We start from the raw sequence: 57,671 nt of genomic DNA on the forward strand, positions 1-57,671 counted from the left end.
TGACCGCTTGTTGTTGGGAATATGACAGGTCTGGGTGGTGTGCCCGAATCCGATCCTCGATGGCGTTTACTTCGGCTTCGCTGAGGCTTTCACTGGTGACAGAGGTGCAGCCCACGATCAGGCTGGAGGCGACCAAGGTCAGTACGTAACGCATGCACACTCCGTGCAATAAGGTTTCACATTCCATGTATGGCATGAATGCTATCACCCGAAAGCCCTGAAAAGCATTAAGAGGGCGAAAGCTTTTAGCTCGCTTTTTGCGGCGATGCTTTAAAGCGCCGGAGATGCCGGTATAATCCGTATTCCCCGGCAGCGGGATGTTGCCGGGCATGGACGCAAATCTTTCAAAGGACCTGATATGAAAGTCTTTAATACCCTCCGGGTGATTTTCGCCCTGATTGGTGTCGGTATGCTTGCTGGTGCCTATTTTTCTTTCCAGAACACGACGGATTTTCTGGAGACAGCCTCCGCCAAATCTGGTGTTGTCACAGACTTGATCCGCTCCCGTTCGAGTGATTCCAACGCTTACTATCCTGTGGTCCGTTTCGAGGACGATCAGGGCCGTTTGGTGGAGTTTCGTTCCTCAAGTGGTACCAACCCTCCGGCTTATGATCGGGGTGAGAAAGTGAACGTGCTATTTACACCGGGGGAAGCTGAGTCTGCCCGGATCGATGGATTCTTTTCTCTCTGGGGTGTTGCGCTGATCGTAGGCGGCCTAGGTACTGCGTTTTTCCTGATTGGCGGTGGCATGTTTCTGGTGCCCGCGATTCGGGGGCGTGGCGCGGCCAGGTTGCGCGAGACAGGTCAGCTGGTGCAGGGTCGGTTCCAGGGTGTTGAGCGCAACACCGGGTTGGAAATGAATGGCCGGAATCCGTTCCGAATTGTGTGCCAGTGGCAAAACCCGGTGACGTCCGATGTTCACGTATTCCACAGTGATAACATCTGGTTTGACCCCTCCGATCACATTTCGGGCGATAGCATTCCTGTTTACATTAATCCCACCAACCCCAGGCGATATTGGGTCGATACTTCGTTCTTGCCCAAACTCTCGTAAGGTTCCTCCAGCAACAGCCTGACACTCCCGGCGATCTCTCCTATGCTGATTTGATACACCAGATTCAGCAGCAATGGAGGGGCGCCACCTGATGATTCCATCCACCATGAAAGCCATGGTCCTCACCGGGCATGGCGGCATCGAAAAGCTTGAGTATCAGGATGTGACTACGCCGTCTCCGGGGCCTGGTCAGGTGTTGGTTCAGGTGACGGCCACAGCCAAGAACAACACCGACCGGAAGGCAAGGGAAGGGCTCTACCCCACGAAAAAGGGTGAGATGACGTCTTTTCAGATGGGGGGCAAACCCACGCTGGTTTTTCCCCGGATTCAGGGTGCCGATATCGCTGGCCGGGTTGTGGCTGTGGGTGATGGCGTTCCGGAAAGCCGGGTGGGTGAGCGTGGCCTGCTGGATTTCAATATCTACGCTGATGCCCGTCGGGATATCAATCTCACGCCAGACTATTATGGCCATGGCGCCGATGGTGGTTTCGCAGAGTACGTCGCGCTTCCAGCTGACCAGTTTCATCACGTCCCCAACCCGGATCTGTCCGATGCCGAACTCGCGGCCATGGGCATGTGTTCCTATCAAACCGCCTACCATATGGTGACCTCGGCCAACCTGAAGGCCGGAGAGCGTGTATTGGTCACGGGCGCCAGTGGTGGTGTCGGTACAGCGCTCATCCAGCTTTGTCGGATCATCGGAGCCATTCCGTACGCGGTGAGCAAGCCCGACAAAGCCGACGCCTTGCTCGGCTTGGGCGCAGAGGCGGTACTGGATCGCTCGGATCTGCCCAGCTTTGTCGAGCGGGTGAAGCAGGCAACGGGCGGCAAGCCGATTGATGCGGTCATGGACCTGGTCGGTGGTGAGATGACTGACCTTTTCATCGACACCATGATTTTCGATATGAACACCCGCAGCGATTACCCGAGGCTCAGTATTGCCGGTGCCAGCGGGGGCAATATCAGCGAAATTCTCTGGACTCGTATCTATCTTTATCAGGTGCAGATTTTTGGCGTGTCCCACGGTACACGCGAAGAGGCGGAACAGTTGATGGCGTGGATTCGGGGAGGGCAACTCAAACCGGTGCTTCATGGCGCCTTCCGGCTTTCGGATCTGCACCGGGCAGAGGAATACTTTGTTAACCGGGGCAGTAATTATCTCGGCAAGATCGTGATTGTTCCCGACTCAATGTGGGATGAACACGGCAAACCCTGGTCGCTGGAGAGTGCCTGATGAAGCCTGAACTGACCATTCAATTAATGGACACCCACGCCGGAGGAGACGTCAGCCGCATTGTGACGGGAGGCATTGATCCGCTGCCCGGTGACACCGTCAGAGCCCAGATGGAGTACCTGCGGGATGATGCCGATGGTCTTCGGCGGCTCTTGCTCGAGGAGCCCTATGGCATTCCTGAAATGTCGGTAGATCTTCTGGTGCCGGCAACAGATCCGAGAGCAGCGGCCGGGTATATCATCATGGAGGTCATGGGGTATCCGATCTACTCCGGGTCCAACACCATCTGCACGGCAACCGCGGTACTCGAAGCCGGCATCGTTCCAAAGCGGGAAGGCAAGCAGAGCTTTATGCTGGAGTCACCGGCAGGGCTGGTGCAGATCGAGGCGACGGTTCGCGACGGTGTGGTCGAGGCCATCACCTGTGAGGGCCTGCCGAGCTATATCCATTCCTACCGCGAGAGCATCGATGTGCCAGGGCTCGGGACGATCACCTACAGCGTGGCCTATAGTGGGGGGTTTTATGCTTTGGTGGATGCTCGTCAACTGGGGTTTGAGCTGACGTTGGATGAGGAGCGCAGGCTCGCACAAACGGCGCATGCCATTGTTGAGGCCATCCAGGCTGAGCGTGGGTTTTCTCACTACACCCTTGGAGATGTCGGGCCGTTACCGTTCCTGCATTTTATGGGGCCGGTCGAAGAAGTTGCTGAGGGTTTTTATCGTTCACGTTCGGCCACTTATGTTCATCCGGGGGTAATCTGTCGCAGTACAACGGGCACGGGAACATCTGCCCGACTGGCGCTGATGAATTACGAGGGAAGTATTTCCCCGGGCGACCGGCTGGAAACCGTGTCACTGAGAGAGACCGGTTTTATTGGCGAGTTCAGTGATGTTCAGCAGGAAGGCGACTATCAGGTGGTAAAAAACCACATCACAGGTCGGGGATACGTGATTGCCCGATCCGATATCGTCGTAAATTGTGATGACCCGATGGTGGAGTGTGATGCACTTCACCATGTGCTCTCGAGCCGTCGCACCGAATAAATTTTTTCTCTTTTTTTTTGCTTCCCTGAGGCACGCCTGGCGCGGCGTGCCTGAATATTCCCGTTGTGATTGCATGTTGATTCGTCGAAGTCTTCGACTATTGTCTTTCCAAGTTTACCTTTACGTAAAGTGTACCCTGTGCTAAATCTTGATCTCGTGATTTCGAAGATAACAACAACAGGAGTTGAACATGAGCCTCCCGGAATACGCTGACGTCTACAACAATTTTGATCCTGCCGCCCTGGAGGCGGAGATTCTGGATGGTCGCCTGGATAGCGGCCTGAATGTCTGTCACGAAATCTGCGACAAGTGGGCAAGCGACCCACAAAAAGTTGCGCTTTACTACGAGAAAGACGGTGGTGGTGAGGGCAAGCTCACCTTTGCTGAGCTCCGCGATGCATCAGCCCGTTTTGCCAACTATCTGAAATCCCAGGGGATCGGAAAAGGGGACCGGGTAGCGGGTCTGTTGCCCCGGACTCCGGAGCTGCTGATTGTAATTGCCGGTGCTCTGCGGGCCGGCGCGGTGTATCAGCCGCTGTTTACAGCTTTTGGTTCCGGGGCCATTGAGTATCGCCTGGAGCGCGCGGGAACACGGCTTGTGGTGACCGATCCTCAGAACTTTCCGAAGCTCAATGATGTCAAAGGTTGCCCGCCGGCGATGTGCGTGAGTGCCAGCGAGGCCGGAGCTGATGTTGCGGATTTTTACGCCACACTGGACGAGCAGTCTGCGGAGTTCGAGCCGGTTCAGATCAAAGGCTCTGATCCGTTCCTGCAGATGTTTACCTCCGGTACGGTTGGTAAAGCCAAGGGTGTGGCTGTGCCTGCCCGTGCGCTGATGGCGTTTTACGTGTACATGAAATACGCCATCGATCTCCGCGAGGACGATCGTTATTGGAACGTAGCGGACCCGGGCTGGGCTTACGGGCTTTACTATGCCGTCGTGGGGCCATTGCTCATGGGGCACGCCACCCATTTCAATCCGGGTGCATTCACGCCGGAGTCCACCTACGACATGATCCGCAAATACAAGATCACCAACCTGGCGGCGGCGCCGACGGCGTACCGTCTGTTGAAGGCCAATGATCATGTGTTGCCCGAGGGCGAGAACCTTGGCCTGAGGGTTGCCAGCAGTGCTGGTGAGCCTCTGAATCCGGAAGTGGTGAACTGGATCAAGAATCGTCATTTCTGTCCGGTGAAAGATCACTACGGCCAGACCGAGACCGGTATGACCTGTTGTAACTTCCACGGGCTGAGCCACCCGCTCCGTGAGGGTTCCATGGGGTACTCCTCGCCCGGGCACAGAGTCGTTGCCCTCAGTGAGCAGAATGAAGAAGTCGGAGAGGGCGAAATCGGACAACTGGCTGTCGATGTCAAATCCTCACCGCTGTTCCATTTCGATGGTTACACCTGGGGTGAGAAAGATCCGTTCGTAAACGGGTACTACCTGACGGGCGATATGGTCATCTGCCACGGCGACGGCAGTTACTCCTTTAGCGGCCGTGACGATGACATCATCACCACCGCTGGCTATCGGGTTGGGCCGGCAGACGTGGAAAGCACGCTGCTGGAGCATGCGGCGGTTGCCGAGTCAGGCGTTGTCGCCAAGCCGGACGAGAAGCGCGGTTCCATTATCAAGGCATACGTGGTCATCAAGAGCGATCAGGCGACATCTGATGACGATTCCCTCCGGGATGAGTTGCAGGAATTGGTGCGCCGCCGTCTCTCAACGCACGCTTTCCCTCGGGAGATCGAGTTTGTCGATGAGCTTCCCAAAACGCCCAGTGGAAAGATCCAGCGTTTCGTGCTGCGTAATCGTGCCAAGGACGAAGTTGAAGCATGATCATCAGCTTTGAAGAGCTCCGGGCCTTTCTCGCCGAGCAGTTTCCGCAGGGAGACGCCTATGGCTCCCTGCAGAAGCTCGGGGATGGTTGGGCAGAGATGAGGCTTGAGGTGGATGAGGAGCACCTGCGCCCGGGCGGAACAGTGTCCGGGCCGGCAATGATGGGGTTGGCGGATGTCACCGTCTATGCCGCGCTGCTCAGCAAGATCGGGCTTGTTCCCCTGGCCGTGACCACGAACCTGAACATCAATTTCCTCCGAAAGCCCGTCGCGCACAAGCCTATCTGGGCCAGGGCGACGATGCTGAAGGTGGGGCGGACCATGGGGGTGGGTGAAGTCTTTGTGTACTCCGAAGGAGTTGAGGAGCCCGTTGCGCATTCAACCATGACCTATTCGATTCCTCCGGCCCATCGCAGGTGAATTCTGTATAGTATAAATACTATAGTAATAAGGTAGTAGTGTTATAAAAAGTCTTGACTATCACCAGCTCTGTAACCTAGATTGTCCGATACTTGAGGATTACAACAATAACGCTATGAAGATTCGAGACATGTTGGTGCCCGTGGCCGAAGATGTTCATCTGGAGGTCAGGCGCATACAGCACCCAACCCTTGAAGGGCCCACGTTGGTGTTCCTGCATGAATCCCTCGGCAGTATCGGGCTGTGGCGAAAATTTCCCGAAAAGCTGGCCGCCGCCACTGGATTCGATGCCCTGATATACAACCGACTGGGTTATGGCCGGTCATCGGACGAGCCACTTCCGCGTCCCTACGATTTCCAGATCAAGGCGGGCTCCGTCTGGTTGCCTCGCTTGCTGGATGAGCTTGGCCTGGATGAGGTCATCCTGGTTGGGCACAGCGACGGTGGCTCCATTGCCCTGATCGCTGCGGGTGCGATGGGGGCACGCGTCAAGGCGATGATCACCATGGCGGCTCATGTCTATGCCGATCATCTAACCGAGGAAGGCATCCGGGACATGGCCGTTCGATACAAGGACTCCGATATCCGGGATCGTCTCCATCGCCATCACGGTGAGCGGACCGATGACATTTTTTATGCCTGGCAAACCGTCTGGCTGGATGAAGGTTTCCAGCATTCCCTCGATTTCAGCGGCTCATTATCCGCCATTGATTGCCCCTCCTTGATCATCCAGGGGGAAGAGGATGAATACGGTGTGCCGGATCAGGTAACACGTATTGTTGACGGTATCGGGGCTAAAGCGATCCCGGTATTTATGCCTGAAACAGGCCATTCGCCACATCTGGAAAAAATGGATCAGGTAATCGAGTTGATCTACGACTTTTTGCTAAGTCGGGAAGGCGAAAAAATTGCGATTTCGCATTGACGTTTACGTTGACGTCAATCTACTCTGTAGTTACTTGATATTTACAACAATAACAAAAGGTAGACCGGCTCATGACTGAACCGTACGTTCTGGAGACCCGCAACCTTGTAAAAGAGTTCAAGGGCTTTGTCGCGGTTAACGACGTGAATCTCAAGATTCAGAAAGGCCATATCCATGCCCTGATCGGACCGAATGGGGCGGGAAAAACCACCGTATTCAACCTGCTCACCAAATTTTTGATACCAACCCGGGGGCAGATCCTCTACAAGGGCGACGACATTACCCCTCTGAAGTCAGCTGCCATTGCTCGCAAGGGCATTGTCCGCTCATTTCAGATCTCAGCCGTCTTCCCCCATATGACGGCACTCGAGAATATTCGCGTGGCACTCCAGACGTTTGAGGGCACGTCCTTCAGTTTCTGGAAGTCCGGCAACTCCCTACACAAGCTAAATGCCCGTTGCATGGAACTGTTGGATTCGGTTGGCTTGGCTGAATTCGCCAACACCACCACCGTTGAGCTCGCCTATGGGCGAAAGCGAGCACTGGAACTCGCGACAACCCTGGCCATGGAGCCGGAAATTCTGCTGCTCGATGAACCTACCCAGGGTATGGGCTCAGAGGATGTCGATCGGGTTGTAGAGCTGGTGCGGACAGCTGCTAAAGGGCGCACCGTTCTTATGGTTGAACATAACCTCAGCGTTGTTAGCAAGCTCTGTGATCGAATCACTGTGCTGGCTCAGGGGGCCGTTCTGACCGAAGGCGACTATGCCACCGTCTCTGCAGATCCGCAGGTTCGTGAAGTCTATATGGGCAGCGATGGCAGTGGAGAGCGCGGGGCCTCAGAAAGTCATGAGAATGCGGAGGCGGCCCAATGAGCGCGAACCCTGACAGAGAGTATGAACAGCTACGTGTGAGTGGCCTGCATGCGTTTTATGGCGAATCACACATTCTTCACGGCATCGATCTGGTCGTGAACCGGGGGGAACTGGTGACTCTGCTCGGCCGCAACGGTGCCGGCAGGAGTACCACGCTCAAGGCCATTATGAACATGGTAGGTCGCCGCACCGGCTCGATCATGATCAATGGTGAAGAGACCATGTCCTGTGCCCCTCACCATATTGCCAGGTTGGGTGTCGGTTATTGCCCCGAGCATCGGGGCATTTTTTCCTCACTCAGCGTTCAGGAAAATCTCACGCTACCGCCGGTCGTTCGTAGTGGTGGGATGAGCCTGGAAGAGATCTACACCATGTTCCCCAACCTTTATGAGCGCCGATTTAGCCAGGGTACCAAGCTCTCGGGCGGCGAACAGCAAATGCTCGCTATGGCGCGGATCCTGCGTACCGGCGCGAATATGCTGTTGCTGGATGAGATTACCGAGGGCCTGGCGCCGGTCATCGTAGAGAAACTGGGGGAAGTTCTGGTCGCTCTTAAAGAGAAAGGCCTGACCATTGTCCTGGTGGAGCAGAATTTCCACTTCGCAGCGCCATTGGCTGACCGGCATTACGTGGTTGAGCATGGCCAGATTGTGGAAGAAATCGGTGCCGACGAATTGACTGCAAAACAGTCGGTGCTGGATAGCTATTTGGGGGTCTGATCCCGGATAGGACGAAAGCGACGAAAGCAACAAAAGCAACAACAAACCGAACCAACGCAAGACAGTAGCGGAGATACAACAATGACAATGATGAAAAAGCTTCTGACCTCAGCCGTTGCATCAGCCCTGATGGTGGGCGGAGCCCAAGCGGAAATTTCTGACAACACCGTCAAGATTGGTTATCTGGCCGATATGTCCGGTACATACCGTGACTTGGCCGGTCCCAATGGTCTGGCGGCGCTGAATATGGCTATCAAGGATTTTGGTGGCAAAGTAAACGGCGCGAAGATCGAAGTCGTCAGTGCGGATGACCGTAACAGCCCTGATACCTCCTCAAGCACCGTCCGCCGCTGGGTGGAAAACGACAAGGTGGATCTGGTGGCCGGCATGGTGGCTTCCTCCGTCTCCATTGCTGTGAGCAAGATTCTTGAGGAGCATGACCGGTTAGGCATCATTTCCGGCTCTGCTGCCTCCAGCATCACCAACGAGCACTGTACTCCAAACCACATCCACTACGTCTATGACACCTACCCGCTGGCCAACGGTACCGCCAGTGCCGTGGTCAAAGAGGGTGGTAAGACCTGGTACATGCTGACCGCTGACTACGCCTTCGGCCACGCACTGGAAGGTGATGTGACCCGTGTTGTCGAGGCTAATGGTGGTGAGGTGATTGGCGCTGTTCGTCATCCGTTCCCGACTCAGGATTTTTCATCCTTCATCCTGCAAGCGCAAGCTTCCGGTGCTGACGTTGTTGGTCTGGCCAACGCCGGTGCAGACACCACCAACGCCATTACAACAGCGAGTGAGTTCGGTGTGACCCAGTCTGGTCAGACTCTGGCTGCGCTGTTGCTGTTCCTGACCGATGTGCATGCATTGGGTGCTGAAACCGCTCAGGGCATTCAGCTGACCACCGGCTGGTACTGGGATATGAACGATGAGACACGTGAGTGGTCCGATCGCTTCATGGAGGAAACCGGGGTTCGGCCAACCATGGTCCACGCCGGTATTTACTCCAGCACCATGCAATATCTGAACGCTGTCGCTGCGACCGGCTCTGATGATGCTCAGACCGTGCGCCAGCAAATGATGGATACGCCGATCAATGACATGTTTGCCAAGAACGGCAAGATTCGTGTTGACGGCCGGATGGTGCATGACATGTACCTGGCGGAAGTGAAGACTCCGGAAGAGTCCAAGAACGAGTGGGACCTGTACAAAATTCTGCGGACTATTCCGGCAGAAGAGTCTTACCGTCCGCTTTCTGAGAGCAAGTGCAAACTGGTCAAGTAAACGGGTAGGCCTGGCCTTGGCACTTTTCAGTTGATCTGGAAAGTGCCCGGCAGGGCCTCTGGCATGACCTATCCAACCAAACTGTCTGCGCTGCTTCTGGAGTTAGCAACATGTCCATGATTTTTGGCGTCCCCCTTGCTGTGCTGTCCGGCCAGCTGCTCATCGGGATCATCAACGGCGCCTTCTATGCCCTGCTGAGCCTGGGGCTTGCGGTAATCTTCGGCCTTCTGAAGATCATCAACTTCGCTCACGGTGCCATGTACATGCTTGGTGCCATGGTCACCGTCCTGATGTTTGATGCGTTGGGCGTCAACTACTGGGTGGCGCTGTTTCTGGCACCGCTGGTGGTCGGGGCATTTGGTGTTCTGATCGAGTATTTTCTGCTGCGCCGCATTGCGGGGCAGGATCATATCTACAGCCTGCTGCTTACCTTCGGCGCAGCGCTGATTATTCAGGGCGTTCTGGTGAACATTTTTGGTGTATCGGGTCTGCGTTACACCATGCCGGACATGTTCAAGGGCGGCGTCAATCTCGGCTTTATGTTTTTGCCCTACTATCGTGCCTGGGTCATTGTTGCAGCCCTGGTGGTGTGCTTCGGTACCTGGTTCGTGATCGAGAAAACCAAGCTGGGCTCTTACCTGCGGGCAGGTACAGAGGACTCCCAGCTGATGCAGGGCTTTGGTATCAACGTCCCATTGCTGATCAGCCTGACCTATGGGTTTGGTGTTGCTCTGGCCGCCTTCGCAGGTGTACTGGCCGCCCCGATATACTCGGTCACCCCTGTCATGGGGTCGAGTATCCTGATTGTGGTGTTCGCGGTTGTGGTTATCGGCGGTATGGGCTCCATTGGCGGCGCCATTATTACCGGTATTCTGATGGGCGTGATCGAGGGGCTGACCAAGACCTTCTACCCGCCGGCATCGTCTGCCGTCATTTTCCTGGTAATGGTGCTGGTGTTGATGTTCCGGCCCAGTGGCCTGTTCGGTAAGGAGGCGTAATCATGAATCAGCCAGTCAACTCCGCCGATATCCATAAGGCCATTGTCGAGCAACAGGCTGCGCAGGACCGCCGAAAGATGATTCTCAATGGCGTTCTTCTGGTCTTTCTCCTGGCAGCGCCGTTCATGATGTACCCGGTCTTTTTGATGAAGATCCTGTGCTTCTCGCTGTTCGCGGTGGCATTCAACCTGCTGTTTGGCTTCACCGGACTACTGTCGTTCGGCCACGCAGCCTTCCTGGCAACTGGCGGCTATACCACCGGTTACCTCCTGAGTAATTATTCCGGGCTGACAACCGAGATGGGCATTTTGGCTGGAACCCTGGCGTCAACCGTACTGGGCCTCGGCTTTGCACTGCTGTCGATTCGGCGCCAGGGGATATACTTCGCTATGGTTACGCTGGCACTCGCGCAACTGGTGTTCTTCTTCTTTGTCCAGTCACCGTTTACTGGCGGAGAAGACGGGATGCATGGCATTCCAAGGGGGGAGCTGTTCGGTTTAATCAGTCTTGATGACAACATGAACATGTATTACTTCGTTCTCGCCGTATTTATCGGGTGCTATCTCCTGGTTCAGCGGGTTGTCAGTAGCCCGTACGGTCAGGTGCTGAAATCCATTAAACAGAATGAGGCGAGGGCGGTATCGCTGGGTTACAACGTGGATCGCTACAAGGTGTTGGCGTTTGTGATCTCGGCTGCGCTGGCTGGCCTGGCAGGTTCCATGAAATCTGTTGTGTTCCAGCTGGCGTCTCTGAACGACGCCCATTGGCACATGTCTGGCGAGGTGATTCTCATGACGCTCGTAGGCGGGATGGGGACACTGCTGGGGCCCGTCGTGGGGGCCACCTTTGTGGTAAACGTGGAATACCAGCTTTCCCAAGGGCCTTTGCGGGATTGGGTTGATCCGATTCTCGGAGGCATATTTGTGCTGACTGTATTGGCCTTCCGAAGCGGGATTGTGGGTGAACTCCAGAAATTCGTTAAGAAGAATCTGGGCTGATCAGCTGTATTCGACGTTGAAAGAGACCACCCTTCGGGGTGGTTTTTCTTTTTTTGCAGTGTTTAAAATTGTAATCGCCACAAACGACCAGACCCTTCCGTGGATATTTTTTTCTGGCAGCCGTTGCTGTTTATTGATGTAAAAACAAAGGCTTGATTGAGGAATTGTCGCCTTTGGCAACGTAACGCCTGGTCTCATCGTGTATCCCTCCGTAACTGCCAAATTCCTGACGTTTTGCCACAGAAAAATGTGGAACCAGTCCACGTCGAACCAAAAGCCGCCGCTGTAGGATTTGTCAAAATTCGTCAAATAATTGGTGGCAACCGATGACTTATTGCGGCAAAAAATTAACGAAGCAAGGACTGCTGATCGGGTTTACGGTAGCTCTGCTCTCGGGCTGCGGTGGTCAGGATGGTGGCGAGAGCGCCAATGCGGTTTCTCAATCCCAGGTCAACGACCCGTCTGGTGAAACCGTCGAGGTGGCCGTTGCCGGCGCCGCGATGAAAGGGGTCATTCAGCAAGGGATTGTGACTGCCAGCCGGTTGGTCGCAGATACCAGTGGCTATTATTCACCGCAAAATAACTCGACCAAGCCAACACGTACCGCCGAGGATGGCAGCTATGAACTGAAGCTGCGTGGTAAGTCCAATGACTGGGCCCTGGTTGAAATCACGGCTGATGGCAAAACCCGCATGATCTGTGATGTGCTGCCGCAGTGTGAGCAAGCCGATTCCGATCCGGTAGCGTTCGGCCAACCACTGGTACTTGATAGCAACTTTGTGCTCTCAGGTGCGGGTGACCCCAGTACTGAAACGGTCAACCTCACACCGTTGACCCATCTGGCCGTTTCTCTCGCTGAGCGCAGCGCCAACGGATTGTCTCCAGAATCCCTCGCTAACGCCTATGCGGAGATTGAGAGCTGGTTTGGGCTGAATGCCGGTGCACTCCAGCTGCCAGTACCTGACCTGACGCAGCTTGATGCCACGAGCAATGTCTCTGCCGATGCGGTGCAGGTGGCTATCGCCAATGCCGCCTTCCTGGCACTGGTTAATGACAACACCCAATGGAGCAGCATCTCCCAGGTTATGGATGATGTTGTGGCCCAGGTATCCGCCACTGGCCAGCTTTCCATCATGGGGGATGGCACCAACGTGGCGCTGTCGGATCTGGTCAGCGCAGCCGCTCTGCAATCGTCTGAGCTCCAGGCCACTGTCGAGTCCAGTGTGGTCAGCCAGAAACTGGTTGTCGTTGAGTATCGCTACGTGAATCGATTCAAGACCATTGCTGATGTCTATGGCAATTCCGATACCAGCGTAGCGGACAGCACGGACACAACTGGCAGCACGGATTCATCCAGCACAGACTCAACTGCGGATACCAGCACAGGTGGAAGCACCGATACCAGCACTGGCGACACTGTTGCGGATTCGGGCACCGGCTCAACGACCGATACTTCGACTGGCGGCACCACTGATACCTCTACTGATACCGGAACAGTGAGCACCATTCCAGCAAACGCCGCCATGCTGAGCTGGACGGCTCCTCTGACCCGAGAGAACGGTGATAGCCTGACCATGGGCGAAATTGCCGGCTACGAGGTGGTATACGGAAACAGCTCTGATAACCTGGATCAGACCCTGGCTATTGGAGATGCCTCAGTGGATCAGCTTCTGGTCGATAACCTTGATACAGGCTCCTGGTACTTTGCCATCCGGACCCTCGATATTGACGGCAACCGCAGCCAGCTTTCAGACGTCGTTTACAAGCAGATCTGAGGCAGGCATGGCGGCGGCTGTGCTTCCGCCGCCATGCTCAGGTACTCCCGGCTTTCTTCATAATGCGCCCTTTACTTGGTGCTGCTGACAATGTGGGCAGGGGCTTCGAACACCATTTCACCGTCTGCTGTCACGTAGTCGGCCAATCTGATCTCAGCGATCCCGAGGATCGTCTGGATTTGTTCTTCACTCAGATGAATACCCATCACAGGCAACCAGCCCCTGAGATCCGCCTCCATCATCGCCTGCAGGCTCGGAAACCGGCCCTGACCAACCAGCGTGGTGATCTCTGGTGAGGCGACTCCCGCGGAATGGAACAAGGTTACCAGTTCACTCTTGTCGCCAAGAACAAACGGTGCGCTGAGAGCCGCTGCTGCGGCGTCCCCGGCGTGTTCCCTGAGAATGGCTACCGATTCCGGAAAGGCTGTCATATGTTCGAGACTGTCCCAGACGGCAACCGCGAGGCGTCCCCCCGGTTTCAGCACCCGGTGCATTTCCCTGATCGCCCCGGCTTTGTCCTGAAAAAACATCAGTCCAAACTGGCTTACAACCGCATCAAAGGAATCGTCTGCGTAGGGGAGTGATTCGGCAACCCCTTGTTCCCAGCCAATGTTCGGAGCCAGCTCCCTGGCAACGGCCAACATGCCAGGTCCCGGGTCTAGACCGGTGACACGGCCATGGCTGCCAGTTCGGGAAACAGCCTCCCGGGCGAGAATGCCCGTGCCGCAGCCGACGTCCAGAACGTTGTCTCCCGGATTTATGTCGGCTGCATCGAGGACTGGATTACACCACTGTTTGAAAAGCGCAGGTACGTGCAGGTTCTCGTAGGCCCGGGCCCCTGCAATCTCGTTTTGAAGGTCTGACTCTGTCATTGCCGGTTCCTCCGTCGTTCGCTCTGCGGCCGAGGCAACCCGAAGAATGCTTGCTACCGTGGCTTACTCGGCTTGAAAGCTCTGTAATGACGTCGAACCCTGATCTGGCTCATTCCTCTGATCCGGGAATTTCTTTTATGCTTGAAAGTATAGTTCGTGACAGAGTGGTCGCACAGGAGCTGGAGAATGAGGAAGGCAGTTATTGCAGTGGCGGTTCTCACCCTGATTGCCGGCGGTGTTTATGCCTGGTATCGGGCGAAGGCTCCGGAGCATGGTCCTCTGATTCTGTATGGCAATGTGGATGTCCGGGAACTGTCGATCGGCTTCAGGCAGGGTGGCCGGGTTACCGACATCATGGTGGATGAAGGGGACGCTGTCGCCAACGGCGCATTGCTTTCCGTGCTTGACCCGGTACCACTACGAAATGCTCTGAATGCAGCTCGGGCCGAGGTTGCCAGAGCGAAGGCGAGTCTCGCCAAGCTGGAAGCGGGCAGCCGCCCTCAGGAAATTGAACAGGTGCGTGAAGCTGAGCGTCAGGCTCAGGCGGTTTTTTCCAGCAGGCAACTGGAGTTCAGGCGGTTGAGGGAGTTGGCTCAATCCGGCGCGACCAGTCAGCAAACCCTTGATAGTGCCCGCTATGCCCTTGACGAGGCGAGGGCCAGACTCGCGGAGGTGCGGGCCACGCTTTCCCTGCTGGAAGAAGGGCCTCGCGTTGAAGATATCGATGCGGCCAGGGCGCTGCTGGAAGCAGCACAGGCTCGGGCCGCCCAGGCGGAAACCGCAATGTCTGACGCACGGCTGACAGCACCGTCCGATGCGTTGGTGCTGACGCGGATCGTTGAGCCGGGAGCCATTGTACAGGCCGGCAGCCCGGTGTTGAGTCTCGCGCTTCGGGACCCGGTCTACGTGAGGGCTTACGTAAGCGAAGCAGACCTCGGTGGTGTTGCACCGGGTACAGCAGTGGTGGTGTCCACTGACAGCAGCACCCGGCAATACCATGGGCAGGTCGGCTTTGTATCTCCGCGAGCGGAATTCACGCCCAAGACGGTTCAGACCGAAGCATTGAGAACCGAGTTGGTGTACCGGCTGCGAATTGTGGTCGACGACGCGGATGAGCATCTCCTCCAGGGTATGCCCGTCACGATTCGGCTGGCTCAGCCATGACCGCGATTGTCCTTGAGAACCTGAGCAAAACGTTTGGTAAAACCCTGGCTCTGCAGGACATCTCCGGCCAGATCGCTGCTGGCCGTCTGACCGGCCTGGTTGGGCCTGATGGCGCTGGCAAGACAACACTCATCCGAATGATGGCGGGGTTGCTCGGGCCGGATGAGGGCAGTCTCCGTGTTGCTGGCCTGGACCCGGTTACTCAGGGTTCCGCGCTGGCGGAGTCCGTGGGTTATATGCCCCAGCGATTCGGTCTGTATGAAGACCTGACCGTGCTTGAAAACCTCCGGCTATACGCCGAGTTGCGTGGCCTTGCCCGGGCAGATTATCGGCATACTCTGGACCGGTTGCTGGAATTTACCCGGCTGGGGCCATTCACAGATCGCCTCGCGGGGCGCCTCTCTGGCGGTATGAAGCAGAAGCTAGGCCTCGCGTGCTCACTGGTTACCACCCCCGATGTTCTTCTGCTGGATGAACCCGGGGTCGGGGTTGATCCGGTTAGTCGGCAGGATCTATGGCGCATGGTGCAAGCGCTTACGGGCGAGGGTATGGCGGTTATCTGGGCGACGGCCTATCTCGAAGAGGCCGAGCAGTGCGAGGATGTACTGCTTCTCAATGAGGGCCAGTTGCGATTTGCAGGGCGCCCCAAGGAGTTGACTTCGCGACTTGAAGGCCGCTGTTTCAGTCTTTGTGGCAGCAGCGACAAGCGTGCGCTATTGGCTCAGGTTCTAACGGCACCAGGGGTGCGGGATGGAACCATTGAGGGGGATCGAATCCGGGTCGTGATGGACGCAGGGTGTCCGGCACCGGATATCGAGTCGGTGAATGCTGTGATTCCAGTTTCCCCCCGTTTTGAAGACGCGTTCATTGACTTGCTGGGCGGCGGTCCCGGTGGGCAATCGCCACTGGCGGATCAGATGCCGGAGGTTGCCTCAATGGGGGATGTTGTGAGTTGTCAGAACCTCACGCGTCGATTCGGGGATTTCGTAGCCGCAGACAGTGTCATCTTCCGTGTCCGGTCCGGAGAGATCCTGGGGTTGCTGGGTCCCAACGGTGCCGGTAAATCAACCACCTTTAAAATGCTCTGCGGTTTGCTGAAACCCAGCAGTGGAGAGGCAATTGTGGCCGGTAAGGATCTCAGCCGCTTTGCAACGGATGCAAAGCTGCGTCTGGGTTACATGGCTCAGAAGTTCTCCTTGTATGGCCTGCTCTCGGTGCGCCAGAACCTTGCTTTTTACGCGGGCGTGTATGGGCTTCGGGGGCGTGAGAAAAAAGAGCGAATCCGGCAGATGGTGGATGGGCTCCAGCTGGATTCTCTACTGGACAGCGCCCCGGACCAGCTTTCGCTTGGGTTCAAGCAACGCCTTGCGCTGGCCTGTGCCCTGATGCACAGGCCACCCATACTGTTTCTGGATGAGCCGACATCGGGGGTGGACCCCATTACCCGGCGGGAATTCTGGACCCACATAAACGGCCTGGTGGCCAAGGGTGTCACGGTTCTGGTAACCACCCATTTTATGGATGAAGCGGAATACTGTGATCGGGTCGCCCTGATGCACCGAGGGCGCATCATTGCGCTGGATTCCCCTGACCGCCTCAAGGCCCGCGCGGGGCAAGGGGCCAGTATGGAACAGGCCTTTATTCATCTGATTGAGGCAGAGCCCGATGAATAGTCGGCGTTTACTTGCGCTTGTCAGCAAGGAGAGCCTGCAAATCGTCCGGGATCCCTCGGCGATACTGATCGCTTTTGTTCTGCCGGTATTGCTGCTGTTTTTGTTTGCTTACGCCGTGTCTTTGGATATTCGGCAGGTCCATCTGGGTGTTGTGCTTCAGTCGGACAGCGCCCGGGCCCAGTCGCTGGCAGCGGATTTCAGCGGTACTCCCTACTTCAGGGTTGTTCCTGTTCGTCACAGAAAGGAGGTGACGCCGTTGCTCGTCAGCGGTGAGCTCAAAGGGTATGTGCTCATTCCAGCCGATTTTGACCGGCGGCTCTTCCGGGGCGATCCGCTGATTCAGGTGATTACGGATGGTACGCAACCCAATACCGCCAATTTTGTAGCCGGGTACACCCGTGGCGTTCTGGTGAATTGGCTTTCGGATCATGGGTTGCAGGCGCCAATCAGGCTTGATGCCCGATTCTGGTTCAATCCCGAGGTCGAGACCCGGAAATTTCTGGTTCCGGGCGCCATCGCCATCATCATGACGATGATTGGTACGCTGTTGACGGCACTGGTTGTGGCTCGGGAGTGGGAGAGGGGAACCATGGAAGCGCTGCTTTCGACGCCTGCCCGTATTCCCGAAATACTGCTAGGTAAGCTTTTACCCTACTTCGGGTTGGGGCTTGTGGCGACGATGGGCAGTACCCTGCTGGCCATTCATATTTTCGATGTTCCCCTCAGGGGGAGCTGGGCCGCATTGCTGTTGGTGTCGTCTTGTTTTCTGGTGCCGGCCCTGGGGCAGGGCCTTGTCATCTCTGCGTTGGCTCGAAACCAGTTTATTGCTGCCCAGGCGGCGCTATTTTCCGGTTTCCTGCCTGCCTTTCTGCTCTCTGGATTCCTGTTCGAAATTGATGCAATGCCGGCGCCGATCCGATGGCTAACGCACATCGTTCCCGCTCGTTATTTCATCGAAAGCCTGCACAGCGTTTTTCTGGTTGGCGACGTCTGGTCATTACTGTTGCAGGATATGTTCGCCATGCTCGGGCTTGGAACCGTGATGTTTGTGATCGCCCGCGTGAAAACGCGCAAGAGCCTGGAGTGATGATATGAATGCCTCCCGGCTGTTAGCCCAGATCCTGAAAGAGCTGCTGAGCCTGTTGCGCGATCCCAGAGCCAGGGCGATTCTGGTGCTTCCTCCCTTGCTGCAGCTGATGATCTTTTCATTCGCCGCCACGCTGGAGGTTCGGAATGCGACGATTGCGGTCTTCAACGAGGATTCCGGGCAACCGGCAGAGACGTTTGTCAGTGCGGTCACCCATGCCGGTTTTGTTGGCAGAGTCATTCCGGTATTCGATCAGCAGCATCAGGACGACGTGATTGAGCGTGGTGAAGCGTTGTTGGCGCTGCATATCCCAGAGGAGTTTTCGCGCTTGCGGCTGGCAGGGGAAGCGGCACCCGTACAGGTGATTCTCGATGGCCAGCAGGCCAACACGGCTCAGGTTGCGCTGAGTTATTTGCAGGCGATTGCGATGGCCCAGGCCGATGCCGAGGAACCGATTGTGTTGCGTCATGCTTTCAACCCTAATCTGACCTACCAGTGGTACGTGGTGCCGAGTCTGTCGGGCATTCTCTCCATGTTTATTGCGCTGGTGGTGACGGCATTATCCATTGCTCGCGAGCGGGAACTTGGCACCTTTGATCAGTTGCTGGTATCACCCACCACACCGGCGGAGATCATTCTCGCCAAGTGTCTCCCTGCCGTGTTGGTCGGGTTTGTGATGGGCTCGATCATGATCAGTGCAGCCCTGCTGCTGTTTCGTGTGCCCTTTACCGGCTCGCTGTTGTGGCTGGCAGGCGCGCTCGGACTGTTCATGGTGTCCGTTGTAGGTATCGGTTTGATGATCTCCGCGGTCTCCAAAACCCAGCAGCAGGCCATACTGGGGGCTTTTGCCATTGGCGTCCCGATGGTGTTGATGTCTGGTTTCGCAACGCCGGTTGAGAACATGCCTCTGATCCTGCAATGGGTATCACAGGCAATACCGCTGACCCATTTTCTGGTGATTGTGCAGGGCAGTTTTCTGAAGGCGATCCCGGAGAGTGTTGTCCTGTCCCACCTCTGGCCGATGGCTGTGACGGCGCTGGTTACGCTAATGGGCGCGACACTGGTTGTTCAACGGCGCCTGAGCTGATCGCTTCAGAGGGGTAGAGCATTCACGGTTGATTCGAAATTTTGGTTTTACCTGAAAATAAGCATGCTTATAATGTATGACCTTAGAAAAAGGTGACGACATTCGATAGAGCCAGCTTTCGGGAAGCGGACATGAATCAACAGAACGGTATTGCCAGACACCTTGTAACCGGGCCGCAGGCCTTTGGGCGTGTGAACCTACGGTTTGTATTACTGGTGCTGGTGCCTCTAGCCATCGTGGTTTTCTCGGGCCTTGCCTACGTGCTGGGCGGTCGGTATGTGGACTCCGAGAATGCCTATGTTCGAGCGGATATGGTGTCTGTCGTACCGGAAGTCTCCGGAGCCATCACCTCGGTTGCCGTTCATGAAAATCGTCGGGTCGCATCAGGCGATGTCCTGTTTACCATCGATCCTGCCCGTTATCAGATTGCTATTGATCAGGCAGAGTCAGAGCTGGCCAACGTCCGCACCCAGATCGACACCCTCAAAGCTGAGTACGGAGAGAAAGTTCAGCAGCTGCAAACGGCGCAGAGCAATCTGGCGTTTGCACAACGGGAATATCGCCGTCAGGTAGAGCTATCCCGCAGCCATGCGGTGTCGGATTCAATACTGGACAGCTACCGGCATAAAGAACAGTTGGCCGAGCAGAACGTGGAGCAGGTTCGCAAGGGTCTGGATCGCCTTAAGGCGGGGCTGGCAGGTCAGCCAGACATTGCCACAGAAGAGCACCCCAGGTATCGCAAGGCGCTGGCCGCGTTGTCTGCGGCTCGTCAGGACCTGGCTGATACTGAGGTCAGGGCCCGCTTTGACGGAATTGCTTCCCAAACCCCGGTGGTCGGGCAGTATGCAGGTCCCGGTCACCCGGCAATGAGCCTGGTTTCCAGTGGCCGGATATGGGTTGAGGCCAATCTGAAGGAAACCCAGTTGACTCATGTCGAGCCGGGGCAGCCCGTTGTCATCACCGTAGATGCCTACCCCGATCTGGAGCTGGAGGGCCGGGTTGCCAGTATCGCCGGGGCAACGGGGTCAGAGTTTGCCGTGTTACCAGCCCAGAATGCGACGGGTAACTGGGTGAAAGTGGTGCAGCGGATACCGGTCCGTATTGAGCTCGATGAGCTGCCCGGGGAACGATCACTGCGATCCGGCATGAGTGTGACGGTGGACATCGATACCGGTTGGCATCACCGTGGCCCTGAATTCCTGTCGCCATTGACCTCCTGGATGCAGGGCGTGGTTGGTACCGCTCATGCAGCGGAGCAGGCAGGGCCTCAGGGGTGAGCCCTCAGCAAACCCGTGGCGAAAAGGGCCTGAATCGGGGATTAATCACTGTCTCGATCATGCTTGCTACGATCATGCAGGCGGTGGACACCACGATTGCCAATGTGGCGCTGCCCAACATGCAGGGCAGCATGTCGGCGACATCGGAACAGATTGCCTGGGTACTGACGTCCTATATTGTGGCGGCGGCAATCATGACTCCTATGACTGGCTTCCTGTCCGCCCGGATTGGCCGCAAGCGCCTTTTCATCATCTCGGTTACCGGTTTTACCTTAACGTCGCTGCTCTGCGGCGTTGCAGTCTCTCTGGACCAGATTGTGTTGTTTCGCCTGCTCCAGGGTATCTTTGGTGCCGGGTTGGTTCCATTGTCCCAGTCGGTTCTTCTCGACACCTACCCCAAAGAGAAGCACGGTTCGGCTATGGCCATCTGGGGTGTCGGTGTGATGGTCGGCCCGATTCTCGGCCCTACTCTGGGGGGCTATCTGACCGAGTATTACAACTGGCGCTGGGTATTTTTCATTAACCTGCCGGTAGGTATCCTGGCCTTGGCAGGCATCCTCATGTTTGTCCCGGAAACGGAGAAAACGAACCGGCGGTTTGATCTGTTTGGTTTTGCCCTTCTGTCCCTGGCCATCGGTTCCTTGCAGCTTATGCTGGATCGCGGGCAGAGCCTGGACTGGTTTTCCTCTACCGAGATCATTCTGGAAACGCTGGTTGCGGTCGTCTGCTTCTATATGTTCGTGGTTCACATGATGACGGCGAAGGAGCCTTTCCTGGAGCCTGGGCTATTCAAAGACCGGAATCTGGTCATCGGGTTGGTGTTTATCTTTATCGTCGGCGTTATTCTTCTGGCGACCCTTGCGCTGCTTCCTCCGTATTTGCAGAACCTCATGGGATACCCCGTGATCACAACGGGTGAGTTGCTGGCCCCGAGGGGAATGGGAAGTATGGTCGCTATGCTTCTCGTGGGACGTCTGGTAAACCGGATAGACGTTCGCTTGCTGGTAGGCACCGGCCTGACGCTGACCGCCTATTCCCTGTTTGAGATGGCCTTCTTTAATCTTGATATACGGCCTTCGGCGCTGGTGTTTACCGGCATCGTGCAGGGGCTGGGTTTGGGCTTCGTCTTTGTGCCACTCAGCACGATTACCTTCTCCACACTGAATCAGCGCTACCGCACTGAGGGAACCGCCATGTTCAGCCTGATGCGTAACATTGGCAGCAGCATCGGTATTTCCTCAATGGTTGCCTTGGCCGCGCACAACACCCAGGTGAATCATGCAGTACTGGGGGAGCAGCTTACTCCGTTCCGTGAACCGCTCCAGCGGTTGATGGAGAGCAAGGGGCTGGGACTCGGTCCCGACCAGACCCTGGCGATGTTGAATCAGGAGCTGACGCGTCAGGCTGCAGCGATCTCTTACCTTAACGATTTCCGGTTCATGGCGTGGATGACCCTGGCGGTGATTCCGTTGCTTCTGCTGTTCCGTCGGAAACCGTCAATCAATGTGGAGCTTGCTGGCCAGCGCTGAGGCGATGGTCTGGTAACCGCTTGCACTGGGGTGATAGCCGTCAGCGGCCAGCAGTGCGGGGTCAACAACAGTTGGGTAATCCAGATACCTGAAGGCATCCGGCTTCTTTTTCGCCAATTGCTGATAAATGCCATCCAGTTGTCGGGCTCGCCATCCCATGACCTGCCTCAGGGGGGCGGGCAGGGCTGTAAAACGGTGCATCGGGGGCACACTGAGCAACTGAATCGGAGCGGGGTATCGTTCGGTAAGCGTCGTTCTCAGTGCTATTGATGATGCCTCTCAATACCCACACCTGCAGCGGTGGATTCCCCGATCACCAGTAGGCTGAGCCCGGCCTCGCCCTCACCATATTGCCCCCAATTGTCGCCTTGGGCTTCCGGCAACCGTGGGGTGATTCTCCGGGTTCGTTTTCCCTGATACAGGAGCACCGGAAACAGTGCGATTGTGGTAAGCCAGAAGGGAAGGTGCATGGGCTTGTCTCAGTGATGGACTGAGCAAGCATGGTAGCGTGTTTGGTGGTTGGAGGGGAGACGGGCGCGGTGCCCGTCTCAATGCCGGTGGCAATTACTTGGCAGTCACAACCTGCATGATCAGCTTGCCGTCTTTCTTCACCGGGCCGTCTTCCTTGGCGCCGAGAGTGTATTCGAAGGTGCCGGTTTTCATGCCACCGCCTTCGCCGTGGACCATCAGCATGAGCATATCGCCAGACTTGACTTCTTCAGTCAGGATCGCCGCCACGTTCATATTCTTGCCTTTCTTCAAAGGCGCATGGCCAACCACCGGGCCGGGTTTCATGTTCTCGTCGGTACGGTGTACGACGAGCCAGCCGTTCATTTCGGCGTTCACTTTCTTCGCGGTAACGGTGCCACTCGCTACACTCTGGTCGTCCGCCCAGACCTGTGCGCCATCCATTTCCTCATGATGGCCAGCGGTTGCGGTGCCTGCGAGGAATGCACCAGAGACCAGTGCCGCGGTAAGAAAAGAGTTGGTGAGTTTCTTCGTCATGACTATCTCCTGATATCCTGGTTATTGCCCATCGGTTATGTGTGTTTGTGATGGGTGTACTGGAGATACGGAGCAGTCAGCGAATCGGTTGCAGATTTTGTTCAATTATTTGCAGCGAAGGGGACCGACCCTGACATCAGGGTCGGTCGGCCAGGCATTTCCGGCTTGAGGGATTACTTCAACCCCATCTCCTCAATCGAGATCTCACGCATTTTGAATTTCTGGATTTTCCCGGTGACGGTCATCGGGAAGGCATCCACAAATTTGTAGTTGCGGGGAATCTTGAAGTGGGCGATCTTGCCTTTGCAGAATGCCTGAAGGTCGTCGCTGGTCACCTGCTCGGCATCGGGGCGTAGTTTCACCCAGGCAATCAGTTCTTCACCGTATTTTTCATCCGGGATACCGGTTACCTGTACTTCCTCAATGGAGGGGTGGGTGTACAGGAATTCCTCGATTTCTTTCGGGTAGATGTTCTCACCACCCCGGATCACCATGTCCTTGATACGACCAACGATCTGGATATATCCCTCGTCGTCCATGGTGGCCAGGTCTCCGGTGTGCATCCAGCCGGCGTCGTCGATGGCTTCCCGGGTCTTTTCCTCGTTGTTCCAGTACTTCAGCATTACGCTGTAGCCACGGGTGCAAAGTTCTCCGATCTCGCCCCGTGGTACGACGTTGCCGGTGCCCGGGTCCACAATCTTGGTCTCAAGGTGCGGCTGTGTCCGGCCAACGGTGGTGACCTGCTTTTCGAACGGGTCGAGGGAGCTGGTCTGGGTCGATACCGGGCTGGTTTCGGTCATGCCATAGGCGATCTGCACTTCTTTCATGTGCATTTTGCCGTTCACCTGCTTCATGACTTCTGCAGGGCAAATGGAACCTGCCATGATGCCGGTGCGAAGAGTAGACAGGTCATAGCTGTCGAATTCCGGATCGGCCAGCTCGGCAATGAACATGGTGGGTACGCCATACAACGCAGTGGCCTTTTCCTGATGCACGGCCTTAAGCACGGATTTCGGTTCGAAGCCTTCATCGGCGTAGATCATGGTGGAGCCATGGGTAATACAGCCCAGGTTGCCCATCACCATGCCGAAACAGTGGTAGAGCGGAACCGGGATGACCAGGCGATCCTTCTCGGTGTAGCGCTGGCTTTCCGCCACAAAATAGCCGTTGTTCAGAATGTTGTGGTGGGTAAGGGTGGCACCTTTCGGATTACCCGTGGTTCCGGAGGTGAACTGGATGTTGATCGGGTCGTCGAACTGGAGGGTGTCCTGGCGCTTGGTGAGTTCATCCGGGGATACTTCGCTGGCAAAGCCAACAAACTCTTGCCAGGTCCACATGCCGTCGTGGCTGTCTTCGTGGACATTGATCACGGCACGCAGGTCCGCGACGTTCTCGGCCTTGAGTTTGCCTGGGGCGCTGCGCTTCAGCTCTGGCGCGAGTTCATAGATCATTTCCCGGTAGTTGGACGCCTTGAAGCTATCCGCGGTCACCAGCACGCTGATGCCAGCCAGGTTCATGGCGTATTTCAGCTCGTGAACGCCGTACGCCGGGTTGATGTTGACCAGAATGGCACCGACTTTTGCCGTGGCAAACTGGGTCACGGTCCACTCGTAACGGTTGGGAGCCCAGATGCCCACGCGGTCACCGCGTTTTACGCCAATGGCCATGAAAGCACGCGCCGCTTCATTGACCTTTTCTACAAATTCCCGATAGGTCCAGCGGATATCCTGGTGCAGACACACCAGGGCTTCGGTATCAGGGTATTTCTCTGCAGTACGGTCCAGCATTTCGCCAATGGTCATGCCCAACAGGGGCACTTCGGCGGTTCCGCTGGTGTAGCTTGGGAGAGTCTTGCTCATGTCTCTGCCTCCATTGTTTTTGTATTCGAGGGCAAGCAAGTGTGAGTACTTGCTAGCGACTCTGGCTGTGATACTCGGGGTTGGGTTTCATATCGCTGGCTATCGCCACGCGGTTGGACATGTTGTAAAAGCCGATCAGGTTACTCAGGTCCCAGATGGCCCGGTCGCTCAGGCCGGCATCGCGTAGTGTCTGGATGTCGCTTTCGGTGACGGTGGCCGGGGATCGGGTCAGTTGTGACGCAAAGTCCAGCATGGCTCGCTGGCGGGGTTCCAGGCTGGCGGTGCGGTAATTCATGACCATGTGCTCGCCGAGGGTCGGGTCGCCGCTGAGCACTCTTACAGCGGCACCGTGAGCAACCAGGCAGTAGAAGCATTTGTTCTCGGAAGACACCACCACAGCCACCATTTCCCGCTCAAGCTTCGAGAGTTCGCCTTCGCCCAGCATCAACTCGTTGTAGAGCTTGGTGAAGCCCTCGAGCTGTTTGAGGTTCTGGCTGTAGGCCGTCAGCACGTTCGGGATCATGCCGAGTTTTTCCTGGCAGATCTGGAAGTACTTCTGGGTGTCCTCCGGGAGGTCGCTGATCTCGGGGATCGGGAGGTCCAGGGCGACTACATTGTTGTTGCTCATTTTTGGGCTCCTAGCCTTCTGGTCTGGTGCTATGGCCAGCGGGTACAGCTTCCCGGGACGCGCTGTAAATACGTCCGTGTACGCTTGACGGCAGCGTCCTTGCTGCCGACAGTCCCGGGAAGCTACACCCACTGGCCATTCCGTTCATTCGCATTGTCCGCCGAGTGCCTGGCCTACTTTTGAGCCGTTGTGGCGGTTCAATTGGCCGCAGATCCAGTCGCCCGTGGCGACGAGTTTGTCGAGATCCACGCCGGTCTTGATGCCAAGACCATTCAACAGGTACAGCACATCTTCCGTGGCCACGTTACCGGAGGCACCCTTAGCGTAAGGGCAGCCACCCAGGCCAGCGACCGAGGAGTCGATCACCGCGATGCCTTCTTCCACCACCGCATAGAGGTTGGCCAGGGCCTGGCCGTAGGTGTCGTGGAAATGGGCGGCGAGGCGTCCAACCGGGATGTGTCTGGCCACGGCTTCCAGCATTTTCTTGGCTTTCAGCGGTGTGCCGACGCCGATGGTGTCGCCCAGGGAGATTTCGTAGCAGCCCATGTCGTAGAGCGCCTTGGCCACGGTGGCGACCTGGTCCGGCTGGATATCGCCTTCATAGGGACAGCCAAGCACGGTGGAGACATAGCCGCGCACGGGGATGTCGTGCTTGCGGGCCTCTTCCACCACTGGCGCGAAGCGCTCCAGGCTTTCGGCAATGCTGCAGTTGATGTTTTTCCGGGTGAAGGATTCTGAGGCGGCGCCGAATACTGCTACCTCGTTCACGCCGGCGGCCAGGGCACCCTCAAATCCTTTCAGATTGGGGGTGAGGGCGGAGTAGCGAACGCCGGGTTTGCGGGTGATGCCGGCCATAACGTCGGCAGCATCGCCCATTTGTGGCACCCACTTCGGAGAAACAAAGCTGGCGGCTTCGATGTGGCTCAGGCCGCAGTCTGCGAGTCGATCAATCAGGCCGGTCTTGATGTCCGTAGCGATGACCGGGCCCGGCTCGTTCTGTAACCCGTCCCGGGGGCTCATTTCCACCAGGCGAACCTGTTTGGGAAATGCCATTATTCTGCCTCCTCGGTGTCGATGGCGATGAGTTCTGCGCCTTCCGACACCTGATCACCCTCGCCAAAGAAAATCTCGCTGACAACACCATCGGCCGGGGCCTTGATAGCGTGCTCCATTTTCATGGCTTCCATGATGACCAGTGTCTGGCCGGCGCTCACCTTGTCGCCGACCTCGGCCTGTATGGCTACAACAGCGCCATTCATCGGAGCAGCCAGGCTTCCCTCGCCGGCCAGTTCCTCGGCGCCATAGGTCTCGCGGTAGACCTCGCACTTGAAGGTATCGCCTTCGTAGAAGAGCACGAGCTCATCGTTGTGGAGGTTGCCGTGCACGCTCAGACGGTGGCCGTTAATGACCGCCTGGAGGTAATCGTCATCCAGCCGGGCGTTGAGGTGGTACACACTATCGCCGACAAACACTTGGTAGCGGTCATCGCGCTCCAGAATTTTCAGCTCGTGGATTTCCTCGCCGACTTGCAGTTTGAGCGGCTGGGCGTATTCGGAGTTCATGCGCCAGCTGTTCTTTCGGCCGAACGGTGACCACGGGTCTGCCGTGATCTGTTCGTGGGATTTTCTCTGTTCCAGAACAAATCCGGCGGCCAGCACCAGTGCTTTATCCAGATCGAGTCGGGATTTCGGGAACAGCAGCTCTTCGTGGGCACTGATGAAGTTGGTGGTCAGGTCGGCTTCCCGGAACGGCTGGCAGTCCACGGTGGCATGCAGGAACCGGATATTAGTTTTCAGGCCGGCAATCCGGTATTGCTCCAGCGCCTGCACCATCCGGTTGATGGCCTGGTCGCGGCTCTCATCCCAGACAATCAGCTTGGCGATCATGGGATCGTAGTGGATGCTGATTTCGTCGCCTTCCGTCACGCCGGTATCAACCCGCACATGGGCGGATTCATCCGGCGTACTCAGGTAGCGAAGATTGCCCGTGGCTGGGAGAAAGTCCTGGTCCGGGTCTTCTGCGTAAATACGTGCTTCGAGGGCATGGCCCCGGGTTTTGACCTGATCCTGGCTCAGCGGCAGGGACTCGCCCCAGGCCACCTTCAGCTGCCATTCCACCAGATCCTGCCCGGTGACCATTTCGGTGACCGGATGCTCGACCTGAAGGCGGGTGTTCATTTCCATGAAGAAGAAGGAGCCGTCTACGTCATACAGGAACTCGACGGTGCCGGCGCCCACATAATCGATGGCCTGGGCGGCTCGAACGGCGGCTTCACCCATGGCCTTTCGGGTCTCTTCGGTCAGGCCGGGAGCGGGGGCTTCTTCCAGCACTTTCTGGTGGCGACGTTGCACGGAGCAGTCGCGCTCAGCCAGATAAATGCCATTGCCCTGCTGATCACAGAACACCTGGATTTCAACGTGCCGTGGCTGGGTCAGGTAACGCTCGATGAGCATGTCCGGGTTGCCAAAGGCGTTTCTGGCTTCCCGCTGCGCGGCGGCCAATGCCTCGTCAAACTCGGCCATGTTTTCAACCACACGCATACCTTTACCGCCGCCACCGGCAACCGCTTTCAGCAGCAGCGGGAATCCGCACTTTTCTGCCTCGGCGCGGAGTAACTCCGGTGACTGGTCATCGCCATGGTAACCAGGCACCAGCGGTACGCCCGCTTTTTCCATAATCGCCTTGGCGGCGGACTTGGAGCCCATGGCTGCGATAGCCGAAGAGGGTGGCCCGATGAAGGCAATGTTGTTGGCCTCGCAGGCTTCCGCGAAGTCGGTGTTCTCCGACAGGAACCCGTAGCCCGGATGCACGGCCTGGGCGCCGCTCTCTTTGGCAATCTGGATAATTTTCTCGCTGCGCAGGTAACTCTCTGAACTCGGGGCAGGGCCGATGTGAAAGGCTTCGTCTGCCATGGCTACGTGGCGGGCGTCGGCGTCGGCGTCGGAGTAGACGGCAACACAGCGGATGCCCATGCGATGAGCTGTCTGAATGATCCGGCAGGCGATTTCGCCCCGGTTGGCGATCAGAATTTTGCTAAACATTGTTGTTATTCCTCCGGAACCCAATTGGCCTTGCGCTTGTTGAGGAAGGCGCTGAGCCCCTCCTGACCCTCCGCGCCAACGCGGATGTCGGCGATACGGTGCGCGGTGTCGTCTATAACCCCGGCACTGATGTCCTTGTGGCTGACCGCGAATACCAGGTCCTTGGCGGCTTTCATGGCTTCTGGGCCGTTGTTGGCAAGCTGTTTGAGCAGCTCGTTACAGCGCTGCTCCATGGCTTCAACGTCATCGCAGACGAGATGGACCAGACCGTAGTCCTGCGCCTGGGCTGCTGTGAAAATCTCGGCTGAGATGAAGTAGCGGCGAGCCTGTCGTTCACCGATTGCCCGCACCACATAGGGGCTGATAACCGCAGGAATCAGACCCAGCTTGACTTCGCTCAGGCAGAAACTGGCCTTCTCGGTGGCGAGTACGATGTCGCAGCAGGCCGCCAGGCCGACGGCACCGCCGAACGCAGCCCCCTGAACCAGACCAATCACGGGCTTGGACAGGTGGTTGAGCACGTTCATCAGCCGCGCCAGCTCGCGGGAGTCGTCCAGGTTTTCCTGGCGAGTGTTGTCCGCCATGCGACGCATCCAGCCCAGATCCGCGCCGGCCGAGAAGTGTTTGCCTTCGGAACGAAGGATCACGACCTTTGTTTCGGAGTCTGACTCGACGCCGTTCAGCGCCTGAATCAGTTGCTGAATAATGACGTCGTCGAAGGCGTTGCGCTTGTCCGGTCGGTTCAGTACAACCTCGGTCACTCCGGCTTCGCGGCGGTTAAGTAGAACCGCATTTTCCTGTTCTGACATGGTTACACTCCCCCGATCACATGCGGAACACGCCGAAGCGGGAAGGCTTCGCGGGTCGGTTCAAGGTGGCGGAGAGGCTCAGGGCAACGACTTCCCGGGTCTGGGCCGGGTCGATCACACCGTCGTCCCACAGGCGGGCGCTGGCGTAGTAGGGGTGGCCCTGATGCTCGTACTTGTCGGCGATGGGCTTCTTGAACGCTGCTTCGTCTTCTTCGCTCCAGGTTTCCCCCTTACGCTCCATGCCTTCGCGGCGTACCTGAGCCATCACACCGGCGGCCTGTTCGCCACCCATCACGGAGATGCGGGCATTGGGCCACATCCACAGGAAGTCCGGGCTGTATGCACGGCCACACATGCCATAATTGCCGGCGCCGTAGCTGCCGCCGATGAGCACGGTAATCTTGGGCACATTGGCGCAGGCCACGGCCATGACCATCTTGGCGCCGTGCTTGGCGATACCCTCGGCTTCGTATTTCTGGCCGACCATGAAACCGGTGATGTTCTGCAGGAACAGCAGCGGGATGTTGCGTTGGCAGCACAGCTCAATGAAGTGAGCGCCTTTCTGGGCAGACTCGCTGAACAGGATGCCGTTGTTGGCAATGATGCCGACCGGGTAGCCGTGAATATGTGCAAAGCCGGTCACCAGTGTCTGGCCGTAGTAGCGTTTGAATTCGTCAAACTCGGAGCCGTCGACGATGCGGGCAATCACGTCACGTACGTCGAACTGCTTGCGCAGGTCGGTGCCGACGATGCCGTAAATCTCTTCTTCGTCGTACAGCGGTGCCCGGGGCTTCTGGACTTCCACCGGAACCGGCTTGCGGCGGTTCAGGTTGGCGACGCAGCGACGAGCGATTTCCAGTGCGTGGGCATCGTTTTCGGCATAATGGTCGGCAACGCCGGAGGTTTTACAGTGCACATCGGCACCGCCCAGGTCTTCGGCGCTGACGACTTCACCGGTGGCGGCTTTTACCAGCGGCGGGCCGGCGAGGAAGATGGTGCCCTGGTTGCGCACGATGATGGATTCGTCTGCCATGGCGGGCACGTAGGCGCCACCGGCAGTACACAGGCCCATGACAACAGCAATCTGCGGAATGTCGTCGGCAGACATGCGGGCCTGGTTGTAGAAGATGCGGCCGAAGTGGTCGCGATCCGGGAACACTTCGTCCTGGCGGGGCAGGTTGGCGCCGCCGGAGTCTACGAGGTAGATGCAGGGAAGCCGGTTCTGGAGGGCAATTTCCTGGGCCCGCAGGTGTTTTTTGACGGTTAGCGGGTAGTAGCTGCCGCCTTTCACGGTGGCATCGTTAGCGATGATCATGCACTCGGTGCCGGATACACGGCCGATGCCGGCGACAACGCCTGCCGCGGGGACTTCCTCGTCGTAGACGTTATAGGCGGCGAACTGGCCGACTTCCAGGAATGGGGAGCCGTCATCAAGGAGGCGGTTAATGCGCTCTCTGGGGAGCAGCTTGCCTCGGGCGACGTGACGTTCCTGGTAGGAGGGGCCGCCGCCTTGCTGGATTTTGGAAACTTGTTCCCGAAGGTCTGCGACGGCTTCGGCCATGGACGCTTTGTTGGCCTGAAACTCTTCGGCTCTTGGATTAATTTTGCTTTGTAGCACGGTCATGTCAGTGGCTCCCTTGCTTTGGGGGCTGCGGTGCAGGCGTACTGGCATTCCGGGAACCGCTACGGGCACATCCATGTGCGCTTGTTTACGGCCATCCTTGGCCTTCAACATTCCCGGAATGCCAGTACGCCTGCACCTTGTCAGACTTCAGGTGCGGGACGCCGCACCATCCTGGCGAGAAACAGGCTTACTTGTTCAGGAACAGCTCACGCCCGATCAACATGCGGCGGATCTCAGAGGTTCCTGCGCCGATTTCATAGAGCTTGGCGTCGCGCAGCAGGCGGCCTGTCGGGTATTCGTTGATGTAGCCGTTGCCGCCAAGCAGCTGGATGGCGTCCAGGGCGAGTTTGGTGGCCATTTCGGCGGAGTAGAGAATGGCGCCGGCGGCGTCTTTGCGGGTGGTCTCGCCGCGGTCGGCGGACTGGGCCACCATGTAGACGTAGGACTTGGATGTGTTCATGAAGGTGTACATGTCTGCCACCTTGCCCTGAACCAGTTCGAACTCACCGATGGCCTGGCCGAACTGTTTGCGCTCGCGGATATAGGGGACGACCACGTCCATCGCGGCCTGCATGATGCCCAGCGGGCCACCGGAGAGGACGAGGCGCTCGTAGTCGAGGCCGCTCATCAGAACTTTGGCGCCGTTGCCGACACCGCCCAGTACGTTTTCCTTGGGAACCTTGCAGTCCTGGAACACCAGTTCACAGGTGTTGGAGCCGCGCATACCCAGTTTGTCGAGTTTCTGGTGGCGGCTGAAGCCAGGGTAGTCGCGCTCTACGATGAAGGCGGTGACGCCTTTGGAACCGCCTTTCGGGTCGGTCTTCGCGTAGATGACGTAGGTGTTGGCGTCCGGGCCGTTGGTGATCCACATTTTGTTGCCGTTCAGCACGTAGTGGTCGCCTTCGTCACGGGCGTGGAGCTTCATGGAGATTACGTCGGAACCGGCGTTGGGTTCAGACATGGCCAGGGCGCCGATGTGTTCGCCGCTGACGAGTTTTGGCAAATACTTCTGTTTCTGCTCTTCAGTGCCGTTGCGGTGAATCTGGTTCACGCAGAGGTTGGAGTGGGCACCGTAGGAGAGGCCAACGGAGGCGGAGGCGCGGCTGATTTCTTCCATGGCGATCACGTGCGCCAGATAGCCCATGTCAGACCCGCCGTATTCTTCTTTGACGGTAATACCCAGCAGGCCCATGTCGCCCATTTTACGCCACAGATCCATGGGGAATTCGTTGTTGCGGTCGATTTCCTCGGCGCGGGGAGCGATCTCGGAGGCGGCGAATCCGTTGATCTGCTCGCGGAGCATGTCGAGGGTTTCGCCGAGGCCGAAATTGAGCTCTGAGTATTGTGATTTCATCGTTGGCTACCTTCTTGTTTTGTCACTGTCTGTTTGGTCGCCGTCATAGTCGATGACGGCTTTTATGTTTCGTCTTTCACCAGCTCCTGCTCTTTCTTCCTCTGCAGTTCGGCCAGTGCTTCGCGACACCGCGCTTCGGCGGTTTCCATTTCCATCTCTGCCTGGGCAATGTCGTTTTTCTGTTGTTCCAGGTGTGCTCGTCTGGCGTCCAGGATCTCAAGCATCTTCAGGAGTTGTTTTTCGTTGCCGGTTTCCGTTTCGTCCCACAGGTCGAAAAGCTCCCGGGTCTCTGCCAGTGTAAATCCCATTCGCTTACCGCGAAGGATGAGCTTGAGCCTCACGCGGTCTTTGGTGCTGAAGACCCTTGTTTGTCCGCGACGGGTGGGTTTCAGCAGGCCCTCATCCTCATAGAAACGGATGCTTCGGGTTGTCACGTCGAACTCCTGGGAGAGCTCGCTGATGCTGAATGTTCGTTTTTCGGCCATGACGATTTCCTTTTTCGACTTAGGTTAGATAAAGTTTACGTAAACGTAAAGTATTTTTAGGGTCGGATTTTCGAAAACCAGATACCCAACAAGAGGAGTAGATGATGGAATTCAATAATGTGGGCGCCATTGTAACAGGCGGAGCCTCCGGTCTTGGTGAAGGCGCTGCCCGCGCTCTGGCTGCGGCGGGCTGCAAGGTGGCCATTCTGGATGTGCAGAAAGAGCAGGGCGAGAAAGTCGCTGCTGACATTGGCGGCATCTTTCTTGAGTGTGATGTGACGTCTCCGGAGAGTGCCGAAGCCGCTATCAGCGCCGCGCGCGAGGCCCACGGGCCCTGCGGTGTTGCCGTTAACTGCGCCGGCATTGCGCCTGCGGCCAAGATTCTGGGCCGTGAAGGGGTGATGCCTTTGGAGAACTTCAGCAAGGTTATCCAGGTCAATCTCATAGGCACTTTTAATATTCTGCGCCTGGCTGCGTCAGATATGGCGACTCGCGAGCCAAACGCTGACGGTGAGCGTGGTGTCATCATCAATACCGCATCGGTGGCCGCTTATGAAGGGCAGATCGGGCAAGCGGCCTACAGTGCCTCAAAAGGCGGTGTTGTGGCGCTGACCCTGCAATCTGCAAGGGAGCTCTCCCGCGAGGGCATCCGGGTCAACACCATTGCGCCCGGCCTGTTCCTGACACCGATGATGGCGGGCATGCCTCAGGAAGTTCAGGACAGCCTGGCGGCCACACTGCCGTTCCCGAAACGCCTCGGCAAGCCGGAAGAGTTCGGCATGATGGTGGACCAGATGGTGCGTAACCCGATCCTCAATGGTGAGGTGATTCGCCTGGACTGTGCGTTGCGCATGGCTCCGAAATAAGACGCGTCTGCTGATCAGACGGCCAAGCAAAGTACTAACCTGCAGGTGAAAACAATGAGCAATCCTGTTGATCAAGAAGAACTCGCGCTGTTTCGCGACTCCGTCATCAAGGCGCTGGAAACCGAAGTCGCGCCTCAATATGAGGCTTGGGAGAAGACCGGCATCGTCCCGCGGGAGCTCTGGAATACTCTGGGCAACGCCGGCATGTTGTGTGTCGATGTGCCCGAAGAATGCGGCGGCTGCGGCGCGCCCTTCCAGTATTCCGTGGTGGTTGGAGAAGAGATGGCCCGGATGGGCTTTGGTGCGCTCTCAACCAATGTCATGGTCCATTCCGACATCGTGGCTCCCTACCTGAGCCATATCGGCAATGACGAGCAGAAGCAGCAATGGCTTCCGAAAATGGTCTCCGGGGAAGCGGTAGGCGCCATTGCGATGACTGAGCCTGGAGCCGGCAGTGATCTCCAGGCCATCCGCACCAGTGCCGTAAAGGATGGGGACGACTATATCCTTAATGGCTCGAAGACCTTTATTACCAATGGCCAGCACGCGGACATGGTCATCGTCGCAGCCAAAACCGATCCCAATGCGGGGGCAAAAGGCATCAGCCTGTTCCTGATCGATACCTCTCTGCCGGGGTTCAGCCGCGGACGAAACCTGGACAAGATCGGGCAGCATTCCGGAGACACCTCCGAACTGTTCTTCTCGGATATGCGAGTGCCTGCCAGTGCACTGCTCGGGGAAGAGGGGCAAGGCTTCGTTTACCTTATGCGCGAGCTTCCAAGAGAGCGTCTGGTCATTGGCGCGCTCGGTGTTGCCGCCGCTCGTGGATCGCTGGACATGACCATTACCTATACCCAGGAACGCGAGCTGTTTGGCCAGAAGCTGTCGCAGCTTCAGAACACCCGTTTCGAAATTGCGCGCATGGAAACGGATTACCGCATCAACAAAGCGTTCGTGGACCAGTGCATTCGCGAATACGAAGAGGGCAAGCTCGACGCACCCACCGCGTCCATGGCCAAGTACAGCGCTACTGAAATGCAGTGCCGGGTTGCTGACGGCTGCTTGCAGCTATTCGGCGGCTACGGCTACACCACTGAATACCCGATTTCCCGGAACTTCATCGACGCCCGTGTTCAGCGAATTTATGGCGGTACGTCTGAAGTCATGAAGGAAATCATTGCTCGCTCGGTTTTAGGAAGAGGATAAAGATCATGAACCAGAACGATGTCGTAATCGCAGGATCCGCAAGAACCGCCATGGGCGGCATGATGGGCTCATTGAGCTCCGTGCGTTCACCGGAACTGGGCGCCGTTTCCATCAAGGCGGCCATCGAACGCTCAGGCCTTCAGCCTGTCGATATCCAGGAAGTGATCATGGGCTGTGTCTTGCCTGCCGGCCTCGGCCAGGCTCCGGCGCGCCAGGCCTCCCGAAGTGCCGGTATCCCGGACAGCTCCGGCTGCACTACCGTCAACAAGATGTGCGGCTCCGGCATGCAGGCCGTCATCATGGCCCACGACCAGATCAAGGCTGGCACCAACAACATCATGATCGCCGGCGGTATGGAAAACATGAGCCAGGCACCGTATCTGTTGCCGAAAGCGCGTGCGGGCATGCGCATGGGCCACGGGCAGGTGATCGACAGCATGTTCTTCGATGGTCTGGAGGATGCCTATGAAGGTGGACTGATGGGCGTGTTCGCCCAGCGCACCGCCGACAAGGAAAACATCACCCGCGAGGACATGGACGAGTTTGCCATCGGCTCTCTGAACAAGTCCCTGGAGGCCATCAACAATGGCTGGTTCAAGGATGAAATCGCACCAGTAACCGTATCGGGGCGGGGTGGCGACACCATCGTCGATACCGACGAACAACCCGGCAATGCCCGCCCGGACAAAATTCCGCAGCTGAAACCGGCGTTCGCGAAAGACGGCTCAGTAACCGCTGCCAACTCCAGTTCCATCAGCGACGGCGGCTCAGCCCTGGTACTGGCATCAGCAGGCGAAGCCGAAGCCCGCGGCCTGACGCCGCAGGCCCGAATCGTGGCTCACGCCACCCATGCGCGGTTGCCAGCGGAGTTCACTCTGGCACCCATCGGTGCCATCGAGAAGGTGCTGGAGAAGGCCAACTGGTCAGTCGATGATGTTGACCTCTTCGAGATCAACGAAGCCTTCGCTGTGGTTACCCTCGCGGCGATGAAAGCGCTCGATCTGCCAGCTGAGAAAGTCAACGTCTACGGGGGCGCCTGCGCTCTTGGTCATCCCATCGGCTCATCCGGTTCCCGTATTCTGGTCACTCTGATCAACGCCCTGAAGCAACGCGGCCTCAAGCGTGGGGTGGCTTCCCTCTGCATTGGTGGGGGAGAGGGCACTGCTGTGGCTATCGAGTTACTTTAAACATTGGAGCTCTGGGCCAGCGCCAGCCTGCATGGTTTGGTGGCTGGTCCCGAGGTGGTCGGTCATTTCTTATCGGAAAAACAACTCGCTTCGCTCAGACATTTTTTCCGAACGAAATGACCGACCACCCCGTGCCCGTGATACAAACGGATTGTTCTCACAAAAAATGCGTCAATACCCCGGGCGAACCACTCTGTGGTTTAGCTGGATAGGGGGTGGGGGTGTCTTTCTGCCGGGAAAAAATGTCTGAGCGAAGCGAGTTGTTTTTCCCAGAAGAAAGACACCCCCACCTCCTGTCCCACCACCAACCCAAGCAGGCTACAGCCCAAACCATCAGGCACTACAACTCTGAACCCGTGCACCTGTCTCGAGGTCAACCGACGCCACCGTATGCAGCTTCTCCAACTGCGACTGCAACATCGCGATAGGCCGGGAACCCTCCAGCGTCAGAGCGATATCCAGATGCTCCCCGGTGCTTTCCATATTCATCCGGGAAATCCGGAACCCGCGGATACGAACCACCTGACACAGCCGCTCCAGTGCCGCTGCCTCATGGGCCATGCGACAGTTCAAGGTATAACTGGGTGTTGATGTCTCTCTTGGTTGGCTCATGCTACCTGCTCTTTGTTTGCATTGTTGCGTCGTGGTTCGTCGATCATGTCTTTGTTGCTGCCGCCGGGTTTAACGATGGGCCAGACGTTTTCCTCACGGGAGATGGCCACGTGCAGCAGCATCGGGCCGTCATAGGCCAGCAGGGTTTCGATGCCCCGGCGGATCTGGTCGGTGCGTTCGATGTGCAGGGCCGGGATGTCGAAGGCGCGGGCCATGGCGACGAAGTCCGGGTTGTCGTCCAGGTTTATCTGGCTTTCGCGGTTGTTGTAGAACAACTCCTGCTGCTGGCGGACCATGCCCAGGCACTGGTTGTCCAGGACGATCAGTTTGACCGGCAGGTTATAGCGGCGAATGGTGGCCAGTTCCTGGGCGTTCATCATGAATGAGCCGTCGCCAGTGACGTTGATAACGGTGCTGTTGCGGTCTGCGAACTGGGCGCCGATGGCCGCAGGCATGCCGAAGCCCATGGTGCCCAGGCCGCCACTGGTGAGGTGGTGGCGAGGGTGGTCGAACTGGTAATGCTGGGCCACCCACATCTGGTGCTGGCCTACGTCGCAGGCAATGACCGTGTCGTCCGGGGTGATTCGGGACATCTGTCGGATGAAGGCCGGGCCGGTAATCGGGGCCAGAGCTTCTTCATTGTCTGCCGTGTGAAATCCTCCGGTTGTGCACCAGGTGCGACACTGGTCCTGCCAGTCTGCAATGGATAGCGGGTTTTCTTTCAATGCCCTGGTGAATGAAACCAGGATGGCGTTCAGGTCGCCACGAAGGGCGGTATCTGCCGGGCGAAGTTTGTTGATCTCGGCGGCATCGGCGTCGATATGAATCATTCTGGCGTTGGGGGCGAAGCCATCCAGTTTGCCGGTGGCGCGGTCATCCAGCCGGGCGCCGACAACAAACAGCAGGTCGCACTCATCGACCGCTTTATTGGCTGCGCGTGATCCGTGCATACCCAGCATGCCCAGGTCATTGGGGTTGTGTTTGCCGGCGTTGCCGATGCCTTTGAGTGTGACTACGCCAGGCATGCAGGAAGCCTCGGCAAATTCCCGAAAAGCCGTTTCGGCATGAGCCAGGGATACGCCGCCACCGCTGTACAGCAGGGGCTTTTTCGCGCTTCTCAGCATGGTCAGTGCTTCGGTGATATCGGCGTGGGCGGCCGCAGGCGCCTGTTTCGCCGGGATGGCTGCTCGAGTCACCTCTGTCAGCAGGATGTCTTTGGGAATATCGATCCATACCGGACCGGGGCGGCCGCTCTCGGCCAGTTCCATGGCTTCTTCCAGAATGGCGGGCAGCTCGTCGGCATCGTCGACCAGATAGCTGTGTTTGACGATGCCAAGGGCCATGCCCAGTACGTCGGTCTCCTGGAAGGCATCGGTTCCGATCAGGCCGGACGGAACCTGTCCGGTAATGACCAGCATGGGGATGGAGTCCCGATGGGCGTTGGCAACGCCGGTGATCAGGTTGGTTGCGCCCGGGCCGGAGGTGGCAATGCAAACGCCGAGCTTACCGCTGGCACGGGCATAGCCGTCTGCGGCAAGGGCACAGGCCTGTTCGTGGCGACAGAGCACATGCTCAACGCCCACGTCGTCCACCAGCGCGTCGTATAGCGGCATGATGCAGCCGCCCGGATAGCCGAAAACCGTGCTGATGTTGTGGCGATGAAACGCTTCAAGAATGTGCTGTGCGCCGTTCATGGTCGTTTTTCCTTTTTCTTCCGCAAAAAAAAGCCCCCGGGACCTTTCGGTGCCGGGGGCTTTTGGTGTCTTGTCAGGTTGTCGTCAGTTCAACCGCTTGTCCACGCAAAAGCCCCCGGATGGCACCACGACCACCAGGACAAGCTTCACAAGGACAATCACTGCGTTGAAATTCATGTAATCGACAATCTGCTCTGAATTCGTAAAAACTTTGTGTGTAGAATCTAACGCACGTTTTGAATCGGTTGCAACTGTTTCTTCCGGTTTTTTATCAGGCAGGTGCAGTGACGCGCCTGGCCACGCAGAAATTGCACAGCGAGTTTTCCATGACAAAAGCAAAGTGGGGTTCCCTGGGACTCTCCGTTCTGGTGGTTATTGCATTGGTTGTCTGGATGGCAACCGGCGATATCAAAGAAGCGAGGAATGAGGCGCCTGATCCGATCGGTGCAGAGCCCAAGGCGCTGACCAGCGTTCAGGTCCGCACAATCAATGCGCGGCTTCATGAACCCGGTATTCTCCTTCAGGGCCAGCTGGATCCCTGGCAGTCGGTGTCAGTAAGCGCACGGGTATCCGGAACGGTGCAGTCAATCGAGGCTGATCTCGGTGAGCAGGTGCAGGAAAACGACGCACTGCTGCAGCTCTCGGATGATGGACGGGAAGCCGTTGTCGCGCGCTGGAAAGCACGGGTGCGTAAACTGGACGCCGACCTGGCGGCGGCCCGGACACTCCGCTCCAACAATCTGGCCTCGCAGTCCGAGTTGATGAACCTGGAGAGCGAGCTCGCGGCAGCGAAAGCAGAGTTGGCGTCTGCCAGACTGGCGGTGGAGTATCTGACGCCGAGAGCGCCTTTTGCCGGTGTGATCAACAGTAAGACCGTGGAGAGGGGCAGCCTGGTCCAGGCCGGATCGCCGCTGTTCGAGCTGGTTCGGATTGATCGGTTGAAGGCAACCGGCCAGGTTCCCCAGCAGTCCGTTGGTCAGGTGTCGCCCGGGCAGAGAGTGACCGTCGACCTTTTAGACGGCGAGCAGTTGAGCGGGATCGTCACCTTTGTGGCCAGCGCGGCGGCCCCGCAAACCCGGAGTTTTGCGGTGGAAGTCGCCGTCGAGAACCCGGATTTGCTGCGAGTTGCCGGTGGCAGTGCCAGCCTGCGCATTGCGCTGCCCGAAGTGAAAGCCATGTTTATTTCCCCGGCTTACCTGTCGCTGGATGACTCCGGGCGCCCGGGGGTGAAATACATCGATGATGAGAATCGGGTGGTCTTCGGCACGGTCCGTCTCCTGAGTGTTTCCACCGAGGGAGCCTGGGTTACTGGTTTGCCGGACGAGATCCAACTGATCACTCGAGGCGGTGGCTTTGTCGGGGTGGGTGAGAAGGTTCGCCCCGTCAACGTCGCCGATAGTCAGGGTTGATTCTCTATGCGCACGCTCATCTATGCCGCTATGGATCGCAGTCGTACCACGCTGCTGACCCTGCTGTTTCTGATCCTCGGAGGCATTGCCGCCTTTGAAGTCATCCCCAAGGAAGCCAATCCGGATGTCACCATCCCGGTGATCTACGTGTCCATGTCTCTGGAGGGCATCAGTCCCGAGGATGCGGAACGTCTGCTGGTTCGGCCAATGGAGCAGGAGCTCCGGTCCCTTGAGGGGATCAAGGAAATGAGGGGCAGGGCCTCGGAGGGGCACGCCTCGGTGATGCTGGAATTCGATGCCGGGTTTGATTCCGACAAGGCCTTGCAGGATGTCAGGGAGAAGGTGGATACCGCGCGCAGCAAGTTACCGGATGAAGCCGATGAACCCAGCGTTAATGAAATCAACGTCTCCCTGTTTCCGGTGATGTCGGTCGGGCTTTCCGGGCCGCTGTCGGAACGAGAGCTGATCACCATTGCCCGCACGTTGCAGGATGCTATTGAGGCGATACCGGAAGTGTTGGAAGTTGAGATCGGTGGTGATCGGGAAGATTTGCTGGAGGTTGTTGTCGATCCCCAGGTACTGGAAAGCTACAACATCGACTTCGACCAGTTGGCTGCTTTGGTTACCCGCAACAATCAACTGGTGGCGGCGGGTTCTCTGGACACTGGTAACGGGCGGATGTCGCTGAAGGTGCCCGGTGTCATTGAAACCATCGAAGATGTCATGTCGATGCCGGTGAAGGTGGATGGCAATACGGTCGTCACCTTCGGTGATGTGGCCATGCTGCAGAGAACCTTCAAGGACCCGACCGGGTTTGCCCGTATTAACGGCGAGCCGGCCCTGGTGCTGGAAATCTCCAAACGCACGGGCGCCAACATTATCGAGACGGTCAGGCAGGTCCGGGAGCTGATTGAGCAGGTCCGGCCAAACCTGCCTGAGACCCTGGAAGTGCGTTACATCATGGACCAGTCGGAGGAGGTCAAAGACATCCTCAGCGACCTGTTGAACAACGTGCTGACGGCCATCGTGCTGGTCATCATCGTGGTGATTGCGGCCATGGGGCCGCGCTCGGCGATGCTGGTCGGGCTGACCATCCCGGGAGCGTTTCTTACCGGTATCCTGGTGATCTGGGGCATGGGGCTGACGCTCAACATTGTTGTTCTGTTCAGTCTTATTCTGGTGGCCGGCATGCTGGTGGACGGTGCCATCGTGGTGTCTGAACTCGCGGACCGAAACCTCTCCGACGGCGCTGAAGTCAAGCAGGCCTGGGCTCAGGCGGCAAGCCGGATGGCATGGCCGATCATTGCATCCACGGCGACGACCCTGGCGGTATTCGTTCCACTGCTGTTCTGGCCAGGGGTGGTCGGCGAATTCATGAAGTTCCTGCCCATGACCGTGATCATCTGTCTCATTGCCTCGTTGGCCATGGCGCTGGTATTCCTGCCGGTGCTTGGAGGCACGAGCGGCGGTCGCCGAGTGCGGCAGCATGCCTCCGGCGGTCGCTTGATGGATCACTACAGAGCACTGCTGTCGCGCCTCCTCAGGTATCCGGGATTTACCCTCATGGGTGTGCTTGGGGTCATCACTCTGATCTACATCGCCTATGGCAAGTTCAACCATGGCGTGGAGTTTTTCCCGAGTGTGGAGCCGGATTCGGCCCAGGTGCAGGTAAGGGCCCGCGGTGATCTGTCTGTCTGGGAACGGGACGAGATCGTCCGGGAAGTCGAGCGAAGGTTGCAGGGCATGCCGGAGGTGAAAGCGTTATATGCCCGGTCCATGGTGAGCTCCGGCAGCCAGATGGCGCCGGATGTGATCGGGGTGCTGCAATTCCAGTTTACCGACTGGGACACGCGCCGGCCGGCTTCAGAGATTCTGGAGGACTTCCGGGCACGAACCCGCGACATTCCCGGTATTCTGCTGGAATTTCGAAAGCAGGAAGGTGGGCCCGCCGAAGGCAAGCCCATCGAATTGCAGGTCAGTAGCCGAAACCCTCAGCAGCTTGATGGATTCGTGGATGTCATCGAAGACCGCATGCGTGCCATGGGTGGTTTTGTGGATATTGAAGACGACCGAAGTCTACCGGGTATCGAGTGGCGTCTGAATGTGGATCGGGAAGCGGCGGCGCGATTCGGTACCGATGTCCTCAGTATTGGCAGTGCGGTGAGGCTGGTCACCAATGGCCTTGTTCTGGCAACCTACCGCCCGGAGGATGTGCGCGACGAGGTGGATATCGCGGTGCGGGTGCCCAACAACTGGCGGGAGCTGGATCAGCTGCAACGACAGACCATCAACACATCGCGCGGACAGGTGCCGTTGTCGGAGTTCGTGGATCTGGAACCCGGCGACAAGACCAACAGCATTGTGCGTGTGGACGGTCAGCGTACCATCACCATCAAGTCAGAGCTGGCACCCGGGAGGCGGGTGGATGAGTTGCTGAAGTCGCTTCAGGCGGAAATGCCGGAAGCACCCGCTGGGGTGTCTGTGAAATTCGCAGGTGAGAATGAGGACCAGACGCAGGCCTCGAACTTCCTGGCGTCGGCATTCCTGGTGGCTGTGGCAATGATGTTGCTGATCCTGGTGACCCAGTTCAACTCCCTTTACCAGACCTTCCTGATTCTCTCGGCGATCATTCTGTCGACGGCGGGTGTCCTGCTCGGGCTGCTGTTCAACGGTCAGTCTTTCGGCATCGTGATGGTCGGCATGGGCATCATCGCCCTGGCCGGGATCGTCGTGAACAACAACATCATCCTGATCGACACCTACAACCAGATGAGAAAAGAGGGAATGGGCGCCTACGATGCGGCTCTGGAGACCGGATGCCTGCGTCTCCGGCCGGTGCTGCTGACGGCGGTGACGACGGTGCTGGGCCTGATGCCCATGGTGCTGAGCGTGAATGTGGATTTGCTGACGCCGTCGCTGGGACTGGGCGCGCCATCCACGCAATGGTGGACCCAGCTTTCGAGTGCGATTGCGGGAGGCTTGTCCTTCGCAACGATTCTGACGCTGCTGCTGACGCCCGCCATGCTGGTGTTGGGAGACAAGGCCGGCCAGGCATTCAGGCGCCTGGCCGACCGGTAGGCGTTACTGGCGGATACGCCCGGCCAGGTTGCTGGCCTGGCGAGCCATGTTCTCCAGTTCCGGAACCGTGCGCAGGTTGTCTTCTGCCGCGCGGTTCATCTGCTCTGAGATCTCGGCAACCTCGGTCACGTTTCGGTTGATTTCCTCGCTGACACTGGTCTGCTCTTCAGCTGCGGTGGCCACCTGGGCGGTGGCGTCGTTCACACTGGCCATCCGGCTGGTGATTTCGCTCAGTGTGACTTTTACGGCCTGAACGGATTCGCTGCTTTCTCCGGCAACAACCTCTGAGGCCTGCATGTATTCCGTGGCATCCCGGGATGCGGACCCGATGGTTTCGATGATCTGATCAATCTCGACAGTCGCGTCCTGGGTTTTGGCTGCCAGGTTGCGGACTTCGTCAGCGACTACGGCAAAACCGCGACCGGCTTCCCCGGCCCTGGCGGCCTCAATGGCAGCGTTCAGCGCCAGCAGGTTGGTCTGGTCGGCGATTTCGCGGATCACCTGCATGACGTCACCAACCTTGCGACCATCGCTCGCCAACTGGTTAACGGTTTCGGCTGAACTGCGAATCTGATCCGTCAGACGGTTCATGCTGTCCACGGCGCGGCTGATCTGGTGATCTGCCTCTTTAGTTTGCCCCGCGGTCTCATCCACCTGGCTCGCCACTGAGGCTGCGTGGTGGGCAACGTCCTGAGCCGTTGCAGACATTTCGTTCATCGCGGTGGCAATCTGGTCGATGCGCTGGTGCGCCTTGTCGGATTGTGATGAAACCTCACTGGCATTATCGCGGATCAGGTTACCGGTGTTTTCCAGTTGCTCGGCGTTGGCTTTCATCAATGTGCCGGTCTCCGACAGGAACGCGTAAAGTGCACGGCCTGTATCCGCCAGACGGCCCAATTCGTCGTTGCGTTGTACGGTAATCGATTCGCTCAGGTCACCTTGTCCCAGTTTTCCAAGTTGATCGATGAGGCTTTTGGCCGGCCTGACAACGGCGCGGACAAGAACAATCACACAGGCGAGAGTGCCGAGGATAATGGCAGCAAACAGCAGACCACCCATCGTCCAGGTGCTGGAAGTGACGGACTGATTCAGGGCGCTGGCATTTTCGAGGCCACTGTTTTTGAGAAGCCCAGTCGCTTCCTCAATCAATTTGGCAGGTTGACGATCAATGCCCGCAACGGCCTTATCGCCAGCAGTGTGCCGGTAGCCCGCGTCGACAAAGGCCTCAAAACCCTCCCGATAGGCTTTACCCATTGTTCTATGGGAGGACTGGAATCGGCTCAGCAGGGCCTTTGCTTCTTCGTTTTCAATGCGGGGAATCAGTTCACTCAAGGCTGCCTGAATATCCGCTTCCCGTTGCTGGAAGCGGCCCCAGTATTTTTCCCGCTGCCCTGAGTCAGCCCCGCGGATCAGTACATTCTTCCATTCCTGGACCTGGGTCTTGAAGGCAATCAGGATATCCTGCGCCTCAAGAGCCCGGCTCATCTCGACATCAACCAGTCGGTTATACTCATCTCGTGACTGAAGCGACGTGTTGAAATAGAAACCGGCCACAACAGCCACAATGATGTTGGCTGTCAGAATGATGGTGAGCACACGGTTCAGAATGCTTCGGGTGTACCAGGCCATTGAACAAATCCTGTTGCTGGGGGTTGGAGGGCGCTATTATCCATGATAGCTGATTCCAGTCTGTTTCAATCTTTTGCATTTAAGTAACGCGTTAAATTTGAATGACAAATCCTCTGACCGAACTGTTTCGTGACGACCACCTTTTGGTGGTGCACAAACCCGCCGACCTGTTGGTTCACCGCAGCCCCATCGACAAGCATGAAACCGAATTTGCGCTTCAGTATGCGCGCGAACTGAATGGCGGCGACTACGTCTACCCGGTGCACCGGCTGGACAGACCCACATCCGGGGTTCTGGTGTTCGCCCGCAGCCCGGATATTGCGCGCACCCTGGGACAGGCCATGATGGCCGGTGAGGTCAAAAAGACTTATCAGGCGATGGTGCGTGGGTGGCCGCCGTTGGAGGGCCTGATTGATCATCCGCTGCGGGATGAGCCGGAAGACCGACGCCTCAAGCATCAGGAACAAACCGTGCGGGATGCCAGAACCCGCTACCGGACGCTGGCAACAACCGAAATCCCGGTCGCCATCGAGAAGTACCCCAGTAGCCGCTATGCCCTGGTTGCGCTCTTTCCGGACACGGGAAGGAAACACCAGCTAAGGCGGCATATGAAACACATCAGCCATCCGATTATTGGCGATGCCAATCATGGCCGTGGGCGCCACAACCGTTACTTTGCCGAGAGGTTCGGGAAGGGCAGGTTAATGCTGGCGGCGACGGATATTGAATTTGCTCACCCGGTTACTGGCGAAGCGGTTCATATTCATGCCGATCCGGAACCGAGTTTTCGCGATGTTTTAACGATCTTTCGGGATCTTTGATGTCTTTGTGATCTTTTTTTTCGAAATGCGTTGATTGGTACAAAACGCGAGCGATATGTAGAGGAATAGTCCATACTGGTCGCCAAACCAATAACAATACGTATGCTTTCGTGGTCACTAACAAACGTTTTGCTCTCCGCTGGTCTCTCTCGCTGCTGTTGGTAATCGTTGCGCAACTGTGCCATGCCAGCTCTTCGGTAGAGTGGGGTAAGCACTCAAGTCGCCAGGAGCTCGCGACATTTGTGGAGTATTGGCAAGAACCCGCCAAGCGTTCGGATATCGAACGGGTCCGCAGTCTCGCCGACAGTGCCTGGACCCGCAACGCCAGTGACAGTATCAGTCTCGGATACCACGACTCGGGCTACTGGTTCCGGGTTCGGATAGACAACAAAACCTCCCGGGAAGCGGTTACATTCCTGGAAATCGGCTACCCGGTGCTGGACCACATCGAGGTCTATTCATCTTCAAGCACGGGCAATGCTGAGCCGATCATGCTCGGTGACAAGCAGGCTTTCTATGACCGGCCCATCCATCACCGGAACTTCGTGATACCGCTGACGTTACCGGCAAGTGAAGCCACCACCGTCCTGATCCGGGTTCAGACTACCAGTTCCGTACAGGTCCCCCTGACACTGTGGGATCGTGATGCTTTCTACGCAGCGGAGCAGTCCCGGACAATGTTCGAGGGCATCTACTACGGCATCGTGCTGGTGATGATTCTTTACAACCTGTTTGTCTTCATGGCCGTCGGCGAGCGAAGCTTCCTTCACTATGTCGGCTACATCACCGCCATGCCCTTGTTTCTGGCCAGCCTCCACGGGGTGGCATTCCAGTATCTGTGGCCTGAGGCAACCTGGTGGAACGACCAGTCGATTATCGTGTTTCTGAACCTGGCGGTGTTGTTCGGCGGTACGTTCAGTATCCGCTTCATCAATGTCAGTCGGCGCAATCATCCCTCGCTAAACCGCTGGACGGTAGGGGTCATTTCGGCAGCCGGCATGCTGGCTGCTGCTGGCCTTCTGGTGCCCTACAAGTATCTGATCCTGCCCACTATTCTGTTAGCGTCTGTCGGTTGTTCCACCATGCTGTTCCTGAGCATCGTGCGCTGGCTGCGGAACGATCCCGCAGCCCGCTATTACACCTTTGCCTGGGTCTTCATGTTGTCGGGTGGCATTCTGCTGGCATTGAGCAAGTTCACCATGCTGCCCCGCAACCTGTTGACGGAAAACGGTACCCAGGTGGGGTCGGCGCTCGGGGTCATCCTGTTGTCGATTGCGCTGGCGGATCGTCTTAACAGCGAGAAGAAGCGGGCTTACGAGGCACAACAGAAGCTTCTGGGGGAGGAGCGGAAAGCGCGCATAGCCCAGGAGCAATCACTTCAGGTACAGCGTGAAGCCAATTCACTGCTTGAAGAGAGAGTGCAGGAACGCACCCGCGACCTGGAAAGCCTCAATGAACAGTTGCTGGAGCTCAGTGCCACGGATGCCCTGACCGGACTCAAGAATCGGGGCCATTTTGACCGAGAGTTCAGTGCCGCGGTTGTACATGCCTACCGTTACGGTGAGCCCTTGTCATTGCTGGTGCTGGATATCGACCATTTCAAGAAATTCAACGACACCCACGGCCACCTGATCGGAGACGACTGCCTGAAGATGGTGGCCCAGGGCATCCGGAAATTCGTGACTCGCCCTCAGGACCTTGCTGCCCGTTATGGCGGTGAAGAGTTTGTGGTTTTGCTCCCGGAAACACCGGAGGAGGGGGCCGTCAAAGTGGCCGAGCGAATCCGGACGGACATTGAAAAAACCGGCTTCCGGGTGTCGGACGAGATGCTGAATCTTACCGTGAGCGTGGGTGTTTGCAGCGTGTTCCCGGCCCGTGCCGATGCCACCAAGGACATCTTCCGGATTGCAGACGAAGCTCTCTACGAGGCCAAGGCAGGCGGACGTAATCGGGTGGTTGCCGGCAAAGCCTCGGATCAGGCCGAGGCCGTCTCCGGTTCGCCGGCCTGATTTGGGCTAGATGCGTTGAACAGCTGTGGCCAGGGAGACTCGCATTCCAGCGTGTACGCCAATTCAATTAGCGTGCGCTCCATGCCGTAAGGCGCCATGAACTGGACCGACAGGGGAAGCTTTTCGTCACTCAGCCCAGCCGGAACAGCAATGGCTGGTGCCCCCGTCGCATTGGCTACCGGTGTGAAGCTGACGTAGCGCGTAAGCCGGTCGAAGAGCACGTCGAAGGGCACCTCCGGGCTGAGATGCCCCAGCGGTGGGGTGGTTTGCCCCAGAACGGGCGTTAGCACGGCATCATAGCCCTCCATGGCACGGCCATAATCAACCCGCGATCTTTTGAGCCGCCACAAGGCGGCGGGCAGCCGGTAGAACGATTTTTTGAACTTGCCTGACAGGCCTCTGGTCAGGTCATCTACCTTTCGTTTGTCAAAATCGGGATGAATCAGCTTGTGGCCATTGGCTCTCACGCCGAAGGCCAGCATGGCCCAGTACAGGGCGAAATCCTCGGGAAAGGATTGGGCGACCGGGATGGTGACCGGTTCCACCGAGTGCCCCAGCTTCTCCAGCGTACGTGCGGTGTTTTCAACAGCCTGACGGGTAGCGCTGTCGGTTGGGTGGCCGGTAATGGAATCGATGATCAGCCCGATTCGGAGCTTCTGGCCACTGGGGCCATCAACCTGCCCGACAGGCGGGAGCTTATTCGGGCGCCTGAAATGTTCCGCCTGTGCCATGAAATTAGCCGTATCCCGGACCGATCGACTGACGATCCCGTCGGCGAGGATATTGATGGGCAGGGATTTCGCGGCTTCGTTATCGACCAGCCGACCCCGGCTGCTCTTGAGCCCTACCAGACCGCAGCAGGCAGCGGGAATCCGGATGGAGCCACCGCCATCATTGGCGTGAGCGATCGGGACAACACCAGAGGCAACCAGAGCGGCGGCCCCGCCCGACGAAGCACCGGAAGAAAACGCCGGGTTCCAGGGATTTCGCGTGGCGGCTCCATCCATGGACTCCGTTGTGGCGTTGAAGCCAAATTCCGGCAGTGTGCTTTTGCCCAGGCAAATGAACCCCTGATCCAACAGCTGCAGGGCAAATGGGCTGGTGTGATCCGCAACATGATGCGGTACGGCCGCCGAGCCGTGGCGGGTGGGGAGGCCCTTGATGTCGGTGTTGTCTTTGATAAACGTGGGTACACCGGCGAAAAAGCCCGGTCGCGGCGCAGAGCCATGGCCGTCTTGTTGACGAGCTGCTGCCAGAGCCTGGTCGAAAGCCTGGAAAGCAATGCCGTTGGAGGCCGGTTCGAGGCGATGCGCCCGATCAATGGCCGCTTGCGTGACTTCGGTGACCGACACATCCCGGTTTCGGATGCGCTCTGCCAAAGCGGTTGCGTCGTCCGCGCCCAGGGCATCATTAGTGAAGGTGTTGATGGGGCTGGGGGCGGATGCTCGCATAATCAAACTCTCAATGGGATGAACGTGCCAACACTCTACGCCATCCCAAAACGTGACAACATGTCATTTCAGGAAAATGGGTGAATTACTGGACGTTTATCCCTGATTTTTCCTTGCCTCTTTGATCACATCATACGCATGACTGATTTCCCGGGTCCGTTCCTCGGCCATCTCGCGCATGCTTTCCGGTAAGCCTTTTCCGGCCAGCTTGTCCGGGTGATTCTCGCTCATCAGTTTACGGTAAACCTTCTTGATCTCTGCATCACTGGCGGTCGGGGATACGCCCAGAGCTTTGTAGGCATCGTCAATCTGCTGCGAGCTGGAACGTTGCCCCGGCCCGGCTTGACCCGCGTGAGCTCCCCGAAGCATCGCCTCAAGCTGACTGACCTGGCTCTCGGGCAGCCCCAGACGACGTGCAATGCGAACCAGCATTTCATGCTCCGCCGGATGAACCACGCCATCGGCTGCCACCGCGGATACCTGTACCTGGAGAAACATCTGCAGGAAGGCGGGCTGCCGGCCGGTCATCTGCATAAAGCGGTCGAGTTCGGCATCCAGGTCGAATTCCGGGGATTTGCCGCGGTTAAACGCTGCTTTGGCTGAGGCTTTCTGCTGCTCGTTCAGTCGAAACCGCACAAACATCGCCTCGGCCACCTGTATCTCGTCACGGCTGACGACGCCGTCGGCTTTACACAACGCCCCCATCACGGCGAAGACCGACTCAACGAAGCCGGACTGAATGTTCTGCAATTTTCCGATCAGCCGGCTTTTCATCCGGTTGAAGAGAAACGCACCTAAAGCGGCACCGACAAGAAATCCCGGAAACTTACCGAAGGCATAACCAATAAGGCCGCCAACCAGCAGAGCAAAAATCATCAAATCGTCCTTATGTACGTTTTCAGTCCACTGAATATACGGGTTTTTCAGTGGTTATTCATGAACTGGCTTTCATCAACCTGATCGATTTGTTCCGGGTGCAAATGTTGCTGTGCGTAGGTCCGGTAGATTCCCGACCGGATGAACAGCTCGAAAACGTCTTTGTCGATGTGACCTTCCTCAACCATCCGAGCCATGATGGTCAGTGATTCCGTCAGGGTTTTACCTTTCTTGTAGGGGCGATCAACGGCCGTCAGCGCCTCGAATACGTCTGCGACGGCCATGATTCTCTCTGGTATACCCAGCTCATCGCCGGAGAGGCGACAGGGGTAGCCCTGGCCATCCATGCGCTCGTGGTGAGTGCCCGCAAGCCGGGGCACATTGGCGAGTCGGGACGGCAGGGGAAGGGCATCCAGCATGCAGATAGTCTGTACGATGTGCTCGTTGATCTTGAAGCGCTCTTCGTCGGTGAGGGTGCCCTTGGCGATAGTCAGGTTGTGAATTTCACCGCGGTTATAGGCGTGCTCTGGCAGCTTCATGTCGAAACCCCAGATATTCGCTGGATCGTCTCTCTGTACCGGTGGGATTCGGTCTCCCCAGCTCCGCTGATGTTCCGGTCGATCATTGAGCAGATTTTCCGTGACCGGCAGTTCCGCTTCTGGCACGCCCTCCAGTGCCATCTTTTCATCCGACGAAAGGCCCAGCCGGTCACTGAAATGCCTCTGCCAGGGGCGTTGTCCAATCTCCCGGATGCGGGCGATGTCTTCTTCGCGCATATATTCTCCGCCTTCATTTGCCCTGGCGAGGAAGGCAAACTCTTCCTGGAGGCGGGCCTGAAGGTCGTCGCGCTCGGTGCGGGCGGATGCCTCGTCGTCACCCTGGAGCCTTCGTTCCAGGTACCGGATCTCGGCGTCACGGTGCAGCACTTCAAACCGGGTTCGTATGTCGTGGATCCGGTTATGGATGGTTTCCAGTTTGACCGCCTTGTCGACCACAAACTCGGGGCTGGTGATCTTGCCGCAGTCATGGAGCCAGGCGGCAAGGTGGAACTCATACTTCTGTTCGTCGTTCATCGTGAAGCTGGCGAAGGCGGGGGCGGTACTGGTGATGGCTTCATCCACCATCATCTGGGCCAGCTTGGGTACCCTTTCGCAATGCCCGCCGGTGTAGGGGGATTTGGCATCGATGGCGTTGGCGACCAGTCTGATAATGCCCTCAAGCAAGGCCTGCTGGCTCTCGATGAGCTCCCGGGTTTCGATGGCGACGGCTGCAGAGCCGGCGATTTCATCCACGAACACAATGAGGTCGTCGCTGAGATGGGTATGATCTCCGTGTTCCATCTCGATGATCAGCACGCCCACGAGCTGTTTCTCCCGGTTGCGCAGGATGGCGAATACCGGGTGTCCCCCGATGTGACCGCGCAGAATCCGGATCAGCTCATTGTCATCAAGGTCCGCAGCAATGCCGGGGATGGTCTCGGGAATATCAAGATCCCGGTTCACAGCGAGCGACAGATCCTTTTGCTGGCCGCGGAAAAGATATATCGCTCCCCGCTCCTGGCCGACGATGTGGGCGATCTGGAGCAGAATGTCCAGTAACAGTTCATTCAGGTTCTGCCCTCTGTTGAGGACGGTAGAAATGCTCTGAAAGCTGCGAATGGTACTGGCCATATCATCGATGGCATCGCCAAGTTTACGGGCTTCCCGTACGTAAGAGTCGGATTTGATCTGGGTATCGAACCGGAAGCGGGACAGTTTGCTGACCTGATCGGTCAAGCGTTCCAGCGGGCGCCCGACCCTTTGCCCGATAAACCATCCGAAAATCAAAAGGAAAATCGCAATAATGCCGGCGATCAGCGTTTGTCGTGCGAGGGTTTCCCAGACTTCAGCCAGGAGCTCATCGGCCGGGATGGTGACAGCAATGTTCAGTTGCTGGGCTGAGAGCGCATTGAGCGGTTCCGACATGCCGTACCAGTCCTCCCCGTCGACGTTATAGCGCGTGACAGAACTGTTGCTGACGCGGGTACCCCGGTGATTCAGTGCACCGCTTATTGCAGGCCCCGGGTCGCTGTTGTCGGTGGTGCTGGCAAGCACCTGATTCTCTGGATTCACGATGGCAATCTGGGTGCCCGGTGTCTGTTTCAGTTCTTCCAACTGATGACTGAGATCGGACACCGTCACGTCGATACCGAAGATGCTGGCCTGCTCGCCGAATCGCGCGGCGCGCCGTGAAAGTGTCAGGCCGGTTTCTCGGGTGGTGAAGAAGACATACGGAGCCGATAACACGGTTCGGGGCGAGTCGGACGCGGCTTTGAACCACGGCCGTGTTCTGGGGTCGTAGGTGTAGTCGGGCACGGTTTTGCGTTCAAGCAACTGGAGCTGCTCATCGTAGAAGCGCCATTCGCGCAGTTGCCGGCCATCTTCCGTGTCGATAGCCTGAAGCAGAAAGCGCGTGCCATCCGGCGCATCGGGGAATTGCATGACACCGGAACTGCGAACCTTGCGAAGCAGGAAAAAGTCGCCGTCGGCATAGCCGGTGTAGACCGCGCTGACGATATCGCTGCTGCTCAGAATGTTGGCAATGACCGGCAGCCGGGACAATCTCTGATCGAGCGTGGTGGACGATGCCAGAGGGTCATGGCTCAGGACCGCCAGAGCGGTTGAGGGTGGTGCCGTGATTGCGAGGATTCGGTCATCCACACTGATGGCAAGGTGGCGAGCGGACACACTGGCTGCCTGCACTTTCGCGCTCTCCATGCCCCGAAAGGTCTGGCCAACCAGAAAGATGGCCAGCACCAGCATGGCCAGCGTGATGGTTGATGCAATCAACAGTGCGAGAGAAACCTGCGCAGGTTTGATTTTTCGGAGCATGGGACGTCCCTGTATGGGGCAATGAATCAAGCGCTAAGCCAGAATGGGGCGTAGACTGTATAAAGCGTAGTCGCTCCCGGGATTATTTTCTTTTTTCTCTGTAAAAGTAGCACGTTATGACCCTTGATCTGTTTGCAGACCAGCCACTGGAAAAAAGGATTGAGCCGATCTGTGAGGGTGCAGTGATTCTCCGGGGCGCGGCCGCTGAGGAGGCGCCGGAACTGATTGAGACGATCCGGGAAAACTTCGCCGTATCACCACCGAGACAAATGAAAACACCGGGTGGCCATACCATGTCCGTGGCGATGAGCTGCTGCGGTGAGTATGGCTGGGTAACAGATGAGAAGGGGTATCGGTACCAGGCCGAAGATCCGGTCACGGGGCGCCCCTGGCCGTCGATGCCGGCCCGGTTTTCGAAGCTGGCAACCGAGATAGCCAGTCAGGCGGGCTTTCCTGACTTCGTCCCGGATGCCTGTCTGATCAACCGTTACGAACCGGGGTCAAAGATGGGGTTGCATCAGGACAAGGACGAAGTGGACTTTTCCCAGCCCATCGTGTCGGTGTCCCTCGGGCTGCCCCAGGTTTTTCAGTTCGGCGGAACGACGCGGAGCGAGCGACCTGTGAAGATCCCCCTGCAACATGGAGATGTCGTGGTATGGGGAGGCGCCTCGCGGCTGAGATACCACGGTGTGCTGACACTGAAAGCCGGGAACCACCCAATGACCGGCGCCTGTCGCTATAACCTCACGTTCCGCCGGGCACGCTGATCACTGAAACCAGGCAACGCTCAGCCCTGCAATCAGGGACAGGGCCATCGGAATGGCCACCATCATCCCCGTGTGCCGATTGCCAATGACCCCGGCCATTCCGGCTTTGATGAGATTGTTGGTTGCCGCCGCAATCACGATCCCGATGACGGCGGTGTTCATCGACAGCGTGTCGACGGACATGCGGGTCAGCGACAGGGTGATCGCGTCGACATCTGCAACACCGGAGCTGGCGGCCAGCACATAAATACCGGCATCCCCGAGCCAGTTCTTGAGAAACTCCCCGAGCAGAAGAATGGCGGTCAGCAACAGTCCGAATACCAGGGCCGACGTGAGATCGAGCGGATTCTGGTTGAGTGTCGGCTGGGACACATCCAACGTGCCGGAGTGGCGGCGCCAGATAAACAGGGCAGGGCCGTAGAGAAGCACGGTCATGATCAGTACCGGCCAGATAAGGCTGGGCAGGAGCTCCCGATTGATCACGTAACAGTACGCCAGTATCCGGGGAAACATGGTGCCGCAGGCGATCAGAATGCCTGCCGCGAGCTGCCCGCTGAGCTGAGGGTTTTGCGCGGATTGCCTGGAGAAGTGCAGCGTTAGCGCCGTGGAAGAGCTCAGACCGGCAAAGAGACTGGTAAACAGGATGCCTTTGCGGGTGCCGCCTACCTGAATGGCGAAATAGCCCACGAACGAGATGGAGGCGATCATCACCACCATCCACCAGATTTCACGGGGGTTGAGCACGCCACCCGGGCCCAGCCGCTCGTTGGGCAACAGCGGCAGCATGACCACGGAAATCACTAGCAGCTTCAGTGCGGCGTCCAGCTCGTGCTCCTTGAGCCGGTGAACCCAGCCGTGGATCTCTTCCTTGTTGTCCAGAATGATGGCGGTGGTTACCGCTGACGCCGTTGCCATGACCGGGTCGACCGCCACGGCGATGGCTCCGAAGCAGAATGTAAGCACCATCCCCACCATGCCGGTGATACTGAAGTTGCGGATATGCGCGAGGCGCTCGCTATAGGCCACGATGCCCATGGCGACCACGCTTACCAGTAACACCGGGAATGCCCACTGGGTGATTTCGCGGGCCAGCACTGCTGATATGCCACCCAGAAGTCCCACCAGAGCAAAGGTCCGGATGCCCGCGATGCGCTCTCCGGATTTCTGGTCCCGGGCTTCCCAACCCCGTTCCAGGCCGATAATGGCCCCCAGAAGCAGGGCGATAGCCAGCCGGATGGTGGTTTGATGATTGCTCAAAAACTGCGCGGCGACGTCGTCCATGAATGCTCTGATATCAGTGGGTTGTATGAGTGAAGTCTAGCGTGTCATCAGGTTATCAAGAAAGCGTGTTAGAAAGCCTGACTTACTTAACGGACGGTAATTTGGTAAGCTTCGCGGCCCTTTTGTACCCCCTGAATTCGAAAAAGCTCGCCGGAATTTTTCAATCTGACGGATCTTATTATGGTTAATTCACTGAAGAACCAATGGTTCTCCAATGTTCGTGGAGATTTGCTCTCCGGAATCGTGGTGGCACTGGCCCTGATTCCCGAGGCGATTGCGTTCTCTATCATCGCCGGGGTTGACCCCAAAGTGGGGCTGTATGCCTCGTTCTGTATCGCCGTGATCATCGCGTTTGTCGGTGGCCGCCCGGGCATGATCTCCGCGGCCACCGCCGCCATGGCGGTTCTCATGGTGACCCTGGTGAAGGAACATGGCCTCCAGTACCTGTTGGCCGCCACCATCCTCACCGGTGTGATCCAGATTGTTGCCGGTTATCTGAAGTTGGGCAGCCTGATGCGCTTTGTCTCGCGTTCGGTGGTGACCGGGTTTGTAAACGCACTGGCAATCCTGATCTTCATGGCACAGTTGCCCGAACTGACCAACGTTACCTGGCATGTTTACGCCATGACAGCGGCCGGGTTGGGCATCATCTATCTGTTCCCCTTGTTGCCCTGGGTGGGCAAGGTGCTGCCTTCACCTCTCGTCTGTATCATCGTGCTGACCGCCGTTTCCGTGGCGCTTGGCCTGGACATCCGCACCGTCGGAGATATGGGCGAACTGCCGGACACCCTGCCGATTTTCCTGTGGCCCGATGTGCCCCTGAACATGGAAACCCTGATGATCATCCTGCCGTACTCACTGCCTCTGGCGGTGGTGGGCCTGCTGGAATCCATGATGACCGCCACCATCGTCGATGACCTCACCGACACCGAAAGTGATCGCAACCGTGAGTGCAAAGGTCAGGGCGTTGCCAACATCGGCTCTGGTCTGATCGGTGGTATGGCCGGCTGTGCCATGATTGGCCAGTCCATCATCAACGTGAAATCCGGAGGCCGGACCCGGCTGTCCACGTTCACTGCCGGTATCTTCCTGCTGGTCATGGTACTGGTGCTGGACAAGATTCTGGTTCAGATCCCCATGGCGGCGCTGGTGGCCGTGATGATCATGGTTTCCATCGGTACCTTCTCGTGGGAATCGATTGTGAACCTGAGGAACCACCCGCTTTCCACCAACATCGTCATGCTGGTGACCGTGATTGTGGTGGTCGCGACTCACAACCTGGCCTTCGGCGTGCTGGCCGGCGTGCTGCTGGCGGCACTGTTCTTCGCCAACAAGATCGGTCATTTCATGATGGTGAAGTCGGAGCTTGATGAAAAGTCCGACACCCGCACTTACACCGTGGTGGGCCAGGTATTCTTCAGCTCCTCTGAAAAGTTCCTGCAGTCCTTCGACTTCAAGGAAGCCGTGGATAACGTTGTGATTGACCTCAGCCGGGCGCATTTCTGGGACATCACTGCCGTGGGCGCTCTGGATAAGGCAGTTATCAAGTTCCGCCGTGAAGGTGCTGAAGTGGAAGTGATCGGCCTGAACGAGGCCAGCGCAACCATCGTTGACCGGTTCGGCGTGCACGACAAGCCGGAAGCCGTAGACCAGCTGATGGGGCACTGAAATGACACAGAGCAGCGAATCTGCTAACAATGCCGGTCATAATCACAACCAGAATGATCACCTGTCTGAAAGGGAGCGCGAGGTGAATATGTTGCGTGTCGTCGCCTGTATTGATGGTTCCCGTGCCGCCCCTGCGGTGTGCGATTACGCCACCTGGGCCAGCCGGCACATGGAAACTCCAATGACGTTGTTGCACGTTCTGGATGAGGAGCGTTACCCGGCTGAGCCGGATCTGGCCGGCAGCATCGGCCTTGGCAGCCGCGAGCACCTGCTGGAAGAGCTGGCGGAGCTGGACCGGAAGCGCGCCAAGCTCGCCCTCGAACACGGCCACCACATGCTGGATGAGGCAGAGCGACGGGTGCAGGAAGCGGGCGCTGGTGAAGTACAGAAGCGCCAGCGCCACGGCGACCTGACCGACTCCTTGCTGGCTCTGGAAAGCCAGACCCGGTTGTTCGTGATGGGGCTGCACGGAGAGAGCAGTTCGGATCGCGATGTTCACATCGGCAGCCAGCTGGAAACCGCCATTCGCAGCCTGCACCGCCCGGTTCTGCTGGTGCCGGATGAGTTCACCACACCGAAAAGCGCCATGCTAGCATTCGACGGCAGCTCCACCGCGTTCAAAGGCGTTGAACTGATCGCAGCCAGCCCGGTGCTGAGAGGCCTGCCGTTGCATCTGGTAATGGTGGGACCGGACACCAGCGACCGCTGGGAGCAGCTCAAGCGCGCCGAAAAAATGCTCTCTGGCCTGGGCGCGGAAATCACCCTGGCCATCCGCGCCGGCGACGTGGAGCCGACCCTGCACGCCTACCAGGAGCAGCACGACATCGACCTGCTGGTGATGGGCGCCTACGGCCATTCCCGCATTCGCCAGTTCCTGGTGGGCAGCACAACCACCACCATGCTGAAAACCGCTGAGAAGCCGTTGGTGATTCTTCGCTAACGATCTATGGGGCCGGGGTAAATCCCGGCCTCGTTAAGAACCCCTCCCGACTGCCACGCGCTGCGCACGCAGCGTTACCTTGTCCATTTCCCGAACACAGTTCTGAGTTCTCAAAGCTCCCCACACCTGTCTGTTCCATGCTGAAATTTTGTACCGCATGATTCGTTGCGTGGATCATGGCGCTCAAATGATTACATGGAAAGTGGTCGAACGGTGGGCTAACCTGTTGTTTTATAAATCTATGATCAGAGCTCAAAGTGATGCAGGGACTGTAATAACGAAGCGGTCAGATTTCTGCAATCATCAAGCGTTCGGTCTAATTGCTGTTAGCAGTTGATGGAGTACCAATGAAGCCTGTGCTAAAGATCCTGCTGCTTGCGGAAGTGGTCATTTGCTTTGGCCCAGCATTCATAATATTGCTTATGGGTCTCGTTGTTATTCCCGTAGCGCTCGAGTCTTTGGTAAACGGGCACATGGCCGGAGTCTATCTGTTGGCAATGCTACTTGGCGGCTGGTTGGGTATGGCTGCACTTATTTCTCTGGTCATCAAGATATTGGAGCCCGACTCACGCACTTTGTCGCCTCGAAAAATATTGTTGTTTATGTCCTTCGGAATATTGGCTGTTTCAGGTTTTCTGGTCAT

The 57,671-nt window shown here is 57.6% G+C and carries 48 protein-coding genes and 1 pseudogene (1 of these 49 running past the window's edge); 29 read left to right on the forward strand and 20 right to left on the reverse strand.

Annotated features, from left to right (window positions below; genetic code table 11):
• Positions 1 to 331 (reverse strand): annotated as a pseudogene (locus tag D777_RS17990) (hypothetical protein); the annotation flags it as partial.
• A gap of 27 nt (positions 332 to 358) precedes the next feature.
• On the opposite strand from D777_RS17990, the gene D777_RS00940 reads away from it, so the two are divergent.
• The 12 genes from D777_RS00940 to D777_RS00995 all read left to right on the forward strand — a co-directional run bounded on the left by D777_RS00940 (position 359) and on the right by D777_RS00995 (position 13,170).
• Positions 359 to 1,054, forward strand: a complete 696-nt coding sequence (locus D777_RS00940) for a DUF3592 domain-containing protein (protein ID WP_036127830.1) — start codon at positions 359 to 361, stop codon at positions 1,052 to 1,054.
• A gap of 91 nt (positions 1,055 to 1,145) precedes the next feature.
• Entirely contained in the window at positions 1,146 to 2,288 is a 1,143-nt protein-coding gene (locus D777_RS00945) for a zinc-binding dehydrogenase (RefSeq protein WP_036128228.1), read from the forward strand.
• The gene (locus D777_RS00950; protein WP_036127835.1) at positions 2,288 to 3,331 is read left to right on the forward strand and encodes a proline racemase family protein; all 1,044 of its coding nucleotides are present in this window, start codon (positions 2,288 to 2,290) and stop codon (positions 3,329 to 3,331) included. The genes D777_RS00945 and D777_RS00950 overlap by 1 nt, the downstream gene beginning before the upstream one ends.
• A gap of 190 nt (positions 3,332 to 3,521) precedes the next feature.
• A complete protein-coding gene (locus D777_RS00955) occupies positions 3,522 to 5,171 on the forward strand; it encodes an AMP-binding protein (protein WP_036127838.1) in 1,650 nt (549 codons plus the stop codon).
• Positions 5,168 to 5,590 carry a PaaI family thioesterase gene (locus D777_RS00960; protein ID WP_036127841.1) on the forward strand — a complete coding sequence of 141 codons (423 nt, stop codon included), beginning with the start codon at positions 5,168 to 5,170 and terminating at the stop codon, positions 5,588 to 5,590. Before D777_RS00955 ends, D777_RS00960 begins: the two co-directional genes overlap by 4 nt.
• A 115-nt stretch (positions 5,591 to 5,705) precedes the next feature.
• The gene (locus D777_RS00965; RefSeq protein ID WP_036127843.1) at positions 5,706 to 6,515 is read left to right on the forward strand and encodes an alpha/beta fold hydrolase; all 810 of its coding nucleotides are present in this window, start codon (positions 5,706 to 5,708) and stop codon (positions 6,513 to 6,515) included.
• Positions 6,516 to 6,586: 71 nt separating this feature from the next.
• The gene (locus D777_RS00970; protein ID WP_036127845.1) at positions 6,587 to 7,390 is read left to right on the forward strand and encodes an ABC transporter ATP-binding protein; all 804 of its coding nucleotides are present in this window, start codon (positions 6,587 to 6,589) and stop codon (positions 7,388 to 7,390) included.
• The gene (locus D777_RS00975; protein ID WP_036127848.1) at positions 7,387 to 8,109 is read left to right on the forward strand and encodes an ABC transporter ATP-binding protein; all 723 of its coding nucleotides are present in this window, start codon (positions 7,387 to 7,389) and stop codon (positions 8,107 to 8,109) included. The genes D777_RS00970 and D777_RS00975 overlap by 4 nt, the downstream gene beginning before the upstream one ends.
• An 81-nt stretch (positions 8,110 to 8,190) precedes the next feature.
• Entirely contained in the window at positions 8,191 to 9,399 is a 1,209-nt protein-coding gene (locus D777_RS00980) for an ABC transporter substrate-binding protein (protein ID WP_036127851.1), read from the forward strand.
• Positions 9,400 to 9,509: 110 nt separating this feature from the next.
• Positions 9,510 to 10,397 carry a branched-chain amino acid ABC transporter permease gene (locus D777_RS00985; protein ID WP_036127853.1) on the forward strand — a complete coding sequence of 296 codons (888 nt, stop codon included), beginning with the start codon at positions 9,510 to 9,512 and terminating at the stop codon, positions 10,395 to 10,397.
• A gap of 2 nt (positions 10,398 to 10,399) precedes the next feature.
• Positions 10,400 to 11,395 carry a branched-chain amino acid ABC transporter permease gene (locus tag D777_RS00990; RefSeq protein ID WP_036127856.1) on the forward strand — a complete coding sequence of 332 codons (996 nt, stop codon included), beginning with the start codon at positions 10,400 to 10,402 and terminating at the stop codon, positions 11,393 to 11,395.
• 326 nt (positions 11,396 to 11,721) lie between these two features.
• On the forward strand, positions 11,722 to 13,170 hold the full coding sequence (locus D777_RS00995) for a fibronectin type III domain-containing protein (RefSeq protein ID WP_036127859.1): 1,449 nt from the start codon (positions 11,722 to 11,724) through the stop codon (positions 13,168 to 13,170).
• A gap of 71 nt (positions 13,171 to 13,241) precedes the next feature.
• Here the strand turns inward: D777_RS00995 and D777_RS01000 are convergent, their stop codons facing one another.
• On the reverse strand, positions 13,242 to 14,042 hold the full coding sequence (locus D777_RS01000) for a class I SAM-dependent methyltransferase (protein WP_036127861.1): 801 nt from the start codon (positions 14,040 to 14,042) through the stop codon (positions 13,242 to 13,244).
• A 186-nt stretch (positions 14,043 to 14,228) separates the two neighbouring features.
• On the opposite strand from D777_RS01000, the gene hlyD reads away from it, so the two are divergent.
• The 6 genes from hlyD to D777_RS01030 all read left to right on the forward strand — a co-directional run bounded on the left by hlyD (position 14,229) and on the right by D777_RS01030 (position 21,859).
• Positions 14,229 to 15,206: a secretion protein HlyD gene (hlyD, locus tag D777_RS01005; RefSeq protein ID WP_036127864.1), complete on the forward strand. Its 978-nt coding sequence runs from the start codon at positions 14,229 to 14,231 to the stop codon at positions 15,204 to 15,206.
• The gene (locus tag D777_RS01010; RefSeq protein WP_036127867.1) at positions 15,203 to 16,879 is read left to right on the forward strand and encodes an ATP-binding cassette domain-containing protein; all 1,677 of its coding nucleotides are present in this window, start codon (positions 15,203 to 15,205) and stop codon (positions 16,877 to 16,879) included. Before hlyD ends, D777_RS01010 begins: the two co-directional genes overlap by 4 nt.
• Entirely contained in the window at positions 16,872 to 17,966 is a 1,095-nt protein-coding gene (locus D777_RS01015) for an ABC transporter permease (protein ID WP_036127869.1), read from the forward strand. Before D777_RS01010 ends, D777_RS01015 begins: the two co-directional genes overlap by 8 nt.
• A gap of 4 nt (positions 17,967 to 17,970) precedes the next feature.
• Positions 17,971 to 19,053 (forward strand): ABC transporter permease, encoded by a 1,083-nt coding sequence (locus tag D777_RS01020; RefSeq protein WP_036127872.1) that lies wholly within the window; start codon positions 17,971 to 17,973, stop codon positions 19,051 to 19,053.
• 131 nt (positions 19,054 to 19,184) lie between these two features.
• Positions 19,185 to 20,330: an HlyD family secretion protein gene (locus tag D777_RS01025; RefSeq protein WP_036127875.1), complete on the forward strand. Its 1,146-nt coding sequence runs from the start codon at positions 19,185 to 19,187 to the stop codon at positions 20,328 to 20,330.
• A complete protein-coding gene (locus D777_RS01030; protein WP_036127877.1) occupies positions 20,327 to 21,859 on the forward strand; it encodes a DHA2 family efflux MFS transporter permease subunit in 1,533 nt (510 codons plus the stop codon). Before D777_RS01025 ends, D777_RS01030 begins: the two co-directional genes overlap by 4 nt.
• On the opposite strand, the gene D777_RS18085 is transcribed toward D777_RS01030, so the two are convergent.
• From D777_RS18085 to D777_RS01080, 11 genes are all read right to left on the reverse strand, one after another.
• The gene (locus tag D777_RS18085) at positions 21,827 to 22,060 is read right to left on the reverse strand and encodes an SGNH/GDSL hydrolase family protein (protein WP_227501622.1); all 234 of its coding nucleotides are present in this window, start codon (positions 22,058 to 22,060) and stop codon (positions 21,827 to 21,829) included. The genes D777_RS01030 and D777_RS18085 overlap by 33 nt on opposite strands.
• A 62-nt stretch (positions 22,061 to 22,122) precedes the next feature.
• The gene (locus tag D777_RS18090) at positions 22,123 to 22,329 is read right to left on the reverse strand and encodes a hypothetical protein (protein WP_051668907.1); all 207 of its coding nucleotides are present in this window, start codon (positions 22,327 to 22,329) and stop codon (positions 22,123 to 22,125) included.
• 94 nt (positions 22,330 to 22,423) lie between these two features.
• Entirely contained in the window at positions 22,424 to 22,864 is a 441-nt protein-coding gene (locus D777_RS01040; RefSeq protein WP_036127880.1) for a DUF7282 domain-containing protein, read from the reverse strand.
• A 173-nt stretch (positions 22,865 to 23,037) separates the two neighbouring features.
• A complete protein-coding gene (locus D777_RS01045; RefSeq protein ID WP_081849433.1) occupies positions 23,038 to 24,723 on the reverse strand; it encodes an AMP-binding protein in 1,686 nt (561 codons plus the stop codon).
• Positions 24,724 to 24,775: 52 nt separating this feature from the next.
• The gene (locus D777_RS01050) at positions 24,776 to 25,351 is read right to left on the reverse strand and encodes a peroxidase-related enzyme (RefSeq protein ID WP_036127884.1); all 576 of its coding nucleotides are present in this window, start codon (positions 25,349 to 25,351) and stop codon (positions 24,776 to 24,778) included.
• Positions 25,352 to 25,495: 144 nt separating this feature from the next.
• A complete protein-coding gene (locus D777_RS01055; RefSeq protein WP_036127886.1) occupies positions 25,496 to 26,404 on the reverse strand; it encodes a hydroxymethylglutaryl-CoA lyase in 909 nt (302 codons plus the stop codon).
• Positions 26,404 to 28,392, reverse strand: coding sequence for an acetyl/propionyl/methylcrotonyl-CoA carboxylase subunit alpha (locus tag D777_RS01060; RefSeq protein ID WP_036127889.1), 1,989 nt, complete (start codon positions 28,390 to 28,392; stop codon positions 26,404 to 26,406). The genes D777_RS01055 and D777_RS01060 overlap by 1 nt, the downstream gene beginning before the upstream one ends.
• 5 nt (positions 28,393 to 28,397) lie before the next feature.
• Positions 28,398 to 29,201 carry an enoyl-CoA hydratase-related protein gene (locus D777_RS01065; protein ID WP_036127892.1) on the reverse strand — a complete coding sequence of 268 codons (804 nt, stop codon included), beginning with the start codon at positions 29,199 to 29,201 and terminating at the stop codon, positions 28,398 to 28,400.
• Between the two features lie 16 nt (positions 29,202 to 29,217).
• On the reverse strand, positions 29,218 to 30,825 hold the full coding sequence (locus D777_RS01070) for a carboxyl transferase domain-containing protein (RefSeq protein ID WP_036128232.1): 1,608 nt from the start codon (positions 30,823 to 30,825) through the stop codon (positions 29,218 to 29,220).
• A 187-nt stretch (positions 30,826 to 31,012) separates the two neighbouring features.
• The gene (locus D777_RS01075; RefSeq protein WP_036127895.1) at positions 31,013 to 32,179 is read right to left on the reverse strand and encodes an isovaleryl-CoA dehydrogenase; all 1,167 of its coding nucleotides are present in this window, start codon (positions 32,177 to 32,179) and stop codon (positions 31,013 to 31,015) included.
• A 62-nt stretch (positions 32,180 to 32,241) separates the two neighbouring features.
• Positions 32,242 to 32,664: a MerR family transcriptional regulator gene (locus D777_RS01080; RefSeq protein ID WP_036127896.1), complete on the reverse strand. Its 423-nt coding sequence runs from the start codon at positions 32,662 to 32,664 to the stop codon at positions 32,242 to 32,244.
• Positions 32,665 to 32,768: 104 nt separating this feature from the next.
• On the opposite strand from D777_RS01080, the gene D777_RS01085 reads away from it, so the two are divergent.
• From D777_RS01085 to D777_RS01095, 3 genes are read left to right on the forward strand one after another with little or no spacing between them, the layout of a single operon-like run.
• Positions 32,769 to 33,530, forward strand: coding sequence for an SDR family NAD(P)-dependent oxidoreductase (locus D777_RS01085; RefSeq protein WP_036128234.1), 762 nt, complete (start codon positions 32,769 to 32,771; stop codon positions 33,528 to 33,530).
• Positions 33,531 to 33,584: 54 nt separating this feature from the next.
• Positions 33,585 to 34,736 carry an acyl-CoA dehydrogenase family protein gene (locus tag D777_RS01090; protein WP_036127899.1) on the forward strand — a complete coding sequence of 384 codons (1,152 nt, stop codon included), beginning with the start codon at positions 33,585 to 33,587 and terminating at the stop codon, positions 34,734 to 34,736.
• A 5-nt stretch (positions 34,737 to 34,741) separates the two neighbouring features.
• On the forward strand, positions 34,742 to 35,923 hold the full coding sequence (locus D777_RS01095; protein ID WP_036127904.1) for a thiolase family protein: 1,182 nt from the start codon (positions 34,742 to 34,744) through the stop codon (positions 35,921 to 35,923).
• Between the two features lie 333 nt (positions 35,924 to 36,256).
• On the opposite strand, the gene D777_RS01100 is transcribed toward D777_RS01095, so the two are convergent.
• The gene (locus D777_RS01100) at positions 36,257 to 36,535 is read right to left on the reverse strand and encodes an ACT domain-containing protein (protein WP_036127907.1); all 279 of its coding nucleotides are present in this window, start codon (positions 36,533 to 36,535) and stop codon (positions 36,257 to 36,259) included.
• Positions 36,532 to 38,229: an acetolactate synthase 2 catalytic subunit gene (ilvG, locus tag D777_RS01105; protein ID WP_036127910.1), complete on the reverse strand. Its 1,698-nt coding sequence runs from the start codon at positions 38,227 to 38,229 to the stop codon at positions 36,532 to 36,534. Before ilvG ends, D777_RS01100 begins: the two co-directional genes overlap by 4 nt.
• Before the next feature lie 326 nt (positions 38,230 to 38,555).
• Between ilvG and D777_RS01110 the strand changes: the two genes are divergently transcribed.
• Positions 38,556 to 39,638, forward strand: coding sequence for an efflux RND transporter periplasmic adaptor subunit (locus D777_RS01110; protein WP_036128236.1), 1,083 nt, complete (start codon positions 38,556 to 38,558; stop codon positions 39,636 to 39,638).
• A gap of 6 nt (positions 39,639 to 39,644) precedes the next feature.
• Positions 39,645 to 42,716, forward strand: a complete 3,072-nt coding sequence (locus tag D777_RS01115; protein ID WP_036127913.1) for an efflux RND transporter permease subunit — start codon at positions 39,645 to 39,647, stop codon at positions 42,714 to 42,716.
• A gap of 3 nt (positions 42,717 to 42,719) precedes the next feature.
• On the opposite strand, the gene D777_RS01120 is transcribed toward D777_RS01115, so the two are convergent.
• Positions 42,720 to 44,345: a methyl-accepting chemotaxis protein gene (locus tag D777_RS01120; RefSeq protein ID WP_036127916.1), complete on the reverse strand. Its 1,626-nt coding sequence runs from the start codon at positions 44,343 to 44,345 to the stop codon at positions 42,720 to 42,722.
• A 101-nt stretch (positions 44,346 to 44,446) separates the two neighbouring features.
• Between D777_RS01120 and D777_RS01125 the strand changes: the two genes are divergently transcribed.
• Both D777_RS01125 and D777_RS01130 read left to right on the forward strand, forming a co-directional pair.
• Positions 44,447 to 45,166, forward strand: coding sequence for a pseudouridine synthase (locus D777_RS01125; RefSeq protein ID WP_036127919.1), 720 nt, complete (start codon positions 44,447 to 44,449; stop codon positions 45,164 to 45,166).
• Positions 45,167 to 45,276: 110 nt separating this feature from the next.
• Positions 45,277 to 47,175 (forward strand): sensor domain-containing diguanylate cyclase, encoded by a 1,899-nt coding sequence (locus D777_RS01130; protein ID WP_036127921.1) that lies wholly within the window; start codon positions 45,277 to 45,279, stop codon positions 47,173 to 47,175.
• Here D777_RS01130 and D777_RS01135 read toward each other — a convergent pair.
• From D777_RS01135 to D777_RS01145, 3 genes are all read right to left on the reverse strand, one after another.
• A complete protein-coding gene (locus tag D777_RS01135) occupies positions 47,142 to 48,626 on the reverse strand; it encodes an amidase (RefSeq protein WP_036127924.1) in 1,485 nt (494 codons plus the stop codon). The two genes, D777_RS01130 and D777_RS01135, sit on opposite strands and share 34 nt — an antisense overlap.
• A gap of 96 nt (positions 48,627 to 48,722) precedes the next feature.
• Entirely contained in the window at positions 48,723 to 49,502 is a 780-nt protein-coding gene (gene djlA / locus D777_RS01140) for a co-chaperone DjlA (RefSeq protein ID WP_036127926.1), read from the reverse strand.
• Between the two features lie 47 nt (positions 49,503 to 49,549).
• Positions 49,550 to 52,372: an HD domain-containing phosphohydrolase gene (locus D777_RS01145; protein ID WP_036127929.1), complete on the reverse strand. Its 2,823-nt coding sequence runs from the start codon at positions 52,370 to 52,372 to the stop codon at positions 49,550 to 49,552.
• Between the two features lie 116 nt (positions 52,373 to 52,488).
• Here D777_RS01145 and alkB point away from each other — a divergent pair, with 116 nt between their 5' ends.
• Entirely contained in the window at positions 52,489 to 53,139 is a 651-nt protein-coding gene (gene alkB, locus D777_RS01150; RefSeq protein ID WP_036127931.1) for a DNA oxidative demethylase AlkB, read from the forward strand.
• Here the strand turns inward: alkB and D777_RS01155 are convergent, their stop codons facing one another.
• Complete coding sequence (locus D777_RS01155) at positions 53,140 to 54,420, reverse strand: MgtC/SapB family protein (RefSeq protein ID WP_036127934.1); 1,281 nt, start codon at positions 54,418 to 54,420, stop codon at positions 53,140 to 53,142. It lies immediately after the preceding gene.
• 180 nt (positions 54,421 to 54,600) lie between these two features.
• Here D777_RS01155 and D777_RS01160 point away from each other — a divergent pair, with 180 nt between their 5' ends.
• From D777_RS01160 to D777_RS01170, 3 genes are all read left to right on the forward strand, one after another.
• Entirely contained in the window at positions 54,601 to 56,088 is a 1,488-nt protein-coding gene (locus D777_RS01160; RefSeq protein ID WP_036127937.1) for a SulP family inorganic anion transporter, read from the forward strand.
• 88 nt (positions 56,089 to 56,176) lie between these two features.
• Positions 56,177 to 57,028, forward strand: a complete 852-nt coding sequence (locus D777_RS01165; RefSeq protein WP_227501629.1) for a universal stress protein — start codon at positions 56,177 to 56,179, stop codon at positions 57,026 to 57,028.
• A 347-nt stretch (positions 57,029 to 57,375) separates the two neighbouring features.
• Positions 57,376 to 57,671 carry the 5' portion of a hypothetical protein gene (locus D777_RS01170; protein ID WP_036127941.1) on the forward strand. It continues 112 nt past the right edge of the window, so only the first 296 of its 408 coding nucleotides appear in the window; its start codon is at positions 57,376 to 57,378; the stop codon falls past the right edge of the window.

This window comes from Marinobacter nitratireducens (assembly GCF_000708045.1).
Taxonomy (GTDB): domain Bacteria; phylum Pseudomonadota; class Gammaproteobacteria; order Pseudomonadales; family Oleiphilaceae; genus Marinobacter; species Marinobacter nitratireducens.

Coding starts and splice junctions, on each gene's coding strand:
- D777_RS00945 (WP_036128228.1), top strand. CDS start 1,146: ATGATTCCATCCACCATGAAAGCCATGGTCCTCACCGGGCATGGCGGC.
- D777_RS01055 (WP_036127886.1), bottom strand. CDS start 26,404: ATGGCATTTCCCAAACAGGTTCGCCTGGTGGAAATGAGCCCCCGGGAC.
- D777_RS00955 (WP_036127838.1), top strand. CDS start 3,522: ATGAGCCTCCCGGAATACGCTGACGTCTACAACAATTTTGATCCTGCC.
- D777_RS00965 (WP_036127843.1), top strand. CDS start 5,706: ATGAAGATTCGAGACATGTTGGTGCCCGTGGCCGAAGATGTTCATCTG.
- D777_RS00990 (WP_036127856.1), top strand. CDS start 10,400: ATGAATCAGCCAGTCAACTCCGCCGATATCCATAAGGCCATTGTCGAG.
- djlA (WP_036127926.1), bottom strand. CDS start 49,502: ATGATTTTTGCTCTGCTGGTTGGCGGCCTTATTGGTTATGCCTTCGGT.
- D777_RS01075 (WP_036127895.1), bottom strand. CDS start 32,179: ATGAAATCACAATACTCAGAGCTCAATTTCGGCCTCGGCGAAACCCTC.
- D777_RS00970 (WP_036127845.1), top strand. CDS start 6,587: ATGACTGAACCGTACGTTCTGGAGACCCGCAACCTTGTAAAAGAGTTC.
- D777_RS01090 (WP_036127899.1), top strand. CDS start 33,585: ATGAGCAATCCTGTTGATCAAGAAGAACTCGCGCTGTTTCGCGACTCC.
- D777_RS00940 (WP_036127830.1), top strand. CDS start 359: ATGAAAGTCTTTAATACCCTCCGGGTGATTTTCGCCCTGATTGGTGTC.
- D777_RS01100 (WP_036127907.1), bottom strand. CDS start 36,535: ATGAGCCAACCAAGAGAGACATCAACACCCAGTTATACCTTGAACTGT.
- D777_RS01015 (WP_036127869.1), top strand. CDS start 16,872: ATGAATAGTCGGCGTTTACTTGCGCTTGTCAGCAAGGAGAGCCTGCAA.
- D777_RS01155 (WP_036127934.1), bottom strand. CDS start 54,420: ATGGACGACGTCGCCGCGCAGTTTTTGAGCAATCATCAAACCACCATC.
- D777_RS01125 (WP_036127919.1), top strand. CDS start 44,447: ATGACAAATCCTCTGACCGAACTGTTTCGTGACGACCACCTTTTGGTG.
- D777_RS01060 (WP_036127889.1), bottom strand. CDS start 28,392: ATGTTTAGCAAAATTCTGATCGCCAACCGGGGCGAAATCGCCTGCCGG.
- D777_RS01025 (WP_036127875.1), top strand. CDS start 19,185: ATGAATCAACAGAACGGTATTGCCAGACACCTTGTAACCGGGCCGCAG.
- D777_RS01095 (WP_036127904.1), top strand. CDS start 34,742: ATGAACCAGAACGATGTCGTAATCGCAGGATCCGCAAGAACCGCCATG.
- D777_RS00975 (WP_036127848.1), top strand. CDS start 7,387: ATGAGCGCGAACCCTGACAGAGAGTATGAACAGCTACGTGTGAGTGGC.
- ilvG (WP_036127910.1), bottom strand. CDS start 38,229: ATGAACGGCGCACAGCACATTCTTGAAGCGTTTCATCGCCACAACATC.
- D777_RS01050 (WP_036127884.1), bottom strand. CDS start 25,351: ATGAGCAACAACAATGTAGTCGCCCTGGACCTCCCGATCCCCGAGATC.
- D777_RS01040 (WP_036127880.1), bottom strand. CDS start 22,864: ATGACGAAGAAACTCACCAACTCTTTTCTTACCGCGGCACTGGTCTCT.
- D777_RS00960 (WP_036127841.1), top strand. CDS start 5,168: ATGATCATCAGCTTTGAAGAGCTCCGGGCCTTTCTCGCCGAGCAGTTT.
- D777_RS01045 (WP_081849433.1), bottom strand. CDS start 24,723: ATGAGCAAGACTCTCCCAAGCTACACCAGCGGAACCGCCGAAGTGCCC.
- D777_RS01010 (WP_036127867.1), top strand. CDS start 15,203: ATGACCGCGATTGTCCTTGAGAACCTGAGCAAAACGTTTGGTAAAACC.
- D777_RS00985 (WP_036127853.1), top strand. CDS start 9,510: ATGTCCATGATTTTTGGCGTCCCCCTTGCTGTGCTGTCCGGCCAGCTG.
- D777_RS01165 (WP_227501629.1), top strand. CDS start 56,177: ATGTTGCGTGTCGTCGCCTGTATTGATGGTTCCCGTGCCGCCCCTGCG.
- D777_RS01000 (WP_036127861.1), bottom strand. CDS start 14,042: ATGACAGAGTCAGACCTTCAAAACGAGATTGCAGGGGCCCGGGCCTAC.
- D777_RS18085 (WP_227501622.1), bottom strand. CDS start 22,060: ATGCACCGTTTTACAGCCCTGCCCGCCCCCCTGAGGCAGGTCATGGGA.
- D777_RS00995 (WP_036127859.1), top strand. CDS start 11,722: ATGACTTATTGCGGCAAAAAATTAACGAAGCAAGGACTGCTGATCGGG.
- D777_RS00950 (WP_036127835.1), top strand. CDS start 2,288: ATGAAGCCTGAACTGACCATTCAATTAATGGACACCCACGCCGGAGGA.
- D777_RS01020 (WP_036127872.1), top strand. CDS start 17,971: ATGAATGCCTCCCGGCTGTTAGCCCAGATCCTGAAAGAGCTGCTGAGC.
- D777_RS01160 (WP_036127937.1), top strand. CDS start 54,601: ATGGTTAATTCACTGAAGAACCAATGGTTCTCCAATGTTCGTGGAGAT.
- D777_RS00980 (WP_036127851.1), top strand. CDS start 8,191: ATGACAATGATGAAAAAGCTTCTGACCTCAGCCGTTGCATCAGCCCTG.
- D777_RS01110 (WP_036128236.1), top strand. CDS start 38,556: ATGACAAAAGCAAAGTGGGGTTCCCTGGGACTCTCCGTTCTGGTGGTT.
- D777_RS01120 (WP_036127916.1), bottom strand. CDS start 44,345: ATGGCCTGGTACACCCGAAGCATTCTGAACCGTGTGCTCACCATCATT.
- D777_RS01080 (WP_036127896.1), bottom strand. CDS start 32,664: ATGGCCGAAAAACGAACATTCAGCATCAGCGAGCTCTCCCAGGAGTTC.
- D777_RS18090 (WP_051668907.1), bottom strand. CDS start 22,329: ATGCACCTTCCCTTCTGGCTTACCACAATCGCACTGTTTCCGGTGCTC.
- D777_RS01070 (WP_036128232.1), bottom strand. CDS start 30,825: ATGACCGTGCTACAAAGCAAAATTAATCCAAGAGCCGAAGAGTTTCAG.
- D777_RS01115 (WP_036127913.1), top strand. CDS start 39,645: ATGCGCACGCTCATCTATGCCGCTATGGATCGCAGTCGTACCACGCTG.
- D777_RS01065 (WP_036127892.1), bottom strand. CDS start 29,201: ATGTCAGAACAGGAAAATGCGGTTCTACTTAACCGCCGCGAAGCCGGA.
- D777_RS01145 (WP_036127929.1), bottom strand. CDS start 52,372: ATGCTCCGAAAAATCAAACCTGCGCAGGTTTCTCTCGCACTGTTGATT.
- alkB (WP_036127931.1), top strand. CDS start 52,489: ATGACCCTTGATCTGTTTGCAGACCAGCCACTGGAAAAAAGGATTGAG.
- D777_RS01135 (WP_036127924.1), bottom strand. CDS start 48,626: ATGCGAGCATCCGCCCCCAGCCCCATCAACACCTTCACTAATGATGCC.
- hlyD (WP_036127864.1), top strand. CDS start 14,229: ATGAGGAAGGCAGTTATTGCAGTGGCGGTTCTCACCCTGATTGCCGGC.
- D777_RS01085 (WP_036128234.1), top strand. CDS start 32,769: ATGGAATTCAATAATGTGGGCGCCATTGTAACAGGCGGAGCCTCCGGT.